This window comes from Gordonia sp. WA4-43, assembly GCF_020520305.1.
In the GTDB taxonomy this organism is placed as follows: domain Bacteria; phylum Actinomycetota; class Actinomycetes; order Mycobacteriales; family Mycobacteriaceae; genus Gordonia; species Gordonia hongkongensis.
In genome coordinates this window covers 749,729-805,749 of the sequence record NZ_CP084736.1, presented here as the reverse complement: position 1 = coordinate 805,749, position 56,021 = coordinate 749,729, and the positions used below count along the sequence as shown (strand labels likewise).

General features: G+C 66.8%; 58 protein-coding genes and 1 pseudogene (2 of these 59 running past the window's edge). 38 read left to right on the top strand and 21 right to left on the bottom strand.

Going from position 1 to position 56,021, the window contains the following annotated elements; genetic code table 11:
• Positions 1-26, top strand: partial view of an ABC transporter ATP-binding protein gene (locus LEL84_RS03690; RefSeq protein WP_226513379.1) — the 3' portion only. It extends 1,777 nt beyond the left edge of the window; 26 of the gene's 1,803 nt are visible here — the last part of the coding sequence; its start codon lies off the left edge, out of view; the stop codon is at positions 24-26.
• Between the two features lie 59 nt (positions 27-85).
• On the opposite strand, the gene LEL84_RS03685 is transcribed toward LEL84_RS03690, so the two are convergent.
• Together LEL84_RS03685 and LEL84_RS03680 are read right to left on the bottom strand one after the other, a co-directional pair.
• A complete protein-coding gene (locus LEL84_RS03685) occupies positions 86-610 on the bottom strand; it encodes a hypothetical protein (protein WP_226513378.1) in 525 nt (174 codons plus the stop codon).
• Complete coding sequence (locus LEL84_RS03680) at positions 607-1,425, bottom strand: class I SAM-dependent methyltransferase (RefSeq protein ID WP_226513377.1); 819 nt, start codon at positions 1,423-1,425, stop codon at positions 607-609. The genes LEL84_RS03685 and LEL84_RS03680 overlap by 4 nt, the downstream gene beginning before the upstream one ends.
• A 188-nt stretch (positions 1,426-1,613) precedes the next feature.
• Between LEL84_RS03680 and LEL84_RS03675 the strand changes: the two genes are divergently transcribed.
• The 3 genes from LEL84_RS03675 to rsgA all read left to right on the top strand — a co-directional run bounded on the left by LEL84_RS03675 (position 1,614) and on the right by rsgA (position 5,440).
• Positions 1,614-2,252 (top strand): AAA family ATPase, encoded by a 639-nt coding sequence (locus tag LEL84_RS03675; protein WP_226513376.1) that lies wholly within the window; start codon positions 1,614-1,616, stop codon positions 2,250-2,252.
• A gap of 54 nt (positions 2,253-2,306) precedes the next feature.
• Complete coding sequence (locus LEL84_RS03670; RefSeq protein ID WP_226513375.1) at positions 2,307-4,097, top strand: helix-turn-helix transcriptional regulator; 1,791 nt, start codon at positions 2,307-2,309, stop codon at positions 4,095-4,097.
• Positions 4,098-4,354: 257 nt separating this feature from the next.
• Positions 4,355-5,440, top strand: coding sequence for a ribosome small subunit-dependent GTPase A (gene rsgA, locus LEL84_RS03665; protein WP_226513374.1), 1,086 nt, complete (start codon positions 4,355-4,357; stop codon positions 5,438-5,440).
• A 163-nt stretch (positions 5,441-5,603) separates the two neighbouring features.
• Here rsgA and LEL84_RS03660 read toward each other — a convergent pair whose 3' ends face one another.
• Complete coding sequence (locus LEL84_RS03660) at positions 5,604-6,374, bottom strand: DUF6319 family protein (RefSeq protein ID WP_226513373.1); 771 nt, start codon at positions 6,372-6,374, stop codon at positions 5,604-5,606.
• Positions 6,375-6,576: 202 nt separating this feature from the next.
• Here LEL84_RS03660 and LEL84_RS03655 point away from each other — a divergent pair, with 202 nt between their 5' ends.
• Positions 6,577-6,720, top strand: coding sequence for a hypothetical protein (locus LEL84_RS03655; protein ID WP_226513372.1), 144 nt, complete (start codon positions 6,577-6,579; stop codon positions 6,718-6,720).
• A gap of 132 nt (positions 6,721-6,852) precedes the next feature.
• Here LEL84_RS03655 and LEL84_RS03650 read toward each other — a convergent pair whose 3' ends face one another.
• Positions 6,853-7,794, bottom strand: a complete 942-nt coding sequence (locus LEL84_RS03650) for an SDR family oxidoreductase (protein WP_226513371.1) — start codon at positions 7,792-7,794, stop codon at positions 6,853-6,855.
• A gap of 116 nt (positions 7,795-7,910) precedes the next feature.
• On the opposite strand from LEL84_RS03650, the gene LEL84_RS03645 reads away from it, so the two are divergent.
• On the top strand, positions 7,911-8,750 hold the full coding sequence (locus tag LEL84_RS03645) for a helix-turn-helix transcriptional regulator (protein WP_226513370.1): 840 nt from the start codon (positions 7,911-7,913) through the stop codon (positions 8,748-8,750).
• A gap of 40 nt (positions 8,751-8,790) precedes the next feature.
• On the opposite strand, the gene LEL84_RS03640 is transcribed toward LEL84_RS03645, so the two are convergent.
• The gene (locus tag LEL84_RS03640) at positions 8,791-9,582 is read right to left on the bottom strand and encodes a DUF1542 domain-containing protein (protein WP_159370877.1); all 792 of its coding nucleotides are present in this window, start codon (positions 9,580-9,582) and stop codon (positions 8,791-8,793) included.
• Here LEL84_RS03640 and LEL84_RS03635 point away from each other — a divergent pair.
• The 8 genes from LEL84_RS03635 (at position 9,554) to LEL84_RS03600 (ending at position 16,733) form a co-directional block, all read left to right on the top strand.
• Positions 9,554-10,264 carry a GNAT family N-acetyltransferase gene (locus LEL84_RS03635; protein ID WP_319005259.1) on the top strand — a complete coding sequence of 237 codons (711 nt, stop codon included), beginning with the start codon at positions 9,554-9,556 and terminating at the stop codon, positions 10,262-10,264. The genes LEL84_RS03640 and LEL84_RS03635 overlap by 29 nt on opposite strands.
• A 56-nt stretch (positions 10,265-10,320) precedes the next feature.
• Positions 10,321-10,524, top strand: a complete 204-nt coding sequence (locus tag LEL84_RS03630) for a zinc-ribbon domain-containing protein (RefSeq protein ID WP_078113866.1) — start codon at positions 10,321-10,323, stop codon at positions 10,522-10,524.
• 21 nt (positions 10,525-10,545) lie between these two features.
• The gene (locus LEL84_RS03625) at positions 10,546-12,123 is read left to right on the top strand and encodes a protein adenylyltransferase SelO (protein ID WP_226513369.1); all 1,578 of its coding nucleotides are present in this window, start codon (positions 10,546-10,548) and stop codon (positions 12,121-12,123) included.
• Positions 12,124-12,148: 25 nt separating this feature from the next.
• Positions 12,149-12,520 carry a TraR/DksA family transcriptional regulator gene (locus LEL84_RS03620; protein WP_226513368.1) on the top strand — a complete coding sequence of 124 codons (372 nt, stop codon included), beginning with the start codon at positions 12,149-12,151 and terminating at the stop codon, positions 12,518-12,520.
• Between the two features lie 307 nt (positions 12,521-12,827).
• Complete coding sequence (locus tag LEL84_RS03615) at positions 12,828-13,871, top strand: NAD(P)-dependent alcohol dehydrogenase (protein WP_226513367.1); 1,044 nt, start codon at positions 12,828-12,830, stop codon at positions 13,869-13,871.
• Positions 13,872-13,950: 79 nt separating this feature from the next.
• Positions 13,951-14,676 (top strand): lysophospholipid acyltransferase family protein, encoded by a 726-nt coding sequence (locus LEL84_RS03610; RefSeq protein ID WP_226513366.1) that lies wholly within the window; start codon positions 13,951-13,953, stop codon positions 14,674-14,676.
• A 67-nt stretch (positions 14,677-14,743) separates the two neighbouring features.
• Positions 14,744-15,835 (top strand): YihY/virulence factor BrkB family protein, encoded by a 1,092-nt coding sequence (locus LEL84_RS03605; RefSeq protein WP_068972509.1) that lies wholly within the window; start codon positions 14,744-14,746, stop codon positions 15,833-15,835.
• A gap of 79 nt (positions 15,836-15,914) precedes the next feature.
• Complete coding sequence (locus LEL84_RS03600) at positions 15,915-16,733, top strand: DUF1206 domain-containing protein (RefSeq protein ID WP_226513365.1); 819 nt, start codon at positions 15,915-15,917, stop codon at positions 16,731-16,733.
• Between the two features lie 30 nt (positions 16,734-16,763).
• On the opposite strand, the gene LEL84_RS03595 is transcribed toward LEL84_RS03600, so the two are convergent.
• The 4 genes and pseudogenes from LEL84_RS03595 to LEL84_RS03580 form a co-directional block, all read right to left on the bottom strand.
• Positions 16,764-18,248 carry an NAD(P)/FAD-dependent oxidoreductase gene (locus LEL84_RS03595; protein ID WP_319005258.1) on the bottom strand — a complete coding sequence of 495 codons (1,485 nt, stop codon included), beginning with the start codon at positions 18,246-18,248 and terminating at the stop codon, positions 16,764-16,766.
• A gap of 84 nt (positions 18,249-18,332) precedes the next feature.
• Positions 18,333-18,773 carry a DUF1622 domain-containing protein gene (locus LEL84_RS03590; RefSeq protein ID WP_159370871.1) on the bottom strand — a complete coding sequence of 147 codons (441 nt, stop codon included), beginning with the start codon at positions 18,771-18,773 and terminating at the stop codon, positions 18,333-18,335.
• Between the two features lie 45 nt (positions 18,774-18,818).
• Positions 18,819-19,709: pseudogene (locus tag LEL84_RS03585) on the bottom strand (thiamine pyrophosphate-binding protein).
• 120 nt (positions 19,710-19,829) lie between these two features.
• Entirely contained in the window at positions 19,830-20,624 is a 795-nt protein-coding gene (locus tag LEL84_RS03580) for a PfkB family carbohydrate kinase (RefSeq protein WP_137809413.1), read from the bottom strand.
• Positions 20,625-20,768: 144 nt separating this feature from the next.
• Between LEL84_RS03580 and LEL84_RS03575 the strand changes: the two genes are divergently transcribed.
• Genes LEL84_RS03575 through LEL84_RS03565 form a run of 3 tightly spaced genes read left to right on the top strand, consistent with a single transcriptional unit; the run spans position 20,769 to position 23,238 of the window.
• Positions 20,769-21,917, top strand: a complete 1,149-nt coding sequence (locus LEL84_RS03575) for a zinc-dependent alcohol dehydrogenase (RefSeq protein WP_226514233.1) — start codon at positions 20,769-20,771, stop codon at positions 21,915-21,917.
• Positions 21,918-21,927: 10 nt separating this feature from the next.
• The gene (locus tag LEL84_RS03570) at positions 21,928-22,509 is read left to right on the top strand and encodes a hypothetical protein (RefSeq protein WP_226513364.1); all 582 of its coding nucleotides are present in this window, start codon (positions 21,928-21,930) and stop codon (positions 22,507-22,509) included.
• Between the two features lie 18 nt (positions 22,510-22,527).
• Positions 22,528-23,238 carry a UdgX family uracil-DNA binding protein gene (locus tag LEL84_RS03565; RefSeq protein WP_226513363.1) on the top strand — a complete coding sequence of 237 codons (711 nt, stop codon included), beginning with the start codon at positions 22,528-22,530 and terminating at the stop codon, positions 23,236-23,238.
• A gap of 42 nt (positions 23,239-23,280) precedes the next feature.
• Here the strand turns inward: LEL84_RS03565 and LEL84_RS03560 are convergent, their stop codons facing one another.
• On the bottom strand, positions 23,281-23,832 hold the full coding sequence (locus LEL84_RS03560; protein ID WP_065630029.1) for a TetR/AcrR family transcriptional regulator: 552 nt from the start codon (positions 23,830-23,832) through the stop codon (positions 23,281-23,283).
• A 155-nt stretch (positions 23,833-23,987) separates the two neighbouring features.
• Here LEL84_RS03560 and LEL84_RS03555 point away from each other — a divergent pair, with 155 nt between their 5' ends.
• The 5 genes from LEL84_RS03555 (at position 23,988) to LEL84_RS03535 (ending at position 28,905) form a co-directional block, all read left to right on the top strand.
• Positions 23,988-25,175, top strand: coding sequence for a cytochrome P450 (locus tag LEL84_RS03555; protein WP_226513362.1), 1,188 nt, complete (start codon positions 23,988-23,990; stop codon positions 25,173-25,175).
• Positions 25,172-25,603 carry a nuclear transport factor 2 family protein gene (locus tag LEL84_RS03550; RefSeq protein ID WP_226513361.1) on the top strand — a complete coding sequence of 144 codons (432 nt, stop codon included), beginning with the start codon at positions 25,172-25,174 and terminating at the stop codon, positions 25,601-25,603. The genes LEL84_RS03555 and LEL84_RS03550 overlap by 4 nt, the downstream gene beginning before the upstream one ends.
• 174 nt (positions 25,604-25,777) lie before the next feature.
• The gene (locus LEL84_RS03545; RefSeq protein WP_226513360.1) at positions 25,778-26,215 is read left to right on the top strand and encodes a nuclear transport factor 2 family protein; all 438 of its coding nucleotides are present in this window, start codon (positions 25,778-25,780) and stop codon (positions 26,213-26,215) included.
• A 206-nt stretch (positions 26,216-26,421) separates the two neighbouring features.
• Positions 26,422-27,756: an NAD(P)H-binding protein gene (locus tag LEL84_RS03540; RefSeq protein WP_226513359.1), complete on the top strand. Its 1,335-nt coding sequence runs from the start codon at positions 26,422-26,424 to the stop codon at positions 27,754-27,756.
• Between the two features lie 135 nt (positions 27,757-27,891).
• Positions 27,892-28,905: a YihY/virulence factor BrkB family protein gene (locus LEL84_RS03535; RefSeq protein ID WP_065630030.1), complete on the top strand. Its 1,014-nt coding sequence runs from the start codon at positions 27,892-27,894 to the stop codon at positions 28,903-28,905.
• Between the two features lie 39 nt (positions 28,906-28,944).
• Here the strand turns inward: LEL84_RS03535 and LEL84_RS03530 are convergent, their stop codons facing one another.
• The 3 genes from LEL84_RS03530 to LEL84_RS03520 form a co-directional block, all read right to left on the bottom strand.
• The gene (locus LEL84_RS03530) at positions 28,945-29,265 is read right to left on the bottom strand and encodes a DMT family transporter (RefSeq protein ID WP_137809426.1); all 321 of its coding nucleotides are present in this window, start codon (positions 29,263-29,265) and stop codon (positions 28,945-28,947) included.
• 2 nt (positions 29,266-29,267) lie between these two features.
• Entirely contained in the window at positions 29,268-29,624 is a 357-nt protein-coding gene (locus tag LEL84_RS03525; protein ID WP_065629989.1) for a DMT family transporter, read from the bottom strand.
• 121 nt (positions 29,625-29,745) lie between these two features.
• Entirely contained in the window at positions 29,746-30,210 is a 465-nt protein-coding gene (locus tag LEL84_RS03520; protein WP_137809427.1) for a DoxX family protein, read from the bottom strand.
• A 114-nt stretch (positions 30,211-30,324) separates the two neighbouring features.
• Between LEL84_RS03520 and LEL84_RS03515 the strand changes: the two genes are divergently transcribed.
• On the top strand, positions 30,325-30,795 hold the full coding sequence (locus LEL84_RS03515; RefSeq protein ID WP_137809428.1) for a MarR family winged helix-turn-helix transcriptional regulator: 471 nt from the start codon (positions 30,325-30,327) through the stop codon (positions 30,793-30,795).
• A gap of 18 nt (positions 30,796-30,813) precedes the next feature.
• On the opposite strand, the gene LEL84_RS03510 is transcribed toward LEL84_RS03515, so the two are convergent.
• Positions 30,814-31,665, bottom strand: a complete 852-nt coding sequence (locus LEL84_RS03510) for a helix-turn-helix transcriptional regulator (RefSeq protein ID WP_137809429.1) — start codon at positions 31,663-31,665, stop codon at positions 30,814-30,816.
• 101 nt (positions 31,666-31,766) lie between these two features.
• Here LEL84_RS03510 and LEL84_RS03505 point away from each other — a divergent pair, with 101 nt between their 5' ends.
• Positions 31,767-32,525 (top strand): SDR family oxidoreductase, encoded by a 759-nt coding sequence (locus LEL84_RS03505; RefSeq protein WP_226513358.1) that lies wholly within the window; start codon positions 31,767-31,769, stop codon positions 32,523-32,525.
• 181 nt (positions 32,526-32,706) lie between these two features.
• Here the strand turns inward: LEL84_RS03505 and LEL84_RS03500 are convergent, their stop codons facing one another.
• The 3 genes from LEL84_RS03500 to LEL84_RS03490 all read right to left on the bottom strand — a co-directional run bounded on the left by LEL84_RS03500 (position 32,707) and on the right by LEL84_RS03490 (position 37,809).
• Positions 32,707-33,720, bottom strand: a complete 1,014-nt coding sequence (locus LEL84_RS03500) for an NAD(P)H-dependent flavin oxidoreductase (protein ID WP_065629994.1) — start codon at positions 33,718-33,720, stop codon at positions 32,707-32,709.
• A complete protein-coding gene (locus LEL84_RS03495; protein WP_226514232.1) occupies positions 33,721-35,187 on the bottom strand; it encodes a sugar porter family MFS transporter in 1,467 nt (488 codons plus the stop codon).
• A gap of 222 nt (positions 35,188-35,409) precedes the next feature.
• Positions 35,410-37,809 (bottom strand): EAL domain-containing protein, encoded by a 2,400-nt coding sequence (locus LEL84_RS03490; RefSeq protein WP_226514231.1) that lies wholly within the window; start codon positions 37,807-37,809, stop codon positions 35,410-35,412.
• 293 nt (positions 37,810-38,102) lie between these two features.
• Between LEL84_RS03490 and LEL84_RS03485 the strand changes: the two genes are divergently transcribed.
• From LEL84_RS03485 to LEL84_RS03475, 3 genes are all read left to right on the top strand, one after another.
• Positions 38,103-39,296, top strand: coding sequence for a beta-ketoacyl synthase N-terminal-like domain-containing protein (locus LEL84_RS03485; RefSeq protein ID WP_226513357.1), 1,194 nt, complete (start codon positions 38,103-38,105; stop codon positions 39,294-39,296).
• A 104-nt stretch (positions 39,297-39,400) separates the two neighbouring features.
• Positions 39,401-40,285, top strand: a complete 885-nt coding sequence (locus LEL84_RS03480) for a hypothetical protein (protein ID WP_413466933.1) — start codon at positions 39,401-39,403, stop codon at positions 40,283-40,285.
• A gap of 54 nt (positions 40,286-40,339) precedes the next feature.
• Positions 40,340-41,200 (top strand): LLM class F420-dependent oxidoreductase, encoded by an 861-nt coding sequence (locus LEL84_RS03475; RefSeq protein WP_226513356.1) that lies wholly within the window; start codon positions 40,340-40,342, stop codon positions 41,198-41,200.
• Between the two features lie 293 nt (positions 41,201-41,493).
• Here the strand turns inward: LEL84_RS03475 and LEL84_RS03470 are convergent, their stop codons facing one another.
• A complete protein-coding gene (locus LEL84_RS03470; protein ID WP_226513355.1) occupies positions 41,494-43,083 on the bottom strand; it encodes an ABC transporter permease in 1,590 nt (529 codons plus the stop codon).
• A gap of 4 nt (positions 43,084-43,087) precedes the next feature.
• Positions 43,088-44,053: an ABC transporter ATP-binding protein gene (locus LEL84_RS03465; RefSeq protein ID WP_068971151.1), complete on the bottom strand. Its 966-nt coding sequence runs from the start codon at positions 44,051-44,053 to the stop codon at positions 43,088-43,090.
• A 97-nt stretch (positions 44,054-44,150) separates the two neighbouring features.
• Here LEL84_RS03465 and LEL84_RS03460 point away from each other — a divergent pair, with 97 nt between their 5' ends.
• From LEL84_RS03460 to LEL84_RS03410, 11 genes are all read left to right on the top strand, one after another.
• Positions 44,151-44,354, top strand: a complete 204-nt coding sequence (locus tag LEL84_RS03460; RefSeq protein WP_004018570.1) for a DUF2945 domain-containing protein — start codon at positions 44,151-44,153, stop codon at positions 44,352-44,354.
• 74 nt (positions 44,355-44,428) lie between these two features.
• Positions 44,429-44,788, top strand: coding sequence for a PadR family transcriptional regulator (locus LEL84_RS03455; protein ID WP_068971367.1), 360 nt, complete (start codon positions 44,429-44,431; stop codon positions 44,786-44,788).
• Positions 44,785-46,128 carry a permease prefix domain 1-containing protein gene (locus LEL84_RS03450; RefSeq protein WP_226513354.1) on the top strand — a complete coding sequence of 448 codons (1,344 nt, stop codon included), beginning with the start codon at positions 44,785-44,787 and terminating at the stop codon, positions 46,126-46,128. The genes LEL84_RS03455 and LEL84_RS03450 overlap by 4 nt, the downstream gene beginning before the upstream one ends.
• A 104-nt stretch (positions 46,129-46,232) precedes the next feature.
• Complete coding sequence (locus LEL84_RS03445; protein WP_058250515.1) at positions 46,233-46,829, top strand: sulfite oxidase-like oxidoreductase; 597 nt, start codon at positions 46,233-46,235, stop codon at positions 46,827-46,829.
• Positions 46,826-47,542 (top strand): ferredoxin reductase, encoded by a 717-nt coding sequence (locus tag LEL84_RS03440; RefSeq protein WP_068971369.1) that lies wholly within the window; start codon positions 46,826-46,828, stop codon positions 47,540-47,542. The genes LEL84_RS03445 and LEL84_RS03440 overlap by 4 nt, the downstream gene beginning before the upstream one ends.
• 60 nt (positions 47,543-47,602) lie before the next feature.
• Entirely contained in the window at positions 47,603-48,079 is a 477-nt protein-coding gene (locus LEL84_RS03435; RefSeq protein ID WP_226513353.1) for a glutathione peroxidase, read from the top strand.
• Positions 48,079-49,011, top strand: a complete 933-nt coding sequence (locus LEL84_RS03430) for a DUF1295 domain-containing protein (RefSeq protein ID WP_083229408.1) — start codon at positions 48,079-48,081, stop codon at positions 49,009-49,011. The genes LEL84_RS03435 and LEL84_RS03430 overlap by 1 nt, the downstream gene beginning before the upstream one ends.
• Entirely contained in the window at positions 49,008-50,126 is a 1,119-nt protein-coding gene (locus tag LEL84_RS03425) for an FAD-dependent oxidoreductase (protein WP_068971371.1), read from the top strand. Before LEL84_RS03430 ends, LEL84_RS03425 begins: the two co-directional genes overlap by 4 nt.
• A gap of 56 nt (positions 50,127-50,182) precedes the next feature.
• A complete protein-coding gene (locus LEL84_RS03420) occupies positions 50,183-50,908 on the top strand; it encodes a hypothetical protein (protein WP_068971372.1) in 726 nt (241 codons plus the stop codon).
• Positions 50,909-50,912: 4 nt separating this feature from the next.
• Complete coding sequence (locus tag LEL84_RS03415; RefSeq protein WP_068971373.1) at positions 50,913-51,713, top strand: crotonase/enoyl-CoA hydratase family protein; 801 nt, start codon at positions 50,913-50,915, stop codon at positions 51,711-51,713.
• A gap of 451 nt (positions 51,714-52,164) precedes the next feature.
• On the top strand, positions 52,165-53,382 hold the full coding sequence (locus LEL84_RS03410; protein ID WP_226513352.1) for an IS110 family transposase: 1,218 nt from the start codon (positions 52,165-52,167) through the stop codon (positions 53,380-53,382).
• Between the two features lie 151 nt (positions 53,383-53,533).
• Here the strand turns inward: LEL84_RS03410 and fadD5 are convergent, their stop codons facing one another.
• Both fadD5 and LEL84_RS03400 read right to left on the bottom strand, forming a co-directional pair.
• Positions 53,534-55,144, bottom strand: coding sequence for a fatty-acid--CoA ligase FadD5 (fadD5, locus tag LEL84_RS03405; RefSeq protein ID WP_068971429.1), 1,611 nt, complete (start codon positions 55,142-55,144; stop codon positions 53,534-53,536).
• A gap of 189 nt (positions 55,145-55,333) precedes the next feature.
• Positions 55,334-56,021 carry the 3' portion of an RNA polymerase sigma factor gene (locus LEL84_RS03400; RefSeq protein WP_226513351.1) on the bottom strand. 548 nt of this gene lie beyond the right edge of the window, so only the last 688 of its 1,236 coding nucleotides appear in the window; its start codon lies off the right edge, out of view — the gene reads right to left on this strand; its stop codon occupies positions 55,334-55,336.

Below are 56,021 nucleotides of genomic sequence, written 5' to 3'. Positions count from 1 at the left end.
ACGTGGATGCTGCCGAGCTGAATTGATCCGACACCCGCCCACCCGGCACAGGCCGGGTGGGCGGGTGTCGGGCCGGCGGGTCGGGTCAGAACCGCCCGACGACCACGTTGGTGGTCTGGACCCGTGCCCGGCAGTCGCCGTCGGTGAAACGGACCCGGGTGAACACCTCGTCGCCACCGTCCCGGTCCTCGTTGAGAACCGAGCTCGGAACGACGAACTCCCGGAGGTACTCGAGCCCGCGGTCGGAAGCCCGGAGGAACCCTTCGGTCCCGACCGAGGTGCCCGGAAAGTTGCGGTCGTAGAGGTACTGCTCTCTACCGTCGTCGCCCAGCACGATGTAGTGCATTCCACCGCAACCCCGATCGTTGATGTGGGTGACGAATCCGACCGCGTCCGCGCGTGTCATCGGATACAGGCCCTGGATGATGATGCGGTTCTTGCCGGCACCGGTGATGTTCTGGTCGACGATCGTCAGCGTCGCGCCCGGTGTGCGCGCGGGTGCTGCCGAAGCCGTCGTCGCAAGCGGCGCGGCGACGCCGATGGCCGCGGCGATCGACAGGGTCGCGCCGAGACGAGCGATGGCCTTGCCACGACTCCGGGGCGCGCTCATGACCGCACCGCCTCGACGACGCGGTACTCCCAGTCGATGGAGATCCCGCCGGGGACCGGTTGCTGCCGAGACTCGGCGAGGGAGATCAGATCGGCACGCAGTGCGTGCTTGCCGTCCTCGTCGAGCTTCGACGCCGCGGCGAACGTCGGACCGTAGTAGCCGAGGAACAGGTCCGCGAAAGCGGCCGCGTCGACGAACCGAACGGTCAGTCCGGCGGTGTGCGAATCGACCGAGTGCACACGATCGCCGAACAGCGATGCGACGTAATGCTGGTCGCCCCACCGGGTGGCGGGACGCGCGCCCGGCGGCGGCGTCACGTGGCGGCCGACCGCGGCGAGCATTCCACCGACGAAACCGTCTGCGGTCCAACTCGTGACCACGATCCTTCCGCCTGGGCGGACGACTCGGGTCAATTCGCGCGCGGCCTGCTCGTGATCGGCGGCGAACATGATGCCGATCGACGAGATACCGGTGTCGAACGCGGCGTTGCCGAACGGCAGGACCTCGGCCGGGGCTTCCACGAAATCGACGTCGAGATGTTCTGCGGCTGCCCGACCCCGGGCGATGTCGAGTAGTGCCGGCACGTAGTCGATCGCGGTGACGTCGCCACCCTGGCGGGCAGCGGCGAGCGCGGAGTGGCCGGTGCCGGTCGCGACGTCGAGGACGCGTTCGCCGGGGATGACCGATGCCGCGACCACGGTCGCTTCGTTGACCGGCACGGTCAGCGCGGCGATACGGTTGTAATCGCCGCTGCTCCAGACCTTCTGCTGCTTCTCCCGCAGCGATACCAGGTCTGGTGAGAGAGATGTCGTCATCGGATTGTCCATTTCTGTGTGGTGGGACGACTGGCCGTCGGTGACCGTTGTCGGTACCGGCGCACCACAACAGTCGGTCACCGGGCGTACGGACGGCATCGGTGAAGACCTCCCATCTTTCGCCGAACGTCCTTCCCATGAATGGGTAGACCCACCTATTCGAGCGTCGGGCGGCCTACACTCGGACGGTGCGATTGTTGGAGAGAACCGAGCAGTTGTCGCAGATCAGCGCGGCATTTGACCGGTTGCCGGTGGGTTCGGCATTCTCCATCGCCGGCGAGAGCGGTGCAGGCAAGACGACGCTGATCGCGCAGGTGTGTGCGACCGCCCGGGACGTGCGTGTGCTGCGGGTGGCCTGCGATCCACTCGACACACCACGTCCACTGGGTCCCGTCAAAGACCTGGGCATCGGTGTGCAACCGATGATGCTCGCCGACGTCTGCGAAGCCGCCTTCGCTCATCTGGGGGCTGCACCGACGCTTCTCGTGGTCGAGGATCTGCACTGGGTCGACGCCGCGTCGACCGATGTGCTGAGGTTCCTGTGTCGACGCATCGAGTCGATGCCGCTCGTTCTGCTCCTGACGCATCGAGAGCTCGAGCCCCAGGCGGCAGCGCGTGCCCTGCTCGCCGAGGGCGTGTGCCGGATAGAGCTGCCGCCGCTCAGTGTCGAGGCGATCGCGGAATTGGTCGAGGGTACGGGTCTCGATCCCGTGCGGGTCCATGCTGCGACCGGAGGTAACCCCTACTTCGCGACCGAGGTCTCCCGCGAACCCGACCTGCCGATCCCGTCGTCGGTGCGCGATGCGGTCCTGGCGCGGACGACCTAGGTCAGCGCGGCCGATTTCGAAGCCCTCCAACTGATTGCGGCGTCGCCGGAACGGGTGTCGGACACCGCGCTGCCGGTCCTGCGGATCGGTTACCCCACTCTGCAGCGTCTCGCCGACACGGGACTTCTGGAATGGGGGCCCGACGGCATCCTCTTCCGACACGAATTGGCCCGTCGGGCAATCGAATCCACGATTCCGCCGGGTGGGGTGGCCCATCTGCACGCGCAGCTCCTGGACGCACTCGAGCAGCTGGGCACCGTGCACCCGTCGGTGTTGACCCACCACGCCGTCGCCGCCCGGGACTCCGACCGCGCCGTCCGTCATGCCTGCGCCGCAGCCGAGGACGCCATCCGCGGCGGAGCGCACACCGAGGCCGTCGCGTACTACGAGATCGCCAAGCAGTACCAAGTCAATGCTCCGGCTCGCGAGCGTGCCGAACTGTTGTTGGCGCTGGCCAACGAGCAGTACATGGTCAGCCGACTGCGCGATGCGATAGCCAGTGTGAACGAGACCTTCCCGTTGTGGACCGAACTGGGTGACGACACCGGGTTGGCCACGGCACATGTGGCCGTCGGGGTCTACGAGTACTACAGCGCGAACCGGCAGAGCGCGGAATCGCACCTGGGCCGTGCAGCGGAGATCGCCTACGGGACAGGGGCGTCGACGGTGTACAGCGAGGCCCAGATCCACCGCGCGTTTCTCGCGTTCATGCGGGGCGACGTGTCGGGAACGGCGTCCCTGCTGGCCGACACCGCGTCGGCATCCGACGAGGAACTGCGGCTGTGGAACAAGGTCGTCTCGGACTCGGTTGCGCTGTCCACCGGCGAAGTCGACTCTCGCAGAAGACTTCTCGATCACATGGAAACCGCCCGCACCCTCGGCTTCGACGAACTCGCCTCAACCGTCTATTCACAGGTGGCCAGTCTCGATGTCGAACAGGGAAGGTACCGGGCCGCCGACCGGATCCTCGACGCGGGTCTCCCGTTCACGGTGGAGCGCGACATCCAGATCTGTCGCCACTGGCAGACCGCTGTGCGGAGTCGCCTGCATCTGACCCGCGGACACTGGAACGGAGCCCTCGAGGACGCCGGGGCGGTCATCGACGCCGACGGGATGCCGATCGCCACGCTGTGGCCGCTCCTGGTCACCGTGCTGGTGCCGCTCCGATGCGGCGCGTCGTTCGACATCGACGAGATCGAGAACGCCTGGACCCTCGCCAACCAGATCGATGAACCCCTCCGACGGCTCGCGGTCCTGACCGCCCTGGCGGAGATCAGTTGGATGACCGGGACCGAGGACGCCCGGGTCGCCGCGGCGCACACCCTCGACGATGACGGAACAGAATGGGGCACAGGGAGCCTCGCCGTCTGGCGTGCGAGGCTCGGGTGGTCGACGCAGACCGGGCCGATCGCGGCGCCGTACCGATCGTCGCTCGACGGTCGGCACGCCGACGCCGCGCGCTGGTGGTCGGACGCGGGTGATCCGTTCGCATCGGCGATGTGCTGGTTGGATTCCGACGACCCAGCCCGTGGTGTGACGATGCTCGACGGACTCGGCGCCGCGGGTACCGCCGATCGTGCGCGTGCGTTGATGCGCGAACGGGGTTGCGCCACCGTCCCGCAGCGCCCTCGGCCCACGACACGAGTGAACCCCGGTGGCCTGACGAACAGGCAACTCGAGGTCGCCCGCCTGGTGGCGGAGGGACTGTCGAATTCGGAGATCGCCAAGCGGCTGTACATCTCGTCGAAAACCGCGGACCATCACGTGTCCGCGGTCCTGGCGAAGCTGGGTATGACGTCGCGTCGTGAGGTGCTCGCGCAGGGCGTCGAGTTGGGGCTCCGTTAGCGCCGAACCCGCGGAACGAAAAAGAAGTGGTGGGCATCGCCGGGCGGTGTTAGCGTGAGCCGCGCTGTCCGGTGGGGCAGCACGAGACCTGGAGGTGAGTCGATGGTTGCCGTCGAGATCGCTGGCATCGTCAGCATCCGAACCATCCCTGTTCCTCCAGCCCGTTACTGATCCTCGAACACCGTTCTCGCACAACCGACTGAGCTGCGAGTCGGATGACACCTGGGGTCGCGGGCATTCCTCGAAAGTCCCCAACAGTGAATTCTGCAAGTAATTCGTCCTTCCCCGTCGAGCTCGCCGCTCTCGGCTGGGACGAGCATTTCTCGACCCTGTACACCGACCGCGCGTCCGACGACGAGCTACCAGCTCGCATCGTGCGGGTGGATCGCGGCGGGTGCGACACCATCACCGCATCAGGTCCGGTCCGCGCCATCCGCGGTGTCGGGCGCACTGCGGAGCGCGAACAGTCCGTGTGCACCGGCGATTGGGTGGTGCTGCGCCGAGACGACGGGCAGGCCCGGATCGTGCACCTGTTGCCGCGCCGGACGGCGATCGCGCGCGCGAGTTCGGATCGGACATCGGAACGGCAGGTACTCGCCGCCAACGTCGACACGGTGATCATCGCGGTGTCGGTCGCGAACAGGGTGAATGTCGGTCGCATCGAGCGCCTGCTGACGTTGGCCTACGACGCCGGCACCCGGCCGATCATCGCGTTGACCAAGTCGGATCTGGTCGACGATCCTCTTCCGGGTGAGGCGATGATCGCCGCGGTCGCTCCGGGCGCCGACATCGTGACGACGAGCACGATCACCGGCGCAGGCGTCGATCTCCTCGAGTCCACCATGACCGGCACCGCCGTCCTGTTGGGCTCGTCCGGCGCCGGCAAGTCGAGCCTGGCCAACGCATTGCTCGGTCGTGAACAGATGGCGGCCAATGAGATTCGTGCGGTCGACGGAAAGGGGCGGCACACGACGGCGCACCGCGAGCTGCTGCTCCTGCCGGGAGGCAAGGTACTCATCGACACACCTGGTCTGCGTGGGATCGGGGTACAGGATGTCGCCGAGGCGGCCGGCCGTACGTTCGCCGACATCGAGGAGTTAAGTCGTGAGTGCGCGTTTCGCGATTGCGAACACCGCAGTGAGCCGAGATGTGCCGTGCAGGAGGCGATCCGGGACGGCCGCCTCGACGCCGGCCGTCTGGAACGCTATCGCAAGCTGCTGAGGGAGAGTGAGTGGTCGGCCGCTCGGGGCGACGCCCGACAGGCGAGCAAGCGGAGCAAGCGGGACAAAGCGATCACGCGAGACATTCGCGCGATGTACCGGTTCCGGGACCGGCAGGCCTGACGGGCCCCTTCGTGACGCGCCCTCCGCAAGCTCCGGGCGCTCCTCAGGGAGCAAGGGTGGGTCGCCCTCCGCAAGCTCCGGGCGCTCCTCAGGGAGCAAGGGTTAGATCGTTCCTTCGGTTTGGGAGCAGGGTGTGTCGCCCTCCGCAAGCTCCGGTCGCTCCTCAGCGAGCGAGGCCGCGCTGGTCGTCGACGGACCCGTCGAGGTTGGCCAGCGCGGCCCGCGCGGCTTCGAGTTCCTGACTGAGTTCGTCGATGCGGCGTTGCGCGGCCGTTCGGGCCGATTCGATGACGGCGTCGACCGCGGCGATCGCGGTCTCGTCATCGAGCTCCCGCATCGCCCGGGCCACCCGGTCGGCGGTGATCTCGACGGGTTTCGCCAGCTTTCTGGTTCCGACCGCAACCGACAGCGTCCACGTGCTCTCCCCTGCCGCGGTGATGGTGACCGTGGTCGGCGCGGTCGCCGTCTTCGCCTTTCGCGACGGACTGGTCGTCGCCGGCGCCGGCGCCGACTCCGCCGCCCTCGGCGGGGCATCCGTCGCAGGACGCGCCTTTCGGGACGGGCGGGCGGAATTCGATTCCTCGTCAACTGTTTTCGATGAGGACGTCGGTTGTGGCTTCGGGGGCGCCGGTTCCGGTGTGCGTCGACGAACCGCAGCGGTCGCAGTGGTGGCGGCCGCCGGTCGGTTACGTCGCAGTTCGTCGGCTTCGAAGGGCAACTGGTCGTCGACGCCCCTCGGGCTCACCGTCACTGTCGTACCGTCGATCGACACGACTCGCGCCGAGGCGCCGGCCTCCAGGTTCAGCGATGGCATCGCATCGCGCAGATAGACCGTGGCTCGCTTACCGGCCGCGAGTGCCGCCGACAGCGACTCCAGGTCGTCGGGACTCAAGCCGGCCCTCGTCTGTGAACTCACCGCGCCATTGTCGCACATGCGTGCGAATCCGCGTTACCCATCCCTGCGTCGCGCCGTCGGTGCTTCGCCGTTTACGCAGTTCAAACCTAGTACTTGCGACCGTTATCGTTTCGTGACCCTTCGCATCGGTGTGGCCTCGAACGTCGCCGCCGGGTCTCTGCGAAACGTTCGCGGCCCTAATGTTCTCGGGGAAGGTAACGGGTCTTCGGAGGGACAACTTGTGACAGAGGCCAGCACCCCGACACGCACATCGTCGGTCAAGGTACGCGAGACCCCGATTGCCGATCACGCGTATGCCGGCGTCACGATCGCGGCGCTGCTGTGCGCGACCTCGGCAGCGACATTCCTGACGCTCTTCCCCTGAACCTGCCGTCCCTCAGACTTCGAGTGGAAAGCACCACAAGTGCTCATTGCCGGTGTGTCACCTGCGTCGACTTCGGTCCGCAGGTGGCACACACCACTTGACGATCGCACATCGGCGCCAGGAGGCCCGTCTTCAGCCCGCTGTCACCCGGGTGAGCTGTTCAGACACCGCCCATAGACGCGATGCCGCTTCGCGATCACGGAACGGTTGCCAGGGTTGCCGTAATCCGGGCGGCCCGCCGGCGTCACCGGGCCACCGTGGTCCGAAGAACGCATCATCGGGCGTCTCCGGCTGCGTCGCCGCCATCAGTGCTGGGAGGGCAGCGGTTTCGACGGTGCCCACACCGACACCGTGCCGCGACATCCACTCGATCACGCGCCGGCCACTCGTCGGGGCGGTCCTGCCGACCTCAGGACGAGCGGCGAGAAGGCTGGTCGGGGCGACGCCCGGATGTGAGATCACGCTCGTCACATCCCAACCGGCAGCGCGGCTTCGGCGTCCGAGTTCGAGTCCGAACAGCGCGCACGCGATCTTGGACTGGCGGTAGGCCTTCATTGCGTCGTAGTGGCGCTCCCAGTTCAGATCATCCCAATTGATCGAGCCTCGTTTTGCCGCGATGCTCGTCTGCGAGACCACCCGTGCCTTCCCGGACCGGAGCAGCGGAAGCACCGCGACGGTCAGGGCGAAGTGTCCTAGGTGGTTGGTGCCGAACTGGACCTCGAATCCATCGCCTGTGGTCAGGCGTTTCGGCGGAGTCATGATCCCGGCGTTGTTGATCAGGATGTCGATCGGTGTGCCGTCCGCCCGGAGCCTGCCGGCAAGCGCCTCGACCGATGCCATCGATGACAGGTCGACGTCCTCCATCGTGAGTGTGGCGGCGGGGTGACGATCACGAATGCGCTCGACCGCCCTCGCCCCCTTGGTCGGATCACGCACCGGCACGACCACTTCCGCACCGGCGCCGGCGAGCGCATTCGCGATCTCCCACCCGATGCCGTCACTCGCGCCGGTCACGACCGCTCGACGGCCCGTGAGATCGGGGATGGACAGGCTGTATCTGCTGTTTCGTGTCATGCGGAGCTCCTGACGGACTCGGAATGTTCTCGCTTCCAGTCTTGTGGCGGTCCGCACCGTTATCCACGGCCTGTCGATCCGTGGCTCCGCGGTTCCGGGCGCGCAAGAATGGCCGAATGATCGATCGACCCGGTCTCGCTGGCTTCCTTCGGGTGAGGCGTGCCGCCCTTCAGCCCGAAGACGTCGGACTGCCTCGCGGACAGCGCCGTCGCACAGGTGGACTCCGTCGCGAAGAGGTGGCTGCCCTGTGTCACATGTCCGCCGACTACTACTCACGACTCGAACGCGAGCGCGGCCCGCAACCGTCGCCACAGATGGTGGCCGCCATCGCTCAGGGCCTCCACCTCTCCGTCGAGGAGCGAGACCACCTGTTCCACCTCGCCGGCTACCGGCCGCCCATGCGCGGACCCGACCGCGAGCACATCTCCCCGGGCATGATGCGGATCTTCGACAGGCTCGCCGACACCCCGGCCGAGATCGTCACCGAACTCGGCGAGACGTTGCGCCAGAACCGACTCGGGGCGTCACTGGTCGGCGACCTCATGCGGTTCGACGGGCCGGCGCGGAGCATCGGCTATCGGTGGTTCACCGATCCGCGGGCTCGCCAATTGCACCCGTCCGACGACCACGACTTCTACTCACGTATGTACGTATCCGGACTACGAGGAGTGGCTGCGCTACGAGGCCCGCAGTCGTATGCGGCGTCGCTCGCGGAACGGCTCACAGGCGAGAGCGAAGAGTTCCGCGAGATCTGGGCACGGCACGAAGTGGGTATAGCGCCTCGCGAGATCAAGAGGTACGTGCACCCCGACGTGGGATTGCTCGAGCTGAGTTGCCAGATCTTGGTCGACCCGCGGTGTTCGCATTCGCTGCTCGTCTACACCGCGACCCCGGGCAGTGCGAGTGTCGAGAAGCTCCGGTTGCTGTCCGTCGTCGCGGCACCCACGGCGACCTGACACCCGGCAAGCGAAGCCGAGTCACGCGGAGGGCGGCCGCTCAGAACCCCCCGAAGTCGCCACCGCCGAAGTCGGCTCCCCCGCCGAAGTCGCCGCCACCGAAATCTCCGCCGCCGAAGTCGCCGGAGTCACCACCGCCGAAGTCGCCGGAGTCACCGCCTTCCAAGGCGCCACCGTCGGAACCGTCGCCGGCGCCACTCTCGAAGGACTGCGCGTCATAGGGGACGCCCGCCATGCCGGAGAACATCGCCGAGAACAGGAACATCGATCCGAGTCCCCAGGCGCCGGCGACCAGAGCCGGTTTCCACCACGGCTCGGAGTACCAGCCGGCGGGCACCGGCCTGCCGGCGACGCGGCCGCCGGGATAGTAGTTGGGCGTCTGCTCCGACGGGTTGGGCGATGCGGCGACCTTTCTTCCCTCGAACTCCACGGTCCGGTCCTCGGTGACCGCACCGGCACTCTTCTGCCCGTCGAGCTCGGGGATCGCCGGACCGGGGTCGAGGTCCATGGCGGCCCGAGCCGCACGGATGTAGTAGAGCCCCTCGATCGCAGTCTGTTTGGCCAGCCGCGCCTGCACCGGCGAATTGGCCTGCTCGATCTGAGACCCCGCCGCGGTGTATCGCTCCCCCGCGTCGGCCAGCGCCTGTTTCGATGCCGGGCCGTCGCCGACCAGCATGAATACCTGGCCGCCCAGACGTTCGATCACCTGTCGTGCGTCGGCTTTCGCGTCCTCGAGGGTGCGGGCCGCGTTGGCGCCGGAACGCTGTTGGGCGAACACCACCACCCCGACGACGATCACGACGATGACGGCGATCAGGATCAGTGCTTCCATGCTTCCCTCCGGTTTCGCGAGTCCGCAGCCCGGTGGCGGTGACGTCAGGCCGACAAAACGGACACCACCGAGCGTACCGATGCCCGCCGACCCGATGCGTCTCGACAGATGGCGAGCACCTCCGGCCTCGTCCATTCTCCGCGAGGCCGGCGGTGGTCGCGGAGTTTCGGCGGTGCCGCACGCGCAGCCGCCGACCGTCATCGGTCACCCTGGGTGGGTGACCGGTCGACACGCGGTACGAATTCAACCTTCGCAGAACTCCCACCTTGTGGCCGAGCTCCGCTGGGAGTGGGCGTACGAAGACGATCGCTCCGTCGGGCCGTGGCTTGGCGATACCGCCTTCGCCGCCGCGGTTGCGAGTTGGTTGGACGATGAGCGACGAACGGTCTGGACCGCGGGCACGGACGACATGACCGTGGGAATGGTGTGCTTGACCGAACACGCCCGGATGCCGAGTCCCCGGCAGGGCGCCGGCGGCCGATGGGGTTATCTCGGTCATCTGTACGTCCGCCCGGCGTTCCGCGGTTCCGGGATTGGACGTGAACTGGTCCGGCATACCGTCGCGACCGCGGACGGCCGTGGATACGCGAAGGTGGTGCTCAACCCGACCGAAGCATCGACAGACCTGTACAAACAATGCGGTTTCACAGCCGAGAACGACATCACGGTCCGCCGCCCGTGATCGACTACCGCGGCGCATGACCGGCCGCCGCGAGCCGCGAACTCTACGATGGCGGCGTGTTCTTCCTGTTCGGATATGGCCGTAGGCAGAAGCCTCTCGGTGCGGGTCAGACCCGTACCTGTCCCCGCTGCCACAACACCACCCAGTGGGCGCGGATGCGTGAATACAGCCAGTTCAGCGTGTTCTTCATCCCGATCGCCCGGTGGAACCGGCGCAACTTCGAGGCCTGCGGCATCTGCGGCGCGGCGCTGGCGGCCTGATCGCCGTCCGGGGCGAGTGGGATGGACACTCCTCCCTCGCCCCTTCTGCGCAGCCGGTTTGCCGGTCCGGAAACTGGTTACCCTCGAGGGGTGTCCGTCTCTCCCGATACTCCCGCCCGCACGAGCGCCGCGATCACCGGCTTCGAGCGCACCTTCGTCGACGAGCTGACGCCTTTCACCGTGCCGTGGCAGGGTGCCGAGACGCCTGACCCCCGACTGCTCGTCGTCAACGAGTCACTCGCCGACGACCTGGGCCTCGACATCGCGGCACTGACATCCGACGACGGTGTCGCACTTCTGTCGGGTGCGGCCGCGCCCGCCGATGCCGTCCCTGTCGCCACCGCCTACTCCGGGCATCAATTCGGCGGGTACACACCGCTTCTCGGCGACGGCCGGGCGTTGCTGCTCGGGGAGCTGATCGACCGCGGCGGTCGACGAGTCGACCTACAGCTCAAGGGTTCCGGGCGTACTCCGTTCTCCCGAGGTGGCGACGGATTCGCGGTGGTCGGGCCGATGCTGCGCGAGTATGTGATCAGCGAGGCCATGCACGCCCTGGGGATCCCGACCACGCGTTCGCTGTCGGTCGTGGCCACGGGGCGAGACATTCAGCGCACCGGGGCCGAGCCCGGCGCGGTGTTGGCGCGGATCGCCGCCAGCCATCTCCGTGTCGGCACCTTCGAGTACGCAATCCGGAACACCGACCTGACGCAACAACTCGCCGACTACGCGATCAGCCGTCACTACCCGGAGCTCGCGAAAGCGTCGGAGGCCGGCGACGGTAACCGGTATCTCGCGTTCTTCGAAGCCGTACTCGAACGTCAGGCCGCCCTGGTGGCCCAGTGGATGCTGGTGGGGTTCGTGCACGGCGTGATGAACACCGACAACACGACGATCTCGGGTGAGACCATCGACTACGGGCCCTGCGCCTTCCTCGACGCCTTCGACCCGTCGGCGGTGTTCAGCTCGATCGATCACGCGGGCCGATACGCATACGGGAATCAGCCCGCCGTCCTGAAGTGGAATCTGGCGCGGTTCGCCGAAACCCTGCTCAGGCTCATGGCCCCGACACCCGATGACGCGATCGCTGCGGCGTCGGACGTGCTTGCCACGTACGAGGCGCGGTACGAACACCATTTCGCCACCGGCATGGCGTCGAAGATCGGTCTGACAGAAGTGTTTTCCGAACCCGAACTGGTCGCCGACCTGTTGACCCTGATGCGTAATCATCGTGCGGACTGGACAGGCACCTTCCGGGCGCTGGCCGACGAACTCCGCGGAGATCAGGTCCCGATCATCAGCCTCATGCCGCGCGAGCAGATCGGTCCTTGGCTGGAACGATGGCGCCGTGAACTCGCCCGTCTCGGTCGCGAGCCGGCTGCGGTTGCCGAGACGATGGATACCGTGAACCCGGTGTACATCCCGCGCAACCATCAGGTCGACGCCGCTTTGCGCGCCGCGACCGACGGCGATCTGGAACCGTTCACGCGGCTGATGGATCCCGTCACGCATCCGTTCGAACGCCGCACCGAATGGGCTCACTACGCGGCGCCGGCCCCGCAGGCGTTCAGCGACAGCTTCCAGACCTTCTGCGGCACCTGAGCGAGACGACGTCGGTGGGCCCACGGTGACCTCGAGCCAGGACGACGAGTCGCGGGATGCGCTGCTCGCAGAACGGGAACGAACCGCCGCGCTGATCGAATCGTTGTCGTCCCGGCTGGCCGCGGTGCTCGAGGCAACGAGCGACGCGGCGGCCGACGACGAGCACGACCCGGAGGGTTCGACTCTCGCGGTGGAACTCGGCCATCTGGTTGCGCAGCTGGAACGGTCGCGAGTCCGGCTCGACGAGATCGGTGCCGCCCTGGACCGGGTCGGCGCGGGTGCCTACGGCCGGTGCGAGGACTGTGGCGAACCCATCGGTGCCGAGCGCCTCGAAGTCCTGCCGGCCACCCGGCAGTGTGTGCGGTGCGCCGCTCGGAATCAGTCGCGACGATGGTGACCCGGAGTCGCAGCGTTGTCCGGTCCACCCGTACTCCAAAGTGCATCCGGTCCTCTTCCGCCTCCGGCCGTCGTCTCGGCTGATCGACTCTGCCACAGGATGTTTGACGCACCCGCCGACACGCCCGGCACGCCGCGACATCGAACTCCGTGGTCCGTCCCGGCTTCTGATCGGCATTGTCCACCTGTGCCGCGGTTCAGCAGGAATTCGCGTCTGGTTTCCCGCCGACGTATGCGCGTATCGCCATACGCGGGTAGACCGGAAGGCGGGAGAGCACGCAAACGACTCGAACCGAGAGGTGTCCGGCATGAAAGCCATCCAGATCGTCAAGCCAGGAAGTCCGCCCGAGCTCCGCGAGGTCGACAAGCCGACACCCGGCCCCGGCCAGGTGTTGTTGAAGGTGACTGCCGCCGGTGCGTGCCACTCCGACGATTTCGTGCTCAACATGCCCGCCGAGGGTTTTCCCTATCCGTTACCCATGACGCTCGGGCACGAGGGAGCCGGTGTGGTCGCCGAGATCGGCAGCGGTGTGACGTCGCTGACCGAGGGAACCGCGGTGGCGGTCTACGGCCCCTGGGGTTGCGGGACCTGTCACTTCTGCTCGCGTGGGTTCGAGAACTACTGCAGTCGTGCGGCCGAACTCGGCATCACTCCCCCCGGGCTCGGCAACGAAGGTGCGATGGCCGACTACATGATCGTCGACGACGCCCGGCACCTCGTTCCGCTCGGCGACCTCGACCCGATCGCAGCGGTACCGCTCACCGACGCGGGGCTCACGCCGTATCACGCGATCAAACCGTCGCTGCCGAAGCTCGTCGGCGGCACCACGGCCGTCGTCATCGGTGCGGGCGGATTGGGGCACATCGGGATTCAGCTGTTACGGCATCTGACCCCGGCGCGCATCATCGCCCTCGACCTCAGCGAGGACAAGCTTGCGTTCGCACGCGAGGTGGGCGCCCACGAGACCGTTCTCAGCGATGCCGACGCCGTGGCGAATGTCCGGAAGATCACCGGAAACGACGGCGCCACCGCGGTATTCGACTTCGTCGGCTTGCAGCCGACCATCGACACCGCGATGGGAATCGTCGGCACATTGGGCGACGTCGTGATCGTCGGCATCGGCGACGGTGTCGCCGCGGCGAAGGTCGGCTTCTTCGCCCAGCCCTACGAGGTGTCGGTCCGGGCGCCGTACTGGGGTGCGCGGCACGAACTGATCGAGGTCCTCGACCTCGCGCGCGACGGTGTCCTGGAGGTCGCCGTCGAGAAGTTCTCCCTCGACGACGGGCTCGAGGCCTACCGTCGGTTGGCCTCGAACGAACTGCGTGGCCGGGCGGTCGTCGTCCCCGATTGACCTCGGAGCTGTACCCGGGCTGTCATGTGTAGTCCCGTTGCGGCACCGCGGCGCCGCAACCTACGGTACCGTAACTTAGGTGAAGGTCGAGCTGTCCGAGGCACAGGCGGTATACGAGCACTACCTGACCCATCAGCAGGACCGCGCCCGGGCGCGAATGATGTACGCGGTGCTCGCCGCCCGAATCCGGCCGGTCGTGCGCTTTCGTTCGCGGGAGGCGATCGTCCGCGCCGTGCGCAGCGGGGCTCCGCTGCTCATTGCGGCGAATCATGTCTCCGAGCGCGACCCGTTGGTCCTCGCAGCTGCAGGCTTCCGGTCACCGCTGCGGCGCCGGATAGGCAGCCTGCGTGTCCTCGCGAAAGACGAACTGTTCCAGGATCCGGAACAGCGAAAGAAGATCGACACTCTGGGCGGGATCCCGGTGTTTCGCAGCAAGGACCACGGAGTGCGAGCTGCGGCCGACGCCGGGCGTCAGATGATCGCCGTCTGCGTCGAACGAATGGCACGCGGGGACAGCATCGCGGTGTTTCCGGAGGGAACCTGCAACGAGGGCGACCCGACGGAGGTTCAGCGGCTCGGCACCGGGATCGGCCACATCGCCCATCGAGCCCTGCGAGACGGTGTCGGACTGTGGTTGGTCTCCGCCGGGATCGCCTACCCGGCCGGTGGTGGCCGCCCCGTTGTCGCTCTGGGCGAACCGGTGGACCTCGGCGCCCGTCGAGACGACACACCCGCCGCCGTGACCCGGTGGATCCAGCGAGATCTGCAGGGGGCGGTCGACGACGCCTGCGGCCAAGAGCGCTGACCCCAGGTGACGGGTGCGCCGACGTCGGCCGGGTTTGGCTTGCGCGTTCGCCGGTTAAGCGTAGGGGATGAAACGAGATGACGCCGCTGAACGAGCTGACAAGGAACCCGCCTCAGCTGAACCGGACGTTCGCGACGACCCCGGATCCGCCGACCCCGATGACCCGCGCAAGCCGGACTCCCCCACGGACCTGACCAAGCCGTCGCTCCTTTTCGTGCTGAAGAAGACCGCGCGGGAGTTCTCGCGCGATCAGTGCACCGATCTGGCAGCGGCGCTCACCTACTACTCCGTGCTCTCACTGTTCCCGGCGCTCCTCGCGCTGGTCTCGCTGCTCGGTGTGTTCGGTCAGGGCGAGAAGACGACCGACGCCGTCCTGCAGATGGTCGACGACCTCGGACCGTCGTCGGCCGTGGACACGTTGCGGGGCCCCGTCGAACAACTCGTGGCCGCCCCCAGCGCCGGTTTCGCCCTCGTACTCGGTCTGCTCGGCGCGCTCTGGTCCGCGTCGGGTTACGTGGGGGCGTTCGGACGCGCGATGAACCGGATGTACGAGATCGACGAAGGCCGTCCCCTCTGGAAGCTGCGGCCGATCATGCTGCTCGTCACGCTTGTAGCACTCGTCCTTGCCGCCGCAGTGGCACTCATGCTGGCGGTCAGCGGACCGATCGCGAAATCGATCGGAGACGCCATCGGTTTCGGCGAGACCGCGCTCACCGTGTGGAACATCGTCCGTTGGCCCATCCTCCTCCTGTTCGTGATCTTGATCGTCGCCATCCTGTACTGGGCCACCCCGAACGTGCAGCAGCCGAAGTTCCGGTGGATCAGCGCCGGAGCGGTGCTGGCCATCGTCACCTGGATCGTCGCGTCGGCGGCATTTGCGCTGTACGTCTCGAACTTCGGCAGCTACAACAAGACCTACGGCGCACTCGCGGGTGTCATCGTCTTCTTGCTGTGGCTGTGGCTGACGAACCTCGCGCTGCTGTTCGGGGCCGAGTTCGACTCCGAACTCGAACGTGGCCGACAGCTACAGGCGGGGATGCCGGCCGAAGAGCACCTGCAACTGCCGCCTCGGGACACCACGGCGTCGGACAAGAACGACGAGAAGGACCAGAAGTACATCGAACAGGCTCGGGCCCTTCGTAACTCGCAGGGGAAGTGAGCGACCGGCCGGCCCCCCGTAACGTCAGTGGAACCGGCCGGGCACCAGTTCGGTCGATCGGCGGAAGGAACGTGGCGCGATGAGCCGCAATCAAGTGACCGGCGCGGTCGACCGCGCCACCGACAGCCCGTGGTTCGAACGCTTGGCGCGTGCCGGCCACGCGGTCAGCGGCCTGCTCCATCTGCTGATCGCCTACATCATCCTGCGCCTCGCCTTCGGTGGGGGCGGGAACGCCGACCAGTCGGGTGCGTTGGGGATCTTCGCCGATTCGTCCGGCGGTCGCGTCGTCCTCTGGGTGGCCGCGGTCGCGTTCGCAGCACTCGCGCTATGGCGACTCGCCGAGGCGATCGTCGGACCCCACGCCACCGAACCGGACGAGGACAGTGATGGCGCCGAGCAGTGGTTCGATCGCGGAAAAGCGTTGTCGCTCGCCGTGGTCTACGTCGGGTTCGCCTGGTCGGCAATACGTTTCGCGACGGGCCAGGGCAAGTCGAGTGGTCAGGAGAACGCCGGACTGACCGCGCGACTCCTGCAGTCCGGTGGCGGCAAGTTCGTCCTCGTCGCGGCCGGCCTGATCATCATCGGTGTTGGCGTCTACCACGTCTACAAGGGAGCCAGCCGGTCGTTCCTCGACGATCTCAAGATCTCCGACGACAAGGCGGCGACAATCGCGGGCGTGATCGGTTACTGCGGCAAGGGTGTCGTTCTGGCCGGCACCGGCATCCTGGTCATCGTGGCTGTCGCGACTGCCGATCCGTCGAAGGCCACGGGGATCGACGGCGCGGTCAAGACACTCGCCGGCCTCCCCGCCGGGCAGGTGCTGATGATCCTGGCCGCGGTGGGTATCGCGGCCTACGGCGTCTACTGCTACTGGCTGGTGCGGTTCGCGCGGATGTGACTCAGCCCGCCGTCCGGCGAGTCGTCACCGCTACCCGACCGTCGACCGCACCCGCTCCCCCGCCCGCGCGAATCGGACGTTGTCGTCGGCGACGTCACCACGGAACAACTTGCGGTCGGCGTAGTAGCTCATCGACATCACCCAGGGCTCCTCAGCTCCCTGCTTGGGCAGGGTGTCGAGGGCTCGTTGGACGTAGCCGGCCCCGAAGTCGAGCAGTGGCCGAGTCGGCATATCGGGGTCCGCGACCGCCCACACACTGTCGTATCCGTGAGAATCCAGGTGCGCCAGAAGTTTGCAGAAGTATTCGCACAACAGTCCGATCTTGAGGGTCCACGACGCATTGGTGTAACCGATCGCCAGCGCGAAGTTCGGGACACCGGACAGCATCATCCCGCGGTAGACGACGGTGTCGGGAAGGGACACCGGTTCACCGTCGACGCTCAGCTCGATGCCGCCGATGATCTTGATGTTGAGCCCGGTGGCGGTGACGACGATGTCGGCCTCGAGTTCCTCCCCGCCCACTGTCCGGATGCCGTTCTCGGTGAAGGTGTCGACCCGGTCGGTGACGATCGAGGCCTTCCCGGAGCGGATGACACGGAACAGGTCGGCGTCGGGCACCACACACAGCCGCTGGTCCCACGGGTTGTACGGGGGATTGAAATGCGTGTCCACCGGATAGTCCTCGGGCAGCTGAGATTCGTTGATCTTGCGGATCAGCCGACGAGCGACCGATGGGAATCGCTGGCACAGTTCGAAGAGCAACCGCTGCTGCGCGACGTTCTTGTGTCGGGTCAATGCGTATCCGCGTTCGGTGCCGAACACTTTCTTGAGGGTGTTGGCGATGGCGTCCTCGCGGGGCAGCGGGAGGATGTAGGTCGGTGTGCGCTGGAGCATGGTCACGTGCGCGGCCTGTTCCGCCATCGCGGGAAGCAGTGTGACCGCCGTTGCGCCGCTGCCGATGACCACGACCCGCTTGCCCGTGTAATCGAGGTCCTCGGGCCAGTGCTGCGGATGCACGATCTCGCCACGGAAGGTCTTGGTGCCGACGAACTCCGGCGCGAACCCCGCGTCGTAGTCGTAGTAGCCCGAGCCACAGAAGATCCATCGCGCACTGATCTGGCTTCGCGTTCCGGTGTCGGTGTGTTCGACGTCGACCGTCCACCGCGCGGTGTCCGACGACCACACGGCCGCCACCACACGATGCCCATACCGGACCAGCGGAGCGAGATCGTTCTCGTCGATCGTCTCGTGGAGGTAATCGAGGATTCGCGGGGCGTCGGCGATCGCCTGTCGATCGGTCCAGGGCTTGAAGTCGTACCCGAAGGTGTGCAGGTCCGAGTCGGACCGAATCCCCGGGTAGCGGAACAGGTCCCACGTACCGCCGGCGGTATTCCGGGCCTCGAGAATCGCGATCGACTTGCCAGGGTGTTCGGTTCGCACCCAGCGGGCCGCACCGATGCCGGAGATCCCGGCACCGACGATGAGGACATCGACTTCGTCTGGGATCGTTGTCACCCGGCACTCCTTCGGTCGGTCTGTCGGTGATCGGCATCCAGGATGACTCGCCGGTCGTTGTCGGCGCCAGACCGGGTGGCGACACTACCCGTCGACGCGTCGCGCGGTGCTTTCGGTTGTCGGTCGCGCAGCTGCTGCGTCGTTCGCGACCGCTGCACCGAGCAGTTGTCCACCGCTGGTCAGCAACGCTCGACGCCACGGCGCCACGCCCTCGATCTCGATCTGGATGGACATCGACAACACGGTACGGATGAGCACGATGAGCCCGAGGATGAGCGCATCCTCGATCGACGGTTTGGACGTGATGGTGCGGATGAGATCCGCCGCGACCAGGACTTCCAGCCCCAGGAGAATGGCTGCTCCGAGTGTGTTGCGCAGTACCGAGAAGGCAGTGTTGCCACCCTCTCCCCGACGGAGCGAACGTGCGCCCAGCACGCACGCGATGATCGCTCCCACGATCATCGCGAAGGCTCCGACTGCCTCGAACCCGACCGCTACCGCTGTGAAGAGTTCCTCACCGCTCATGCGGTGGAGAGTACGGGACCGGGGCGCAGCCGGTGTCCCGTGTAGTCAGTCGTTGTCGGACTGCCGTCCGGGTAGGAACTGGCGGATTCCCTGTCTGGCTGCGTTCTTGGCGACGGCCCATGCATCGTCGTCACCCTTGACCAGCGCCTCGCCGAGGGCGAGGACCTGCTCGCGGGTCGCGTGCGGCGGGACGGGAGGCACCGTCGGGTCGCAACGCACGTCGAGCAACGCCGGTCGATCGGCGGCCAGGGCGGTGTCCCATGCGGTACCGAGACCATCCGGGTCGTCGACGTTGATCCCGACGAGTCCGATACCCCGCGCGAAGGCCGCGTAGTCGACGTCGGGGAGTTCCTGTGAGGCAGCGAATTTCGGCGATCCTGACATCGCGCGCTGTTCCCACGTCGGCAACCGTGATGAGCTCGGGCGCGCATCCTCGAGCGCCCTGGCCGACCAGCGTCGCGACCCGCTCCCCGGAGTTGAGAATCTCGGCGGCACGCGAGACCGCGTCTGGGTCCGGCGCGGGAGTCGCCGACGTGACCCCGAGGCTGGACGGGACCTGCTTGAAGGCCTGCTGTGGTGGCTCGTGTCGATTTCCTGCTGATACGCACCACCCATCGCGGATCGCTCGGTCTGCCCGACCAGCGCGACGACGGGTACGTGGTCGAGTTTGGCGTCGTAGAGCCCGTTGAGGAGGTGGATACCGCCGGGACCACTGGTCGCGGCACATATACCGACCTCACCGGAGAATTTCGCGTACCCGACGGCTTGGAACGCGCTCATCTCCTCGTGGCGCGACTGGACGAACTGCGGATCGTTCTCCGCGCGAACCCAGGCAGACAGCAGGCCGTTGATGCCGTCGCCGGGGTAGCCGAAAACCTGGTGGACCCCCCACTCCCGAAGGCGTTGCAGCACGATGTCCGCGACGGTCTCGGACATGGGTTCTCCTCGGGACGACGTCCCGGACGGTGACGGTGACCGCCGGGCTGTCGCTCGACTACCCGGGGAGAAGCCCGCTGACACCCGACGGGCTGGGCCGACCGAGCACTCGCCCGTGGGTCACCTCGATCCGTGCCACACGGCGTCGAACGGTGCGTTCGAGGCGAGACGGCCGACGATGCCGTCGTGGGTGAACTGCTTGGCGGTCCGGATGGCGTCGAGGACCCCTGCGCCCTTGGTGAGTTCGGCGGTGGTGGCGGCCGCGAACACGCAGCCGGCTCCGGAGACCCGCTCGTCGCCCACCTTCGGGGCACGCAGGACGGTGACCTCGGAGCCGTCGAAGACGACGTCGATCGCCTCCTCGCCGGGGAGTCCGACCCCGCCCTTCACGACGACGACCTTCGGCCCGAGATCATGGATTCGCCGCGCCGCCTCGGCGAGGTCGTCTGTGCACGTCAGTTCGTCCATGCCGGCCAAGGTCGCGGCCTCGAACAGATTGGGGGTCACCACGGTGGCGAGTGGCAAGATCTCGGAGCGGAGGGCGTTGTCGGTGTCGAGTGCGGCGCCGGGTTCCTGACCCTTGCAGATCAGCACCGGATCGACGACGACGTCGCGCCACTGTCGGGAGCCGAGCGCCTGCGCGACGGTGGAGATGGTGGCCGGGGTGCCCAGCATGCCGATCTTCACGACCTCGGGTTCGTGCGCGGCGGTGGCCACCTCGATCTGATCGGCGATCACCCCGGAGTCGATCGGTACGAACCGATGGGACCACTCGTTGTTCGGGTCGAAGGACACGATGCAGGTGATGGTCCCGACACCGTAGGTACCCAGCTGCGCGAAGGTGCGCAGGTCGGCCTGGATGCCCGCTCCCCCGCTGGCCTCCGAACCGGCGATCACATAAGACACCACTGACATCGACGATCTCCTCCCGCGGCCTGTCCTGGATTCGGGTTCCTTTTCTACACCCCCGCGCGTGACACCAGTCTGCGCCCATTGCGCCGTCGCCGCGGTTGGTACGGCACCCGTGGGGGTATCCGAGCGCGCATGAGTCCAGACACCATGCGCGCAATGGTCTACCGCGGCCCCTACAAAGTCCGCGTGGAGTCCAAGCCCGTCCCCGCCATCGAACATCCCAACGACGCCATCGTGCGGGTGACGCACGCCGCCATCTGTGGGTCGGATCTGCACCTGTACCACGGCATGATGCCCGACACCCGGCCCGGCATGACCTTCGGACACGAGTTCATCGGCGTGGTCGAGGCAGTCGGGGGCTCGGTCCAGAACCTGCGCGTCGGCGACCGCGTGATGGTGCCCTTCAACGTCTACTGCGGAACGTGCTACTTCTGCGCGCGCGGCCTCTATTCCAACTGCCACAACGTCAATCCGAACGCCACCGCCGTCGGCGGGATCTACGGCTATTCGCACACCTGCGGTGGATACGACGGCGGCCAGGCCGAATTCGTGCGGGTCCCGTTCGCCGACGTCGGCCCCGCTGTCATTCCCGACTGGATGGACCCCGAGGACGCACTCCTACTGACCGACGCCCTCGCGACCGGCTACTTCGGAGCCCAGCTCGCCGACATCCGTCAGGGCGAGACCGTCATCGTGTTCGGTGCCGGACCGGTCGGTCTGTACGCCGCGCGGTCGGCCTGGTTCAGGGGTGCCGGACGGGTCATCGTCATCGACCATCTGCAGTATCGCCTGGACAAGGCGGCTCAGTTCGCTCACGCCGAGACCTACAACTTCGCCGAATACGACGACATCATCGTCCATCTCAAGAACATCACCGACAACATCGGTGCGGATCGGGTGATCGACGCCGTCGGCGCCGAGGCCGACGGCAACTTTCTCCAACACGTGACCGCGGCCAAGTTCAAATTGCAGGGCGGCTCGCCGATAGCCCTGAACTGGGCCATCGATTCGGTTCGCAAGGGTGGGACCGTCTCGGTCGTCGGCGCGTACGGACCGATGTTCAGCGCGGTCAAATTCGGCGACGCGATGAACAAGGGACTCACCCTCAACATGAACCAATGCCCGGTCAAACGGCAGTGGCCGAGACTGTTCGAACATGTGCGTGACGGGTACTTCAAGCCGAACGACATTGTGACGCACCGTATACCGCTCGAACACATCGCCGAGGGCTATCACATCTTCTCGGCGAAACTCGATGACTGCATCAAGCCCATCGTCGTCGCCGACGCCGCCTGAGGAGGACGCCATGCCCGCTTATCCCGCTGACCGACCCAACGATCCCGACACTTCCGCTCTCGTCGACCGCATACCGGGCTGGGGAGTCGATCTGGACACCGCGAACCGCCCATCGGTGCCCCGTGAACTACCCGTCGAGCCGGCGCCCGGTGTCCACTGGACCGTCCCGGACGACCAGCCCGAACGCTGGCCGCGCGAACGATCGAATGAACACGCTTTTCTCCCACCGGTTTTCGGCACGTCTACCCCGCCACGCGGGCTCTCCGGAGCGATTCGGAAGTTCGCTTATCGCTACAGCGAGGGCCGCGCGGCACACTGGCTGATCCTTCTCTACGCCGACCGAGTGGCGTCGGTCGAGGCGCACCTTACATCCTTCGCGAGCGCGCGCCCCGACAACCCGATCACCGAAACCGGGATCGCGTCCGAGTTCAGTCACAACGGGTGGTCGTCCCGTCGTGGCAGCGCCCGAGTCGACACCAACCACACCTGGATCGATCCGCTGATCGTGGGCGGTCCGTGGGTGATCACCGGGGCCCTTGCGGCCGTTGCGGCACGGCGTCTGTTGCGGTTGACTCGACGATCTCGTCGATGACACCGGCTGTGGGACATCGTGACTCCCAGAGCTGACGCGTCGCATGCGGGGGCCGCGCAGTTCGTTCCCGACTCGCACGATCTCACCGTTCTCACGTTGGCGGCGCGGTCCTGTCGCGGCTGTGACCTGTACCGCGATGCCGACCAGACGGTCTTCGGGGCGGGCTCGCCCGGTTCGACGATCATGTTCATCGGTGAACAGCCCGGTGACCAGGAGGATCGTGCGGGCGAACCATTTGTCGGTCCGGCCGGCCGCTTGTTCGACCGCGCACTCGACGCCGCCGACATCGACCGCGAGACCACCTACGTCACCAATGCGGTCAAGCATTTCAAGTTCACCCGGGCAGCGGGCCAGAAGAGGCGGATCCACGAGAAGCCGAATCGCGGCGAGGTCATCGCGTGCCGGCCGTGGTTGCTGGCCGAACTCGATGCGATCTCGCCGCGCATCGTCGTGTGTCTGGGCGCCACGGCCGCACAGGCCCTGCTGGGCACCGGCTTCCGGCTCACCCGGCACCGTGGCGAGCGCTTCGATCTCGGCGCCGACGGAGACCTCGGCGCCGACGGAGACCTCGGCCCCGACCATTCCGAGTCCGTGGTGGCGACCGTTCACCCGTCGTCGATTCTCCGCGGACCCACTGATCAGCGCGAGCGGGCCTTCGACGCCTTCGTCGCCGACCTCCGCGTCGTCCAGGATCTGGCGAGCGAAGCCGGCTCGGAGGCGTCTCACTAGTACCGGCTCGGTGGAGTGGCACCAGCGCCTCCGGGGCGCGCATCAACGGTCGCTCCGCATGACGCCACCCACCAGCGCGTCGACCGCTGCTGACTCCTGCTCGGGTGGCATCGGCCATGTCGCCAGGGCCATGAAGCCACGAATGATCCACTGAGCTTGTGCGATGTCACGCTCGGCGAGTCCCAACAGCGTGATCGCGGCTTCGGTTATGGCCGGGGATGCCAACGCTTCCGGGGCAGTGCTGAAGAACCGTTGTGATGCCAGGAGCTGCTGGATCACTCTGTCACGGCGCACCTCTTGCAGGGCCACAGTGATGGCAGCTACCGAGCGCTCCGCGCCTTGCAAGCGCGCCGTACGCGCGGCGACGGTGGTGGTGATCCGTATCGAGGACGCGGCAAGCACTGCGTCGATGATCGCCTTCTTGCCGCCAACATGTCGGTAGACGGTCGCGCGTGAACAGTGCGCACCGCGGGCCAGCTCGTTGATGTCGAAGTTGTCGACACCGTTACGGCGGATCAGTACCGCCGCTGCGGCAATGAGACGGTCTCGAGCCCGGTCGGATCGGTGCTCGTCCAGCAGCCAGTCGTGCGCCATATTCTCATCCTGAGACATTTGGCGGATATGTCGCAACCGATCGATGCAGTTGCCGACAGTGCGATGAGAAGTACACGCGCCGATCTCGACGCGCTGCCGTATCGATCTTCTGAGAAGCGTTGCGCTGCCGGTTTCGCGGCGTGCACCCTTGTGCCGTGCTTGATCTCGATGATCCGTATCCCACACTCGCCAGACTGACCCGGGCAGAACCGGTCAGCCGCATCGCGGACTCATCCTTCTATTTGGTGACGAGCTGGGACGCGATCGCAGAGGCGGTGGCGCGGACCGACGACTTCTCCTCGAATCTCACCGCGACCATGGTGTGGAAAGACGACGGAACCGTCGAGCGACACCCGATCGCCGAGCTCGGATCCCCGCTCCACGTGCTGGCCACGGCCGACGACCCCGACCACAAACGCCACCGCGCGATGGTCATGCCCTCGCTGGTGGCCAAACGGGTTCGCGATCTGGAACCGTTCATCGACCGCACCGTCCAGCAACTGTGGGACGACGGTGTGGTCGACGGGCAGATCGACTGGGTGAGCCGGGTCGCCCAGCGTCTGCCGATGGCCGTCGTCGCGGAGTTGCTCGGGTTTCCCGTCGTCGACATCGACGACCTCGTTCGGTGGTCGTTCGCAGCGACCATCCTGCTCGACGGGGTGGTCACGACCGCCCAACTCGAGACAGCGAGCGAGGCTGTCGGTGAACTGAGCGAGTACCTGTCGAGCTCGTTCGACAGCTCGCTGAGTCAACCGCGAGAGAACGTGATGGGCGACCTGGCACGACTGGTCGAGGTCGGCACTCTGGACCGCGACACCGCCGTCATGATCAGTCTCCAACTGGTGGCGGCCGGCGCGGAATCGACAGTGAGCCTGCTGGGTAGCGCGGTCTACCTACTCGGCCGCAACCCGCACATCGTCGACAGGCTACGCGGGGACCGTGAGCTCATCCCGCGGTTCATCGAAGAGGCCCTGCGCTTGGAATCGCCATTTCGCGGCCACTATCGGCACGTCGTCGCGGACACCGAGCTTCATGACGTCGACCTGCCCGCGGGGTCACACCTCTACCTGATGTGGGGAGCGGCCAACCGCGACCCGGACACCTTTGATGATCCCGACGAGGTCGACCTGGACAGCTCCGCGCGGCGTACACACATGGCTTTCGGAAAGGGCCTTCACCTGTGCGTGGGAGCGGCGCTGGCACGGCTCGAAGGCCGGGTGGCCATCGAGTGTCTTCTCGACAGAACGCCACGCGGCTTCACCGTCGACACTGCAAATCCCGCGTGGGAGCACAGTCTTCTCGTGCGACGTCTGCGGAGCTTGCCGATGCGGATCGTCGCGTGACGTTCTCGGCAGAAGCGGCGATCACACATCTGGTCCAGCGCTATGCACGACTACTCGATGCCGGCGAGCTGACGGCCGTCGCTGAACTGTTCGACCGTGCGGACATACTCGTTTCGGGCACGCAGATAGGCACCGGAAGCGACTTCGTCGAGCAACTGTTACGAGACACGGTGATCATCCACGCGGACGGTACGCCCGGCACGCGTCACATCGTGACGCCCCGGTCGTTCGACTTCGAAGGCGACGGTCGCGTGACCGTGCACTCTGACTACACGGTTCTACAACCTGTCCTCCGGCCGGGAGAAGTGGTCATGGTCGGCCGTCATCACGACACGCTTGTTCTCGATGCCGGAGGATGGCACTTCGACAGCCGCGATTACGGTGACATCACCTACGTGGGTGACACTTCGGCGCATTTGCGATCGTGACGCCATACCGGCGCAGTGATCCAGGCTCACGGCGAAGAGCCGGCGAGTCGCTACGGCCCCCGCGAAAGTCCGACGTGCGTCCGGGTCGGTGTCTATAGTCGGCGAGGCGGTGCTCGGCCGTGCGAAACACCGCGTCGCGGCGTGGTGGACCGCAGATCGACGGACTGGAGAACGATGGACCTGCAGGAGATCAGCGACCGGTTCGGCATCGCGGACACGTTGTACCGGTACTCACGTGCGGTCGACACCAAGAACTGGGAACTCTGGCGCTCGGTGTTCACCCCGGAGGCGGTGGTCGACTACTCGTCGACGCCCTACGGTCAGGCGGGCACCCGGGACGAGATCGCCGCGTGGCTGGAGGAGAGTTTCGCGTTCGTGTCGGTGAGTCAGCACTTCATCACCAACATCGAGTACACATTCGACGAAGACCGGGCCGACGTGCGCGCCATGTTCTACAACCCGATGCGTTTCGTCGGCATGCCCGAACTCAGCACCTGCGGCGGCAACTACCACCATTCGATGGTCCGGACCGCGGATGGCTGGAAGAGCGAGGGCCTCCTGGAGGAGTGCCTGTGGTTCGAGAATTCGCCGGCGGACGCGAACGACAGCTGACGGGCAGACCTGAACTCGACCGCCAGGCTTCGATCAAGGTCTGGCGGTCGAATTCAGGTCTGGTGGTCTGAGTTCGGTGTCGGCCGGACGTGCCGTTATCGAATCGTGGCCACGGAGAACGATCCGGCACCGACCGCGCCGAGACGACGGCGCCGAGCGGCTTCGCTCCATAGCCTGGGAGGCACACCCGAGAGCGGAGGAGTCAGGTGGACGAGTCGCGAACCTGTCTGGTCACCGGAGCGACCGGTTACGTCGGCGGCCGATTGGCGCCCCGGTTATTGGCACGCGGGCACCGTGTGCGCGCACTGGCGCGGACACCGGAGAAGCTCGCCGACGCACCGTGGTTGTCTGATCCGACGGCCGAGGTGGTCCGGGGTGATCTGTCGGATCGCGATTCGCTGGTCAAGGCCTTCGCGGGTGTGGACGTCGTCTACCACCTGGTCCACTCGATGAGCACTGACGCGGACTTCGCGGCCGAAGAGCGGCGTGCCGCGGAGAATGTGGTGGCCGCGGCTCAGCAGAACGGCGTGTCGCGCATCGTCTACCTCGGCGGGCTCCATCCGTCGGGCACCGACCTGTCGGAACATCTGGCCTCACGCGCCGAAGTCGGCGACATCCTCATCGACTCACCCATCGAAACCATCGCGTTGCAGGCCGGGACGCTGATCGGCTCGGGGTCGGCGTCGTTCGAACTCATCCGGCACCTCACCGAGCGACTGCCCGCGATGACCACGCCGCGGTGGGTGCACAACAAGATCCAACCGATCGCGGTCGACGACGCCCTGCACTACCTCGTGGAAGCCGCCACCGCCGCCGTCCCGTCGTCGAGGACCTGGGACATCGGCGGTCCCGACGTCCTCGAATACGGCGACATGATGCAGGTGTATGCCGAGGTCGCGGGTCTTCGACCTCGAATCATGGTGGTACTGCCGTATCTCACGCCTGCGCTGGCGAGCCGCTGGGTAAGGTTCGTCACGCCGATCCGCGGCAAGATCGCTCGACCGCTGATCGAGTCCCTCGAATGCGACGCCGTCTGTCGCGACCGGGCCGTCGACGCGATCATCGATCGTCCGAAAGGGGGGTTGACCTCCTACTCGGAGGCGGTTGCCCACACGCTCGAACGCTCGGCGCGCGGCGATGGCCGTGCCTCGTGGGCCAACGCGTCCGTAGACGTGTCGCCGGCCGAACCTCTTCCCACCGATCCACGGTGGGCCGGTGAGGAGATGTTCGAATCGGAGACCCGGGTCAGTGAGCGCGCGAGTAGTGCGACGGTCTGGGAGCGGCTCGAGCGGGATGCGCGGCACCGCGGTGAGATCGTGCTCGCGCAACGACCGGATCGACTTCGTATTCGTCTGCGCGACAACCGATTCGGCAGATCGTATCGCGACTACCGCCTCCAGGCCGCGGACGACGCGGACGGGTCGGTGACGGTCACGACCACCGAACGCTACTTCCCGCGCGGGCTGGCGGGGCTGGCCTATTGGCGTCTGGGAACACCCTTCCGCGCCCTCGGCATCCCGGGTTTCGATCCGTTCCGGTGAACCCCCGATCCGATGACGTGTCCCGAATCGACTCGTGCTCGGGTTAAATTCGGCACCACCGTGGTAACTCCCGGTGAACGACTCGTTCAACGGAACGGGGAACAGGCACGGGCCGGCGAGGAGAAGGATGATCGGGTGTCGTTGACCGAGAGGGTCGACCGTTTTCAGCGGCGTCATCCGGCGACCGGCTTCCCGCTTGCCGTCATCTACAAGTTCGTCGACGATCAGGGCGCCTACCTGGCCGCGCTCTGTGCCTATTACGCGTTCATCTCGTTGTTTCCGCTGTTACTGCTGTTCGCGACCGTGCTGGGGATCGTCCTGGCCGACAACCCCGACCTCCAAGACCGCATCTTGGACTCGGCGATGAGCCAGATCCCGGTGATCGGTGGGCAGTTGGGCGAACCCGAGAAGCTCAGCGGCGGGGCCACCGCCATCATCATCGGGGTTGTCGTGTCGCTGTACGGAGGCCTCGGAGTGGCCGTCGCCGCCCAGAACGCGATGAACACGATCTGGGCAGTGCCGCGCAACGAGCGTCCCGACCCGATCTTCGCCCGTTTGCGTGGCCTCCTGTTGTTGTCCACGATCGGTGTTGCGGTCATCGGCCTGACCGTCGTCAACGGCGTCTCGGCTGCCTTCGAACTCGGCATCGTCGGACGCTGGCTGGCGATCCTCGGATCGGTGGCGTTGAGCACGCTGGTGTTCACCGTGGCTTTTCGGATCGGCACGGCGCGCGACGTGTCGATCCGGGACGTACTGCCGGGCGCCTTCGGGGCGGCGGTCTGCTGGCAGGTCATCCAGACCTTCGGCGCGGTCTATGTGCAGCACGTCATCGGTAACGCCAGCTCCACCAACGGCGTCTTCGCGATCGTGTTGGGCCTGCTCGCCTTCCTCTACGTGTCGTCGATCGTGATCGTCATCTGTCTCGAGACCAACGCGGTTCGCGTCGACCGGCTCTATCCACGTTCGCTGCTCACCCCGTTCACCGACAACGTCAGTCTGACGAAGGGCGACGAGGCGGCGTACTCGGCGCAGGTTCTCGCGCAGCGCAACAAGGGTTTTCAGGAGATCGACGTCTCCTTCGACAACCCGCGTGACGTCGAGTCCGGCGCTGAGGTGGACCAGCGCTCCCCCGGTCCAGAACGCGGCTGACAGTCGGCGCTCGCGGCGCGACATCAGCGACGCCGGAACTCAGTGCAGCGCGCCCAATTCGACGAGCAGCACACCGACGATGATCACCCCGATGCCGGCGACCATGCGTCGGTTGAGGCGTTCGCGGAACAGGAAGTGTGCGGCGACGGCCGTGGCTGCGACCCCGGCCGCCGCCCAGATGCCGTACGCCACACCGAGGGGCACGCCGTGCCGCAGCCCGAGGGTCAACGCGACGAACGCCGTCAGATACCCGAGGACGACGACTCCGTAGAAGGTCGGTCGACCGGTCGCGGCGGCACGCAGCGCGAGGGTCCCGGTGACCTCGGCGACGATGGCGGCGACGATGAAGACATATCCCACGGTCAGACCCCCGAAGCGGCGGAGTCGGCGCCCTCGTCGACGGGTGGCCGGTGGCCGGTCTCGACGAGGAGAACCCCGATCATGATGCACACGATGCCGATTCCCATCAGGAATCCGAAGGGCTCGTCGAATATCCAGGTCGCCAGTACCGCGGTGAGTGCGACGCCCGACGCCGACCAGATGCCGTAGGCCACGCCGATGCCCATGCCGCGCTTCAGGACTGCGGCCAGGAGTATGAACGCGAACGTGTAACCGACGGCGACCACCGCGTACAGCATCGGTTCGGTCTGTGAACCCTTGAGTGACAACGTCGCCGCGACCTCCGAGGCGATCGCCGCGATCAGCATCAGCCAGGTCATATCTCTCATTCCACTCGACGCCCTACTGGGACTGTAGGCGAGGACCGCGGACAGCGAACGCCCCGGTCCGCAGGGTGGGCGGACCGGGGCGCATGAACCGGGCGCCGGTAGCGGAGCGGGGTCAGCGCGAGGTGCCGACCAGGTCGCGCGACCGGGTGTCGTCGGCGGCGAGCCAGCGGACCTTCGACCCCAGCACGGCGTCCACGCTGAAACGTCCGGCGCCGATCACGGCCAGCAGCAGTGCGCCGGCACCGAGGGCGAGCACGAACTCGTAACCACCGTCGGAGACCCAGATGCCGTTGTCGACGTGTGCGATGAACAGCGCGCAGATCATGTCCAGCGTGAACAGGGCGGCGACGATCGGGGTCAGCAGCCCGACGATCAGGGCGATGCCACCGAGGATTTCGAGCCACGTGACGACGAACGCCGAGAAGGACGCGGCCGGAACACCCATCATGTCGAACCCGGTCTGCGGTCCCGTCCAGCCGTTCTGCTGGAACTTCTGCAGGCCGTGGGCCAGGAAGATGACGCCGAGAGCGACGCGTCCGATGAGGATGCCCGCACTGCGGACGATGGGGTTGGTCATGACTGAGCCGCCTCACTAGATGGTTGTGACTTGAAGTATCAAGTGAAGGCTAGGTGTTGACACTTGATGCGTCAACCTGATCACGGACGTGTTCACTTCGTATACACTGCGCAGATGTCCACTGCCCCAGAGCCGAACTGGCTCGACGACGAGGAAATGGACGCCTGGATCCAGGTGGCAACCGCGCTCGCCCGTCTCCCCCACGCCCTCGACGCCCAGCTTCTCCGTGACGCCCAGATCACCCACTTCGAGTACGAGGTGATGGCAGCGCTGTCCGAGGCCCCTGACCGCACCCTGCGGATGAGCCAGCTCGCCGAACTTTCCTACGGATCGCTGTCCCGGCTCTCGCATGTGGTCGGCAGACTCGAGAAGCGGGGATGGGTTCGGCGCCATCCGTGCCCCGAGAACGGTCGATTCACGAATGCCGTTCTCACCGAGTCGGGTTGGGAGAAAGTGGTGGCCACCGCTCCCGGGTATGTGACCAACGTGCGTGAGCTCGTCATCGACCGCCTCACGCGTGCGCAGCTTCGCCAGGTGGCCGCGATCGGAAGGCGGATCAACACTCGTGAGACCGGGTCGACGTAATCCCCCGGCGCCAGACGGTCAACGTGGATCGAGTCCGAGTTGCTGTGTGCCGAGCACGTTGAGCAATTCGATCTTTCCCGCTGCGTCCGTTCGCGGCGCTGCGGTCAGCACGAGCAACACCTGGGTTTCGTCCTCGGTGAAGAGCGCCTGACAGTCGACCTCGATCGCGCCGACCTCGGGATGGATCAGGATCTTGTGGTCCTCGAAGCGTCGGCTGACGATGTGGGTGTCCCAGAGCGCGTCGAATTCGCTGCTGCGGCGTCGAAGCTCTGTGACCATTGCTCCGGCACGGGAATCGGCGCCCATGACGCCGTAAGCGGCACGGAGCGAGGCGACCTGCGCACGGCTCTGCCGCTCGTGATCGTCAGCCGGGTAGCGGCCGCGTTCCTCGTCGGGGTACACGAACCACCGGTAGATGGCACTGCGGTCCATTCCGACGAGATGGTCGGTGTCGCCGAACAGCGCTCGCGCGCAATGATTCTGCACCAAGGTCTCCCCCAGTGCCGAGAGGATGAGGGCGGGGGTGTCGGTGAGCCGGTCGAGTACTCGCAGGAGTCCGGGCGCGATGTGGTCCGAGGCCGCCATCCGGTCCGGCGCGCTGTGTCCGGCGACCCGGAACAGGTAGTCCCGCTCATCGGCCGTGAGGCGGAGTGCGCGAGCGAGCGCCGCCAACATCTGGGTGCTCGGTTGTGGGCCGCGTCGTTGTTCGAGTCGGGTGTAGTAGTCGGTCGACATCGTGGCGAGCTGCGCCACCTCTTCGCGTCGAAGACCCGTCGTGCGTCGCCGGGCGCCCCCCGGCAGACCGACATCCGATGGTTGCAGACTGTTGCGTCGGCTCACGAGGAACCCGGCCAGCGCATCACGATCCATCAGGCCAGTATCACGGCGTCGGTACCGCGTTGCCAGGGATCGGCGATCCCCGGATGGTTGCGCTCTGGATGACTCGCCCGCCGGATCCGAGACTCGATGACATGAACCTCACCGGAAACACCATCTTCATCCCCGGAGCGACCAGCGGGATCGGCTTGGCGCTGGCGACCCGCCTGCACGACAAGGGCAACACCGTCATCGTCGGCGGGCGGCGCACCGAACTCCTCGACCGTATCCGTTCGGAACACCCCGGGTTGCACACCGTCGCGATCGATGTCGCCGACCCGGCCAGTGTCGAGTCCGCCGCACGGAAGATCATCGCCGAACACCCGAACCTCGACGTGCTCGTCGCGATGGCCGGCATCATGCGGGTGGAGGATTGGTCGTCCCCGGAAGGCTTCCTCGATGCTGCGGAGGCAATGGTCACCACCAATCTCCTCGGTCCGATCCGTCTGATCGGCGCGTTCATCGACCACCTGCGGTCTCGACCGTCCGCCACGATCATGACCGTGTCCTCGGGTCTGGCATTCGCCCCGCTCCGGGTGGCGCCGACCTACAACGCCACGAAAGCGGCGATCCACATGCTGAGCGAATCGTTGCGCCTACAGTTCGCCGATACCGCAGTCGACGTCGTCGAACTCGTGCCGCCGGCGGTTCGCACCGACCTGCTGCCGGGACAACGGGACAGCGACTTCGCCATGCCCCTCGACGAATTCGTCGATGAGGTCGTCCATCTCATCGGCACACAGCCCGCCGCCACCGAACTGCTCGTCGAGCGGGTGAAGTTCCTGCGGTGGGGTGAGGCGCGCGGCGACTACGTCGACGTCGTGGCGACGCTGAACGAGCAGGACCCGCACTGAGGTGGGAGGAGCGCGACCCCTTCGCTCCCTGATTCGAAAGAAGCCCACCACCCCTGCTCCCTGAGGTGCGAGGAGCGATAGCGACGAGCCTCGAAGGGTCCTGGCGAGATGCGTGGCAGACCCTTCGTGACGCGCCCTCCGCAAGCTCCGGGCGCTCCTCAGGGAACAGAGATCTCCTCGATCACCCGAGCCGGGCGATGGTATCGACGGCCGACTCCTCGACGGCGTCGCGGTATCCGCTCCCGGCCCAGAGGTTGATCCCGTCGGGGTCGTTGCTGGCGGCGCGTCGGATGCCACCGGTCAACGTGTTGACGGCCGGGTACTCGGCCACCGCGGCGTCGGAGAACCTGTCGGTGAACAGGTTTCGCAGGGCGCGTGCCGGTCGGCCGCTGAACGCCCAGGTGACCACGGTGTCGGTTCGGTCCGGATCGGCGAGAGCCGCCCCGTGCGCGGGTTTGGTGCCGGCCTCGGTGGTCCGCAACAAAACCGTACCCACCTGCACCGCAACGGGTCCCGCGGATCGGACCTCGTCGGCCCGGGCCGACGTGGAGATCCCACCCGCCGCCACGATCGGCAGCGGCACCCGGTCGGCGACCGCGCGGATCAAGTCGTCGAGCGGCTCTGTGGGAGGAGTGGTCCGGCGGTCGAAGACCGATCGATGGCCACCGGCGTCGGGACCCTGCACGCACAGCCAGTCAGCACCGGCTCGACCGGCGATCTCGGCGTCCGTGGCCGTGGTGACCGTGACCCCGACACTGCACCCGTGCCGGTGCAATTCGGCGACGACCTCGGGTGCGGGACACCCGAACGCGAAAGACACGAGCGGGATCCGCTCGTCGCACACCAGCCGGATCTTGTCGTCGAAGTGGTCATCGTCCTCGCCCAGGTCCTCGACCTCGGGAAGCGTCACGCCCAGACTTCGCGCATACGGGACGAGTTCGGCGCGGTAGCGGGCGAGGTCGTCGCGGTTCACCGGCTCCGCCTCGGGAACGAAGATGTTGACACCGAAGACCTCGGTACCGGCCGTCCGCACGGCCGCGATGTCGGCGCGCACCTTGTCGGGAGTCTGGTACCCGGCGGCGAGCTGGCCGACACCGCCGGCCGATGCCGCGGCCACCACCAGTTCCGGGGTGCTCGGACCACCGGCCATGGGGGCGGCGACGACGCGGCTGGAGAGCTCACGCAGATCGAACATTCAGGCTTTGTCCTTCGCCGCACGGACCGCAGTGAACTGCGACAGTCGCGCCTCTGCCACCGAATCCATCTGCTCGAGCTCCATCCCCTTGGTCTCCTCGACCTTCCGGAGGACGTAGAAGAACGAGGCCGCGGCGCAGAAGGCGAAGAAGCCGTAGATGATTCCGAGTCCGACGGCTTCGGTCATCGGCGGGAACAGCATCGAGATGGTGAAGTTCGCGACCCAGTTCACGGCCGTGCAGACGCCCAGGGCGACACCGCGGATGCGGTTGGGGAACATCTCCCCCAGCATCACCCACATCACCGGGCCCCACGTCGCGGCGAAGGCGACCACGAACAGGTTGGCGCCGATCAGTGCGACCACACCCCACGGGTCGGGCAGCGTGATGTTCTCGCCCTCGCCGATCTGCTGGGTGAACGCGATACACGCCATGAGCAGGCCGATGAACATGCCCACCGAACCGCCGAGCAGCAGTTTCCGCCGCCCGATGCGGTCGACGAACAGGATCGCCACGAAGGTCATGACGACGTTGATGACGGCGGTGATCACCGATGTCTTGAACGAGTCGGCCTCGGAGAAGCCGACGGACTGCCACAGCGTCGTCGAGTAGTAGAAGATCGCGTTGATACCGACGAACTGCTGGAAGATGGCCAACCAGATGCCGACCCAGACGAGCGGGTGCAGCCCGAATGACGGTCCGGCGATGTCCCTGATCGACGACTTCGCCTCGCGCTTGACCGTCAGCTTGATCTCTTTGACCCGCTCGAGGGGGTTCTCCTCGCCCGTCACCTCCTGCAGGATCCGGGCCGCCTCGGCATCACGGTTGCGGCCCACCAGGTATCGCGGCGACTCCGGGATCAGCAGCGCCAGCACACCGTAGACGACGGCGGGCACGACACCGACGAGGAACATCCACCGCCACGCCTCGAGGCCCCACCAGAAGTCGTTCGACGCGCTGCCGGCGCTGTCGGCGAGCAGGGCGTCGGAGAGCAGTGCCGCGAAGATGCCGAGCGTGATCGCGAGCTGCTGCATCGAGGCGAGTGCTCCCCGGTAGCGGGCCGGCGCGATCTCAGAGATGTAGGCCGGTGCGATGACGGAGGCGATGCCGATGCCGATGCCGCCCAGCACGCGCCACAGCAGCAGGTCGGGAATCGTCTGGGTGAAGCCGGTTCCGATCGCGGAGATGATGAAAAGCGCCGAGCCGAGCAGCATCACGCGCTTGCGTCCCCAGACGTCGGCCAGCCGGCCGGCGAACCACGCGCCAAGCGCACAGCCGAGCAGTGCGATCGCGACGGCGAAGCCGGTCATGAGCTTGCCCAGCCCGAAATCCGCTTCGATCGAATCGACCGCGCCGTTGACGACCGAACTGTCGAAGCCGAACAGGAACCCGCCGACCGCGGCGGCGACCGTGACCCCGATGACCTTGGCTGTGTGCTGTTCGGCGACTTCGCGCTGCGCGTCGGTCATGGCGTAGGCCTGACCGTTGTCAGAGTCCACCGCAGGATGTGTGTCATGTCCGTGACCTCGCTGTCCGGTTGCATGGACGCCGGGTAATCGACGTTGGCATCAATCTACTCGCGTGAATCCTCGAGTCGGACGCTATCGGACACAGCGGGGCGAGTGTCGCGGGTACACGCCCACGGCTTCTCCTCGGACCGTCGACGTTGCCGACGGTCGGTGAGGGCCCGATCAGGCGGTCTCCCAGACACCGGGATTCGCGCTGATGCGGAGGCCGGACCCGATCAACTCGGCCAGCGGTGCGGGTCGCCCGAAGTGATAACCCTGGGCGAGGTCGCAGCCGACCTCGGCGACCGTGGCGGCCTGCGACTCGGTCTCCACTCCCTCGGCCACGACCCGCATGCCCGCGGCGTGCGCCATCGTGACGATGCCGGCCAGGATCGACTTCGCACTGGGGTGCTCGTCAAGGGCATCGACGAACGACTTCGCGGTCTTCAGCACGCTGACCGGCAGTCGGTAGAACTCGCTCAGCGACGACGCGCCGGTGCCGAAATCGTCCAGCGAGACCTGGGTCCCGAGATCGCGCACCTCGCCCAGCAGGGTCAGCAGGTCCCCGTCGAGTGGATCGAGCGCACTCTCGGTGATCTCGAGGCAGAACGCCGCGGGGTCCATGCCCGACCGGGCCATCGTGTCGCGGAGCCGCGTCGGGAACTGGCCGTTGGTGAGCTCCCGACGGGAGACGTTGATACACAACATCACCCGACGCAGTTCCGGTACGGCGGCCACCTCGGCGGCCGCGGTCTCCAGCACGTAGTTCCCCACCCGGTCGATGAGATTGGATCCTTCCGCGAGCGGGATGAACTCGGTCGGCGAGATCGAACCCAGTTCCGGGTGACGCCAGCGCAGAAGGCTTTCCAGCCCCACCAGCGTGCCGTCGCCGGTCGACACGATCGGTTGGTAGTGGATCTCGAGCTGACCGGTGTCGGTGTCGAGGACCCGGCGCAGTTCTTCCTCGATACGTTGCCGGCGCTGGAGTTCCTCCCGATGCTGCGTCTCGAACCGGACGTAGCGTGCCCGAGAGGCCTTGCGCGCCTGGTACAGCGCGATGTCGGCGTCGCGCAGCAGATCGGTGGCGGTGTATTCGTCACCGGCCTTGACCGTTGCCACGCCGATGCTCGCCTCCACCTTGAGGGGCTCGCTGCGGATACTGACCGCTATGGGCTCGTACACCGCCCCGCGGATCTTGTCGATCTGCTGCTCGATCTCCTCGGCCGAACACGCGATCCCGAGGGTGGCCACCAGGACGAACTCGTCGCCCCCGATCCGGCCCACCGCGGCCTCCTCGGGGGTCGCCGTCGCCAATCCCTGTGCGACCGCGTGCAGTACCTCGTCACCCACCGCATGCCCGAGCGAGTCGTTGACGAGTTTGAAGTTGTCGAGGTCGATGTAGAAGATCGCGACGCAGCAGGCGTTCTCCTCTTCATCGAGTCGGGCCATGTGCGACTCGAGTTCGCGAATGATGCCTGACCGGTTGTACAACCCGGTCAACGGGTCGTGTACGGCCTCCCACGCCAGCTGGGACGTCTCGCGATAGCGGTCGGTGATGTCGACGAAGGACACCAGGGCGACGACCTCGGCGCCGTCGTCGTCGATGGGCCGGCAACTGCATGACAGCCAGCGCTCGCCGAGCGGCGTGGTGATCGTCGCGGTGGCGTCGGTGACCGCCTCGCCGGTGCGCAGGCACTGTGCGATCGGTGACTCGCCCGCGATGAAATCCAGGGGCAGTTCGTGGACGCTCGCGCCCGGGCTCGCTCCAGTACCCAGCATGGTTCCGGCCGCCGGGTTCGCCAGTTCGATGTGCCCGTCTTCGCGGACGACGATGACCGCCTGGTGCAGGGCGGCGAGGATCGTGCCGAGGCGCTCGATGAGGGGTCGACGAGTCGGTTCCGCGACGATGAGAAAGCCGTCGTCCATGGTCGTGATCGATGTGTGTGCGAGGAACGACCGTCCGGTGTCGGAACGCCGGTGCAACTGGTCGACGGTTCCGCCCAGCGCCACCGCCGCGTGGGGATCGACGTGCGCCCCGATGACGTCGTCGAGGTGTAGTCCGATCGCCTCGGAGGCCTGCCTGCCGTACATCTGTTCTGCCGCCGGATTCCAGGACCTCACCGTCCTGTCGTCGTCGACGGCGATCACGGCGTTGCTCACGTGGTCGAGCAGCGCTGCTTGTCTGCGCAGCGCGGACTCGACCGCCTTCTGGGCGGTGATGTCTCGGAGGATGACCTGATAGGCCGGCTGATCGTGCCAGACGGTGCGCACCGAGGTCACCTCCATGGGCCGGGAAACCCCGTGTGCGTCCACCATGACCACTTCCTCGGGCGTGGTCGACGCGCCGGCCTCGTCGCCCATGCCGATGATCCGCTCGATCATCTGCGGCAGTTCGTCGGGATGGACGAACTCGGCGATCGAACGACCCAGCATCGCTTCGCGGTCGTCGACTCGCGCGAACGCCAGGGCGGCTGAGTTCACATAGACGATGAGGCCGTCCTGGTGCACCGCGATCGCGTCCGGACTCAGTTCGAGAAGTAGGCGGTAACGCTCGGCGACCGCCGCGTCACTGGCACGGGTCATGGGCTCGGCGTCCGGAGCGACGAGGCCGGGCCGGTCATCGTCGCTGTGCGTCGGTCGGCTCACTGCGTCACCCCCTCGATCCGTCATCCCCCAACCGCCCATCCTCCCCTACCTGGCTTCGAAAAGGGGGCGCTGCGCGGTGCAAGACTGCGTCAATCGGAAATTTCGCCCTCGAATACCTGCGTGAACTGGCCGAATGTCGGGTTTGGGCGGGATCCTGGAAAGCGGGTTACCCGCACGGGGAACCGCGATGGCCCAAGCGCCATCGTCTATCGCACAGAAAGTTCACGATCATGACGATTCAACGTTCGACCATCTCCGGCCTGGGCGCCGTCACGGGGTACGGCTGGGGCCGCGACGCACTCTGGAGCGGTCTCGTCTCCGGCAAGTCGGCGGCCGCACTCCATCAGGGTTTCGGGTTCACGGGTGGCCAGACGACCGGTGCCGAGGCGTCTGACGACACCGCAGAGCCCGGATGGATCGTGCGGGTTCCCGACGGTGGGCAGCAGTCCGACGGTCGCACCCGCTTCTCGCGCGCGATGCGTGCCGCGGCGCGTGAGGCGATCGAGGACGCGATGGCACGCGGCTGGACCCCGGGGTCCCGGGTGGGACTCGTGCACGCCTGCGTGCTGGGCGACCTCGACATGTACCCGATCGTCACCTCCGGCGTCGGCCAGTACACCGGACGGCAGTACCTCTCGGTCACCCCGTCGACGCCGGTGTCTCTGCTGATGCAGGAATACGGCTTCCACGGACCCGCGATCACGGTGTCGGCCATGTGCACCTCCGGCTCGGCGGCCATCGTCACCGCGAAATCGTGGCTCGATTCCGATCTCGTCGACGACGTCGTCGTGGTGGCGACCGACCTGTCGGCCCGGCCCGAGGTCGTGGCGATGTTCGTACAGCTCGGTGTCGCCATCACCGACACCGATGCGCTCAACGCGTGCCGCCCGTTCCAGGAAGGCAGCCGCGGATTCACCTTCGGCGAGGCGGCGATCGCGTTCACGATGACCAACCGTGCCGCCAACGGTTACGCAGATGTGCTGGGCGGGTCGATGTCCCACGACGCCTTCCACGTCACGTCGATCGATCCGGAACTGACCGGCGTCCGTTCGTGCGTGGAGCAAACACTCACGATGGCCGGCGTCGACGGCGGGAGCATCCGCTACCTCAATGCGCACGGGCCGGGGACCCGCCAGTGCGATCGCGCGGAGGCGACCATCGCCGAGCAGATGGTGCCCAACGCCGAGGTGTTCTCGGTGAAACCGCTTGCCGGTCACTGTCAGGGCGCTGCCGGAGCTGTCGAACTCGCGGCGTCTTTACTCGGCTACGAGCGGGGCGAGATCCCGGCGAGCCCGCGGGTCGCCGACGCGATCATCCCGCAATTGCTCGACGGACGAACCGATCTGGTCAGCGGGTTGACACTCAAGACCTCCCTCGGAATGGGCGGACACAACGCGGCGGTCGTTCTCGCGCCCAATGCGTGATTGTTATGACGAACCGCTGACCTCGATGCGGCCCGGGCTCGCCGCTCGGGCCGCATCGAACCGGAAATGCTGCGGAATACCGCGCCGCACCTCACAATTCAGCTATGAGCAACGAACCCGATCCTCCGATGGGCGATTCGACGCGGACCGACCCACCGACGTCGGGCACCCGCCACGCACTGACGCTGTTCCTCAACTCACCGTTCGCGGGCATGTCCCCGTGGATCCTGATGGCGCTGCTCGCGGGGCCCGGTCGATTCGAGGAGGCCGCGGCCTCGGCGTTCGCGCTGTCACTCCTCCTGGTCATCGGTGGCCACAAGCGCGGTACGAGCGTCAAACTCCTCGAGGTCTTCGACGTCACGTACTTCGGCACGATGGCGATCATCGCGCTGTTCGCCTCCGACCACGTCACCGACTGGTTGGAGCGTTGGGGCGGAGAGATGACCAACATCGCGCTGGTCTCCTTCGCGCTGGGGTCGATCCTTGTGCGCCAGCCGTTCACGCTTCAGTACGCGCGGGAGACCACCGAGAGAGAATTCTGGGACAGCCCGCTGTTCATCCACATCAACTACGTCATCACCTGGGCGTGGGTCGGCGGCTTCGGCGTCGCCGCGATCTCGGGCGCATTCGGCGATCTGGTGCTCGACGACCCGAACAACTTCTGGACCGGATGGATAATCCAGATCGGCGGCACGATCTTCGCGATCGCCTTCACCGAGTTCTATCCCGACTACGCGACCTACCGGGCTGCGGTTCGTGAGGGTTGGGCCACCGACGAGAAGCCCGAGAGCATCATGCATCTGTTCGGTTGGGTGCCGATCTACGTTCTCGCGATCGGCATCTCCGGACTGGTCACCGACTCCCTCGGGACAGTTGCCGGTGTCGTCCTCATCGTCGCGGGCGTCGTCGCGATCAACGTGTTCAAGCGGATGACGGCCGCCATGGACGCGCGGCTGGAGGCGACGGCGGGACGACCGGCACAGAGCTGACCCGGGTCGGACGCCTCGGCGCGGCCCGATCGCTCGATCGGTAGTGTCGACGACATGAAACTCGACGGCGTAGGAATCTGGAGTTCACCGCTACGGTACGGAGACACCGGGGAGGCCGCCGAAGCGGCTGCCGAGCTCGACGACCTGGGATTCACAGCCCTCTGGATCCCCGATGTGGGGGGTCCGGTGCTCGACTCGGTCGAGAACCTGCTCGGCGCGACGCGGAAGGCCGTCGTCGCCACCGGCATCCTCAACATGTGGATGCACGAGCCGCACGACGTCGCCGCCGCGCACGCGCGCCTCACCGAGCAATTCGGTCCTCGCTTCTTCCTGGGCCTCGGGATCAGCCACGCGCCGCTGATCGACGCGAAGGAAGCCGGTCGCTACCAGAAGCCGCTCGCGACCACGAAGGCGTTCCTCGACGGTCTGGACGACGCACCGCAGCCGGTGCCGGCCGATGCACGAGTACTGGCGGCCCTCGGGCCGAAGATGTTGCAACTCTCGGCCGACCGGACCGCCGGAGCCCACCCCTACCTGGTGACCCCGGACCACACCAAGGTCGCCCGGGAGGCCCTCGGCGACGGTCCGCTGCTCGCACCAGAACAGACGGCGATTTTCGCCGCCGACCGCGACGAGGCGCGCGCCGTTGGCACGAAGTGGCTCAAGGGCTACCTCGCGATGCCGAACTACGCGAACAACCTTCGACGCCTCGGGTTCTCCGAGGACGACCTGAGCTCGGTGAGCGACCGCCTGTTCGACGCCCTGATCGTCTGGGGCGACGACACGGCGATCCTGAAGCGAATCGACGAGCATCGGTCGGCAGGTGCCGACCACGTGTGCGTCCAGGTGCTTCAGGCCGATCACCGGGGCTTCCCACGTGAGCAGTGGCGTCGTCTCGCGGCGGCGCTGGGCTGATGCGTACGGTCCTTGCGGTGCGAGCCACCCTCTGCTCCCTCATCCGAAGGAACGACATGACCATTGCTCCCTGAGGTGCGAGGAGCGCCAGCGACGAGCCACGAAGGGCCTGGTGAGACAGGTTGCGGAGCCCTTCGTGGCTCGCTTCGCTCGCACCTCAGGGACCAGCTATTGGGCTCGCCCCTCAAGGAGCAGGGGTGGGACTGCGCAAGCTCGCACTTCAGGGAGCGGGGGTCGGGCTCGCACTTCAGGGAGCGGGGGTCGGGCTCGCTCCCAAGTAACGGGCGACGTCGTCACGGGATGTCCCGCCGGCGGAAGCCGGCGAACCCCAGCGCGACGAGCAGCACCACGACGACCCCCACCCAGACCAGTCCCCACCAATCCGGCTGGGCAGCAGACACATCCGGTACGTGATGGAACGGGCTGAAGCCCAGCGCCCAGTCCGGGAGTTTGAAGCTCGGGCCCAGGATCGTCAGCACGAAGGACACCAGGACGCCCAGCCAGATCGCTGGTCGCACGCGGGGTCGGGCGCCGATGACGGCGACGGCGATGCCGACGACAGCCCAGACGGCGGGGATCGTGGCGATGGACTGGAGGAACACGTCGCCGAAGCCGAGGCCGAGATCGGCCGTGCCGGCGAAGACGCCGACGACCAGCCCGGCAACGGTGACGAGCGCGTCGGGAACGACTAGCGCGACCCCGGTGACGGCGCCGAAGTACCTCGGACGGCTGACGCCGGTCGCGAGCACCGCTTCCGCGCGATCGTCGAGTTCCTCGGTCCGGATGCGATTGACGATCTGGACCCCGGCCACGGATGCGATGATCCCGACCAGGCCGAGAATCGTTGTGACGAAGGCCGATACCAGGTCCGCGGGCGACGCCGCGCCGGAGGCGAAGATCTGGGCCATGGCGGGATTCGCGGTCAGCAGGCCGCGGACCGACCGGGTGAAGTAGCCGAAGATGACACCGAGTCCGACGAACGCGACCGTCCACGCGACGATCGGCGCGCGGTTGAGGCGGATCGCCAGCGCCAGTGGCGAGCCGATGCGGCCCCGTGCCGGGCCCGGCCGGGCCGGTATGAGTCCCTGACCGAAATCCCGTGCACGCTGCAATGCGAAAGCCGCGGCACCGACGACGACCGCGAACGCGACGCCGATCAGCAACGGCCACCAGTGATCGCCGGTCGCGGGTCTGGTCTCCTGAACCCATCCCAGAGGATTGACCCATGTGGTCCACATCGGTGCGTCCACCGAGAACAGAAACCCGCGCAGCACGAACAGGACGCCGAGCGGCGACACGGCGATCGTGGTGGCGGCCCTGGCGTCGGAACCCACCTGGGCGCTGACCGCCGCGATCGCGCCGAACATCCAACCGGTGACCGTGAATCCGGCCCCGAGCAGGAACGACGACCCCCAGGCCCCACCGCACAGCGACGTCGCCAGACCTGCCAGGATGCCGATGGCGATCGAGCACACGCCGGCCATGATCAACGCGGTCGACAGTCGGGCGGCACGTCCGAGCACCCCCGCGGCGAGAAGTTCGGCCTGGCCGGAGTCCTCCTGTCCACGTGCGGCTTTCACCACGATGAAGATCGCGCCGAGTGCGGCGATGAACCCGCCGAGTGCGAGGCTGCGCCACGCGACGAATCCGTCGACCGTGGCCAGGTCGTAGGCGGGTCCGAAGATCAGCCCGAGTGCGGGATTCGAGCCGATCGTCGTGGCGAATGCGGCGCGTTCTGCGGCGTCGGGAAACAGCAACGGGTAGGCGATGACCGACGACACGGCCAGTGCGGTGGGCAACACGATCCACGGCGCGAAGGTGCGGCCTTCGTGGTGCAGGGAGGCTCGCAGCAGTGGAGCGGTGCCGATCGTCGATGCGGTCATCGCCTCACCGCTCCCCTGCCGGCTGGTCGGCCTTTTCGTAGAGCGACAGGAACAGGCTTTCCAGCGAGGGCGGTTCGACCGTCAGCGATCGCAGGCCGCAGGCGGTCAGCGCTGACATCACCGGACCGATCTGGTCCGAGTCCACGGTCGCGCTCAGTCGAAGCCCGCCGGAGTCGTGGTCGTGCGAATCGATATCGTGCACCTCGGCGTTGTGCAGTTGCGCGAGAAGGTCCGGGCCCGGCGCCGAATCCAGCTCGGCCCGAACGGAAGTGCGGGTGTGCCCACGCAGCTCGGCCAAGGAGCCGGTCGCCACGACGGCCCCGTCGCGGATGATGCTGAGCCGGTCCGCCAGGGTCTCCGCCTCGGCGAGGATGTGACTCGACAGCAGCACGGTGGTTCCTCGGGCGGTGGCCTCCCCCACGACCTCCTGGAAGACGTTCTCCATCAACGGGTCCAGGCCCGACGTCGGCTCGTCGAGGATGAGCAGTTCGACATCGGATGCCAGCGCCGCCACGATCGCGACCTTCTGCCGGTTTCCCTTGGAGTACTGCCGTCCACGTTTGGTGGTGTCGAGCTCGAACCTGGAGACCAGGTCGGCCCGGCGCCCCTCGTCGAGTCCGCCGCGCATCGCGCCGAGCAGATCGATCATCTCCCCGCCGGTCATCGTCGGCCACAATGCGACGTCGCCGGGTACGTACGCCAGCCGGCGGTGCAGCTCGACGACGTCACGCCAGGGGTCGCCGCCGAGGAGTCTGACCTCGCCCCCGTCCGCGCGCAACAGACCCAGCAGGACCCGGATCGTCGTCGACTTGCCCGCGCCATTGGGCCCGAGAAAGCCGTGGACCTCCCCTCGCGCAACTTCGAGGTCGAGTCCGCGGAGGGCTTGGAACCTACCGAACGACTTACGCAGACCCCGGACGTCGATGGCGGGCTCGGTTCTCTGAGAATTCTCGGAACGTTCGACGCTCATGCGTACCTCCGGCTCGACACGACGTGATGATCGTTCCACAGCGACTCTTGCAGCGGAGAAGGTTTGACCGTCGACGCCGTCGGGGCACACTGCCGCCATGGCGATCAAGAAGAACGACACCGTCCGCTGGAACACCTCTCAGGGCGAGACCGAGGGCACTGCGGAAGAGAAGCGCACCAAGGAATTCACCTTCGAGGGACAGAAGTTCAAGGCCAGCGAAGACGAGCCCTACTGGATCGTCAAGTCGTCGAAGACGGGCTCGAAGGCAGCGCACAAGGAGTCGTCCCTGTCGAAAAAGTAGTCGGCCCACGCCGGTCCGAGGACTCCTATACCTAGAACTGCTACGCTCCTAGCAGTTCTAGGTATAGGAGTGCTATGTATATCGAGAAGGACCTGGTGGCCGCGTCCGCTACCCCGCTGGTGCTGGGCATTCTCGCCGAGGGCGAGTCCTACGGGTACGCCATCCTGAAGCGCGTGCGAGAGATGTCCGGTGGTCGGATGGAGTGGACCGACGGCATGCTCTATCCCCTTCTGCACCGTTTGGAGCGCGCCGGCCACGTCGAAGCGAGCTGGAGTAAAGCCGACAGCGGGCGGCGTCGCAAGCACTACTCGATCACGGCATCGGGGTTGGCCGCGCTCGCCGAGCGGAGGTCGCAGTGGGAGGTCGTGGCCGACGCGCTCGACCAGGTGTGGCGATCGATCGCCCTGCCGCCCGCGGCGGAGGGCCTGGCATGACCGCAGAGACCGAGCTCGAAAGCCAGATCGACCGATGGCGCGGATACGTTCTCCGACACCAAGCCATCGCCACCACCGACGCCGACGAGATGGAAGACCACCTCCGCGGGCAGATCGCCGACCTCGCCGCCGGCGGCCTCGACGACGACGAAGCGTTCCTGGTCGCCGTCAAGCGCATGGGCCGCGTCGATGCCCTGTCGCGTGAATTCGCCCGCGAGCACTCCGACCGGTTGTGGAAGCAGCTGGTGCTGACCGCGGAACCATCCGGCGATCTGGGCCGACGACGTCACGAACTCGGAGTCGTGATCGGCCTCGTCGTCGCGGCCGCCACGACCGTCCGCGTCGCCGTCGAGGTCATGCCGGAATGGGTGCTCGTCCGTAATGCCGCACTGCTCGTACTTCCCTTCATGGCACTGTATTTCGGCTGGAAACGGCGCGTTTCGGCGCGAACCGCGCTCACGGTGATGACTGCGTTCGTCGTGACCGGAATCGTCGTCAACGTCTACCCGTTCGTCGACGACGGCACCACCCAGGCCATCGTCGCGATCCACGCGCCGATCATCCTGTGGTTCCTCATGGGGGTGACATACGTCGGCGGCCGTTGGACGTCCGGACCGCGTCGGATGGACTTCATCCGGTTCACTGGCGAATGGGTCGTGTATGCAACGCTTCTCGGCCTCGGTGCGGGAGTCCTCACCGGCCTGACCGCGGGGGCATTCGGTGCGCTCGACATCGACGTCGACACCGTGATCTCCCAGTGGCTGGCGCCCATCGCCGCGCCGGGCATCGTGCTGCTGGCGGCATGGCTGGTGGAGGCGAAGCAGAGCGTGGTCGAGAACATCGCACCGGTGTTGACGAAGGTCTTCACGCCGGTCACCGCGGTGATGCTCGTCGTGCTGCTGATCGCGATGGTGACCAGTGGCGACGTCGTGGACGTCGACCGTGAACTGTTGATCCTCGTGGACCTGATCCTCGTCGTCGTGCTCGGCTTGCTGCTGTACGCGATCTCGGCGCGCGATCCGCATCTGCGCCCGGAACTCTTCGACCGCTTGCAGCTGATTCTGGTCGTGACCGCACTCGCGGTCGACGCGGTGATGCTGACGATCATGGCGTCGCGGATCGCGGAGTTCGGGTTCACGGCAAACAAGACGGTGGCGCTCGGTCTCAATCTCGTCCTGCTGGTGAACTTGTCGTGGGCGGCGTACCTGCTCTTCGGTTTCGTCCGCCGCCGCCGCGGGTTCGATGCGACGGAGCGGTGGCAGACCGACTATCTGCCGGTGTTCGCACTCTGGGCGGCCGCGGTCGTCGTCGTGGTACCGATGCTGTTCGATTTCGCCTGACCGCACCCGGCGCCGGGAGCGAAGCGAGCGGGCCGAATTGATGCCGGCGCCGGGGAGCGGAGCGAGCGGGCCGAATGGAAGCGAGCCGCGTAGACTCCGCGACCATGGCGATCGTCAACCGAGGGTTCGTGGGGCGCCGCGACCGCGACGCGCGGCGTCTCCCTCCCGGCCAGTACACGACACTCGATTTCCCGGTCCTGTCCGCGGAGCCGACACCCGCGATCGTTCCGAATGACTGGATGCTGGCCGTGCAGTCCGCGGACCACCGGGCCGCCACGTTCACATGGGACCAGTTCCAGGAACTGCCGCACGACGACATCACCACCGACATCCACTGCGTCACACGGTGGTCGAAGTTCGACACCCGGTGGCGCGGGGTCTCGTTCGACACCTTGCTGCAGGCGCTGCCGTGGGAACCGGCCCCGTTCGTGATGGCGCACTGCCACGGCGGATACACCACCAACGTGCCGCTCGCCGATCTCGTCGACGGCCGCGGCTGGATCGCCGACACCTACGACGGCGAACCCCTGTCCGCCGAGCACGGAGGCCCGGCTCGCCTCCTCGTGCCCCACCTGTACTTCTGGAAAAGCGCCAAATGGGTTCGGCGACTTCGCTTCATGGCCGAAGACGCGCCTGGATTCTGGGAGGAACGCGGGTACCACATGTACGGCGACCCCTGGCGCGAACAGCGCTACTCGTGACGACCTGGCATCTCACGACGGTCACCGCGGTCGTCGACCTCACCCCCACCGCGCGAGCGCTGCGCCTCGCTCTCCCCGAGGCCGTCCACGCATTGCCCGGCCAGCACGTCGACATCCGGTTGACCGCCGAGGACGGCTACTCCACCGCACGCGCCTACTCGTTGTCCGACGTCCGCGAGACTCGGTCGATCGAGGTGACCGTCGAACGACTCGAAGACGGTGAGGTGTCGCCCTACCTCGTCGACATGGTGGAGGTCGGCGACCCGTTGGAGATCAGCGATCCGCACGGATACTGGTTCACCTGGCCGTCCGGCGACGACCGTCCCGTCCAGCTGATCGGCGGTGGCTCCGGGATCGCGCCACTCATGTCGATGATCCGCAGCCGCGAGGTCGAGGCGCCGCAGACACCGTTCTCGCTCGTCTACTCGGTCCGCAGTCCCGAACGCGTCTACTACCGGGATGAGATCCGGCAGTTGATCGCGCACCGCCGCATGGATGTTCACCTGATCCACACCCGGGTGGCGCCCGACGACGCGCCGCGGCCCGCGGGACGTCTCACCGCCGACGAACTCGCCGCGCTGACCATGGATCCGGCCACCTCGCCGACCGTGTTCATCTGCGGTCCGAACAGGTTCGTCGAGAACTGCGCACAGTGGATGGTCGAGGCCGGACACGACCGCACCCGCATCCGGACCGAGCGATTCGGCGAGTGACGCCGGGACGCTTCGACGATTCTCCCAAGCAAGTGCTTGATCGGCACGTAGCGTAGCGGCATGACCTCTGTGTACGACTTCACCGCCACCGGCATCGACGGCGATCCCGTCGAACTCTCGCAGTTCCAGGGCTCTCCCCTGCTCATCGTGAACACCGCTTCGCAGTGCGGATTCACCCCGCAGTACCGCGGTCTGGAGGCACTGCACCGGGACTACGCCGAGAAGGGGCTGCGAGTGCTGGGCTTCCCGTGCGACCAGTTCGGGCACCAGGAGCCCGGCGACGAGGAGGAGATCAAGAACTTCTGCTCGCTGACCTACGAGGTGACCTTCCCGATGTTCGCGAAGGTCGATGTGAACGGACCCGACGCCCACCCGCTGTTCGCGTGGTTGCGGGACCAGAAATCCGGCGTGCTCGGCGGCCGGATCAAATGGAATTTCACCAAGTTCCTCATCGGGCGGGACGGGTCCGTCGTCGCGCGATACTCGCCGACGACCAAGCCGGAGAAACTCGCCGGATCCATCGAAGAACAGCTGTGATGGGGACGCCCGTGAGCACCGACAGCACCATCAGCCGAAGCGGTTCTTTCGTCCGCGTGACGATCGCCTACGTGCTGGCCTTCGCGGTCGCCGCCGCCTGGCTCATCTGGGGTCCGGCCACCGCCTACCTCTGGCTCGACACCCTGATCGCCGATCTGCTTGCCACCCTCGTGATCTTCGCGTTCAGCCGGTTCTACGGCAATTCCAGCTTCTACGACGCCTATTGGAGCGTCGTGCCGCCCGCGCTGTTCATCTACTGGTGGGCCGCAGGTGACGTCGGGATCGACGCGGTGCACTGCTGGGTCATCGCGATCGTCATCGGCGCCTGGGCGATCCGTCTGACTGCGAACTGGGCGATCGGCTGGCCGGGTCTCCACCACGAGGACTGGCGCTACCCGATGCTGAAGGCCGGTGCCGGCCGCGCCGAACTGCCTGTGGACCTGATGGCGATCCACGTCTTCCCCACCGTCCAGGTGTTCCTCGGCATGATCCCGATCTACGTCGCGGTCACCCACACCGGCGGCGTGCTGGCCTGGCTGACCGCGGTTGCGGCCGTCGTCGGACTCGCCGCGACGGCGCTCGAGTACGTCGCCGACGGACAGCTGCGTCGATTCGCTGCGCACAAAACACCGGGCGCCGTCCTCGACACCGGAGTGTGGGCCTGGTCGAGACACCCGAACTACTTCGGCGAGGTTCTGTTCTGGGTGTCGATGGCCCTGTTCGGGCTCGCCGCCTCGCCCGGTGACTGGTGGTGGCTGTTCGTGGGCGCGGTCTTGATGCTGGCGATGTTCCTCGGCGCGAGCATCCCCATGATGGAGAAGCGCAGTCTGGAGCGACGTCCCGGTTACCAGGACGTCATCGACCGGGTGCCTCGCTTCGTCCCCCGACCCCCGCGCTCGGCCGCACATCCGCCGGATCAGGTCACTGCGTGAGCCGACCACGCGTCGTCGTCGCCGGTCTCGGTGATTCCGGAGTACTGACCGCGATCCATCTCGCCCCGCATGCCGACGTCGTGGGCATCTCGTCGAAGCCAGGGCTGGTCAGCGGGCAGGAACTCGGGCTGCGGATCAGCCGGCCCGATGCGTGGGCGCGCGACTACCGGATTCCGTTCGGGCGCTTCCGGAAGCTCGACGGCATCCGGACCGTCCACGGCACACTGACGGGTACCGACCTCGGTGACCGCACCGTCACCGTCGTCGACGCCAACGGCACGGAAAGGGTCGAGCGTTTCGACGCGCTGATCATCTCCACCGGCGTGCGGAACGGGTTCTGGCGACATCCGGAACTGCAGTCGGAAGCCGACGTCGACGCCGAGTTGCGCTCGGCTCATGTGCGGTTCGCCGCTGCCGAGACCATCGCGGTGATCGGTGGCGGTGCAGCGGCGGTGAGTGCCGCCGCCAACCTGGCGCAGACCTGGCCGGGCAAGCGAATCGACCTGTATCACCCGGGCGAACGTGCTCTGCCGCAGCATCATCCGCGGACATGGGCCATCGTCCTTGCGCGGTTGCGCCGGCTCGGCGTCGGCGTGCACGGCGGCCATCGTGCGGTCGTGCCCGACGGATTCGCCTGCGACGAGATCACTCCGGGGCCGGTGAGGTTCTCGACGGGGCAGCCGCCGGTGGAGGCCGATGCAGTGCTCTGGGCCATCGGCCGGGTGAGACCGAACACGGAGTGGCTTCCGCGAGAGGTGCTGGATCCGTCGGGCTTCGTGCGCGTGACGGCCGAACTGCGCGTACCCGGTGCGGATCTCGTCTACGCGATCGGCGACGTCGCGGCGACCGACGACCTCCGCAGCTCCGCTCGGAATCGAGCCGATCGTCTGCTCGCACACAACATCCGATCCGACCTCACCGGGCGGCCGGGCCGTGCGCGGCGCTACGCTCCCCCACGGCGGCGCTGGGGTTCGGTGCTCGGTGTCCAGGCCGACGGTCTCCAGGTGTTCGCGCCCAACGGGCGCCCGTTCCGATTCCCGGCGTGGTCGGTCGACACGATCCTGCAACCGTGGATCGTCCGTCGCGGAATCTACGGCGGCATCCGGAAGCCGTGAGTGCACGGGGGTGTTTTCCGGGCGGACGGGCAGCGGTCCGCGCATACACTCGGCTCATGAGCAACGAACCGTTCTCTGCCAATCCATCCGGACAGCCGCCGACCCCGGGCGGGCCCGGACAGACGCCCTCCGGCGCGTACCCGTCGGGAGCGGTGCCTCCCGCCGCGCGGCCACCGGAAGCCTCCCAGTATTCCGCCGGAACCACGCCCGGCGTCGCGCCGACCGACTCGACGGCCGATGGGACGACCCCGGTCAAACCGACCGCCGCCGAACGCGCGAACTCCGTGGTGAAGAAGGTGGTGATCGGGCTCGTCATCGCCGCGCTGCTCGTCGTCACCTACTTCATCCTCGAGGCGTTCCTGCCGCGCTGGTGGGCCGGTCAGATCGGGCAGCGCGTCGAAGGGTCGTTCAGCCGCGGCATCGGCACCGGCCTCGTTCTCGGCATCGTGTGCACCTTCTTGCCCGTGCTGTTCTTCACGTTGGCGTTCGTCAACCGCAGCCGTATGAAGAATGTCCCGACCATCATGTTCGCCGTTCTCGGCGTGGTAGTCGCGATCCCCAACCTGCTCACCCTCACGGTGGTCGCCGGCGGTGGGAACGGCGCACATGCCGGCGAGCGCATCTTCGACGTCGAAGCGCCCGGCTTCCGCGCCGCCACCGCGTGGGGCGTGATCATCGGGGTCGTTCTGGCGATCGGCGTCGGCTACTTCATCTGGCGCTACCAGCGCCGCGGACGTCAGCTCCGCGAGATCAAACACCCGGACACAACAGATCGGAAGTAGATACATGACCGAGCAGCGGATCGTCGTGGACATCGACGACGCCGGTGTCGCCACGGCGACGCTCAACCGAGCCGACAAACACAACGCGCTCGATCCGGCGATGTTCGACGCCCTCATCGACGTGACGGGCACCCTCGCCGAGGACAACCGCGTCCGGGCCGTGGTGGTACACGGTGCGGGCAAGAGTTTCTGTTCCGGCCTGGACGTGTCGAGCCTGGGTCAGGGTGGCGGGGTGAACTCGCTGCTGGAGCGCGAACCGGGCGTGCTCGGCAACCACGCGCAGCGGGTGTCACTGGACTGGGGCCGCATCCCGGCACCGGTGATCGCGGCCATCACCGGCAACTGTTTCGGCGGTGGCCTACAGATCGCGCTGGGCGCCGACATCCGCTATTCGACCCCCGACGCGCGCCTGTCCATCATGGAGGTCAAGTGGGGGCTGGTGCCCGACATGGGCATCACCCAGACCCTCCCGCGACTCGTGTCCGCCGATGTGGCAAAGGAACTCACGTTCACCGGACGCATCGTCGACGGCGCCGAGGCCCAACGACTCGGGCTGGTCACCCGCGTCGTCGACGATCCGCTCACCGCCGCACTGGATCTCGCGCACGAGATCGCGTCGAAGTCGCCGCACGCGGTCCGCGCCGCCAAGCGTCTCTACGACGAATCGTGGGCAGGCACGGATCCGGCTGCGGCGTTGATGCTGGAGAGCGAACTCCAGGTCGGACTGATGGGATCCCCCAATCAGATGGAGGCGGTACACGCCGGGATGGCGCGACGCGAAGCGCGCTTCGCCGACCCGGAGTGACCGGAAGCCCTTGGTGGCTCGTCGCTTTCGCTCTTGCGCCCCCTCTGCTCGCTAATCCGAAAGAACCACGAACCGCTGGACTGTGGGGTGGAAGCGATGCCCTCCCTCTGCTCCCTGAGGTGCGAGGAGCGTTAGCGACGAGCCTCGAAGGGTCCTGGTGAGATGCGTCGCCAAACCCTAATGGGGGTGGATCGGCGTCCTGCAGGGGATGCTGGTTTGTGTGAGCCTTCCCGGCCGGTGACCACTCCGAGACCCTGAAACGGTGTCGGATTTCTACACGAAGACCGTGGCCCGGCCGGGTAAGGATCACCCGCTAGAACGCTTCTGGGATGTCGTGCCCCCTGAACCATGTGGGGTGAGCACTGATCCATTAGGCCGCGTCAAGGGTGATCACCCCAAGGTTCACACCGACGATCGATCGAGACGACCGAAGACGAGGTGAACGACCGACATGATCTGTGTGGGCAACGACTGGGCGTCGGATCATCACGACGTGTGCGTGATGGATGAACACGGCACCACCCTGGCCACCCGCCGACTACCCGAGAACGCGGCCGGCGTGACGGCGATGCATGACCTGCTCGCCCGGTTCGCCCACGACCCCTCTGAGGTGGTGGTGGGGATCGAAACCGATCACGGCATGTGGGTCGCCGCCCTGGTCGCCGCGGGCTATCAGGTGTATGCGATCAACCCGTTGTCGGTGTCGCGGTACCGCGACCGCCACCATGTCGGGGGCACCAAATCCGATAAGGCTGACGCGAAAACGCTGGCTGATCTGGTGCGGACCGACCGGCACAATCATCGATTGGTCGCCGCCGACACCGTCGAGGTCAAGGCGATCACGGTGATGGCCCGTACGCATCAGAATCTGGTGTGGGCGCGCTCAGCACAACAGAACGTGTTGCGCGCTCAACTGGGCGCCTACTATCCGGCCGCGGTCGATGCCTTCGGCGGCGACCTCGCCCACAAAGACTGCCTGGCGGTGTTGCGTCGCGCTCCCACCCCACGACAGGGAGCGGCACTGACGGTCGCGGCGATCCGATCAGCTCTGAAACAGGGTGGCCGCCAACGCAATACCGATACCCGTGCCCGCGAGATCCAGCAGGCCCTGCGTGGGGGCGGTCATCTGAGCGCACCGGAGGCACTTACCGCAGCGTATGCGGCGACCGTGACCGTGACGGTGAACATGCTGACGACGCTCAACACCCAAATTGATCAACTGGAAACCAGTATGGCCCAGTCTTTTAGAGCGCATCCGGACGCCGAGATCTACCTGTCCATGCCCGGAGTCGGTGACATCACCGGCGCCCGGATGCTTGGCGAGTTCGGGGACGACCCCGAACGCTATGCCACCGCCAAGTCTCGCAGAAACTATGCCGGCACCTCACCACGGACCATCGCCTCAGGCAAAGGGCACGTCGTGCTGGCCCGCCATATCCGCAACACCCGCCTCAACGCCGCCGCCATGGCGATGGCGCAAAGCGCGCTGACCGGCAGTCCCGGCGCCCGCGTCTACTACGACAGCCTGCGAGATCAGAAGAAGTCCCACCCCCAAGCCTTGCGTGCGCTCGCCAACCGGCTCATCGGCATCCTCCACGGCTGCCTCAAACACCGCACCCTCTACAACGAACACACCGCCTGGAACCACCGCGCCAACCTCGCCGCTTGACACCTTGCACCCCTGGGATGTCTTCGTGGCTCGCTTCGCTCGCACCTCAGGGAGCATAGAAATCGGACGCTCACCTCAGGGAGCATAGAAGTCGGACGCTCACCTCAGGGAGCATAGAAGTCGGACGCTCACCTCAGGGAGCGGGCGGTGATCAGTTCGAGAGTCCGGCGTCCTTGCTGCCGTACGCATCTCGGAGCCGTGGCTTGACGACCTTCCCCCCGGCGTTGCGTGGGAGTTCGTCGATGATCACCAGGTCCTTCGGGTGCTTGAACCGCGCGAGGTTCTCGTTGAGGTGCGGCTCGAGATCGGCGAGGGTGAGGTCCTCGACGCCTTCGGCCAGCACGACCACCGCGACCGGCACCTCGCCCCACTTCTCGTCCGCCCGACCGATGATCGCCGCCTCGGTGATGCTCGGATGGCTGAACAGGACGTTCTCGACCTCGGCGCAGTAGATGTTCTCGCCGCCCGAGATGATCATGTCCTTGGCGCGGTCGACGACGTAGAGAAAGCCCTCTTCGTCCTGGCGCACCAGGTCGCCCGAGTGGAACCAGCCGCCGCGGAAGGCTTCTGCGGTCGCCTCGGGCTTGTTCCAGTAGCCGATCATCATGTTGGGTCCGCGATACACGATCTCGCCGACCTCACCGGGTTTGACGTCGTTCATCAGCGGATCGACGATACGCGCGGTGACCGCCGGGACGACCTTGCCGATGGAGCCGAGCTTACGCAGTGCATCCTTGCCCTCGAGGATCGTCGTCACCGGCGACATCTCGGTCTGACCGAACGCGGTCATGTTGGCGGCTTCCGGGAATGATTCATTCATCGCGTTCAGCACGGTGTCCGACGCCGGGGCCGCGCCCCAACTCATCGTGCGCAGCTTGAGCTTCCGGGGACGCGCCTTCTGCGCCGCACACACGGCCTGCCACTGAGCGGGGACCATGAAGACCGACGTGACGCCCTCACGCTCCAGCGTGTCGAGCATGGTGTCGGGATCGAAGGCGCCGAGCGGGTGGAGCACCGCGCGGATCCCGCGGTAGAAGATCGGTGCGAAGCCGCCGATCCCCGCGATGTGGAACAGCGGCGGCACGATCGAGGCGACGTCATCGGAACCGGACTGTGCCCCGGCCGTGGCGATCGTCGTCACCGCCTGCGCCTGGATGTTCTGATGGGTGAGCATGGCGCCCTTGGGTTTTCCGGTGGTGCCCGAGGTGTACATGATGGCGGCGACAGTGTCCTCGGGCACGTCGACCTCCGGCAGGTCCGACGCGCCCTCGGCCAGCAGGGTCTCGAAGTCGAGATGGTCGGCGTTGTCGCTGCCGTCGACGACGATGATGGTCTCGATCTGACCGGTCGACCCGGCGACCGCGTCCGCGATCGGCGCGAGGAGGGTCTCGGTGACGACGACCTTCGCACCGCTGTCGGTGACGAGATAGGCCACCTCGGCGGGGCTCATGCGGATGTTGACCGGTACCGGGATGGCGCCGATGAGAGTGGCCCCGAGAATCGCCTCGATGTACTCGGTGCGGTTGAGCAGGGCCATCAGAACCCGATCACCGAATTGGACACCCCGCCGGTGGAGTGCGGCTCCGAAGGCGCGCGACCGGTCGTCGAGTTCCTTCCAGGTCGTGTTCTTGTCGAGATAGGTGATCGCCGTGTTGTCCGGGGTCATCATGGCGTGCCGGCGGACCTGGTTGTTCCAGTGATTGCGGCGCGAGCGGTACGGCTCGGTGGTCAGATCGTTCGTGACCTCGGCACTTGCAGTCATGACTGCCTCCATTCGTCGAGCGAGGCTCGACCCGTTGTGAAGCCCTCGGTGAGGGTCCGGCCACTGTTGTGTCCCGAGTCACACATTAGGTCGTCGGTGTTGCCAGAATCAGGCATTCCCGCCGTTTGGTGACACCCGGCCGCCGCCCCCCTCGACCGTGCGTCGGTTCCGTCGGGCTCGCGACGATCCCTACCCAACCTTGCCCGCACGTCGTCGCAGATACCCCCGCGCTCGTTCGTCGCCGGTGAGCTCTGCAGCCCGTTCGAAGTGCTCACGCGCCACGTCGGAGTGCCCGGCCCGAACCAGCAGATCTGCCTTCACCGCGTGGAACGGGCCGAAACCTGCGGCGTCACCGCCCAACTCATCAAGCAGGGAGAGTCCATCTGCGGGAGAACTCGCCCGCCCGACGATCGCAGCGTGGGCGATCCGTGCACCAAGTGTCGACGCCACGGACACGAGCGCGGACGACAGCGACTGTAATGCGGCCCAGTCGACGACACCGGTGCGTGCGCGGTCGGCGTGGACGGACTGCATGGCAGCTTCGAGCTGAAATCGACCGTGTGGCCGGCCGTACGTCGATGCGCGTCGAAGCATGGCCTCCCCATCTCGGATGAGCGCGGTATCCCAACCCGCCGGATCCTGCTCCTCGAGCGGGACGAACGGGCCGGTCCGCGCCGGTGCCCGCGACAACGACAGCGCGATCAGCGCAGCCAGACCCCACGCCTCGGGATCGTCGAGCAGCGCGGCGAGCGTGACGGCCAGGTGCAGCGACTCCCCCGCCATTGATTCGACGGTGTCGGGATCGGTCCCGTCGGCGTCGTGCCACGCGATCGCGAAACACCCATAGACCGCTTCCAGCACAGCGGGGAGTCTCTCC

Excerpts from the sequence above, each read along its gene's own strand:
- LEL84_RS03685 (WP_226513378.1), bottom strand. The coding sequence starts at position 610 with ATGAGCGCGCCCCGGAGTCGTGGCAAGGCCATCGCTCGTCTCGGCGCG.
- LEL84_RS03680 (WP_226513377.1), bottom strand. The coding sequence starts at position 1,425 with ATGACGACATCTCTCTCACCAGACCTGGTATCGCTGCGGGAGAAGCAG.
- LEL84_RS03660 (WP_226513373.1), bottom strand. The coding sequence starts at position 6,374 with ATGTGCGACAATGGCGCGGTGAGTTCACAGACGAGGGCCGGCTTGAGT.
- LEL84_RS03650 (WP_226513371.1), bottom strand. The coding sequence starts at position 7,794 with ATGACACGAAACAGCAGATACAGCCTGTCCATCCCCGATCTCACGGGC.
- LEL84_RS03645 (WP_226513370.1), top strand. The coding sequence starts at position 7,911 with ATGATCGATCGACCCGGTCTCGCTGGCTTCCTTCGGGTGAGGCGTGCC.
- LEL84_RS03635 (WP_319005259.1), top strand. The coding sequence starts at position 9,554 with ATGACGGCGATCAGGATCAGTGCTTCCATGCTTCCCTCCGGTTTCGCG.
- LEL84_RS03640 (WP_159370877.1), bottom strand. The coding sequence starts at position 9,582 with ATGGAAGCACTGATCCTGATCGCCGTCATCGTCGTGATCGTCGTCGGG.
- LEL84_RS03625 (WP_226513369.1), top strand. The coding sequence starts at position 10,546 with ATGGACACTCCTCCCTCGCCCCTTCTGCGCAGCCGGTTTGCCGGTCCG.
- LEL84_RS03615 (WP_226513367.1), top strand. The coding sequence starts at position 12,828 with ATGAAAGCCATCCAGATCGTCAAGCCAGGAAGTCCGCCCGAGCTCCGC.
- LEL84_RS03605 (WP_068972509.1), top strand. The coding sequence starts at position 14,744 with ATGAAACGAGATGACGCCGCTGAACGAGCTGACAAGGAACCCGCCTCA.
- LEL84_RS03600 (WP_226513365.1), top strand. The coding sequence starts at position 15,915 with ATGAGCCGCAATCAAGTGACCGGCGCGGTCGACCGCGCCACCGACAGC.
- LEL84_RS03590 (WP_159370871.1), bottom strand. The coding sequence starts at position 18,773 with ATGAGCGGTGAGGAACTCTTCACAGCGGTAGCGGTCGGGTTCGAGGCA.
- LEL84_RS03580 (WP_137809413.1), bottom strand. The coding sequence starts at position 20,624 with ATGTCAGTGGTGTCTTATGTGATCGCCGGTTCGGAGGCCAGCGGGGGA.
- LEL84_RS03575 (WP_226514233.1), top strand. The coding sequence starts at position 20,769 with ATGCGCGCAATGGTCTACCGCGGCCCCTACAAAGTCCGCGTGGAGTCC.
- LEL84_RS03570 (WP_226513364.1), top strand. The coding sequence starts at position 21,928 with ATGCCCGCTTATCCCGCTGACCGACCCAACGATCCCGACACTTCCGCT.
- LEL84_RS03560 (WP_065630029.1), bottom strand. The coding sequence starts at position 23,832 with ATGGCGCACGACTGGCTGCTGGACGAGCACCGATCCGACCGGGCTCGA.
- LEL84_RS03545 (WP_226513360.1), top strand. The coding sequence starts at position 25,778 with ATGGACCTGCAGGAGATCAGCGACCGGTTCGGCATCGCGGACACGTTG.
- LEL84_RS03525 (WP_065629989.1), bottom strand. The coding sequence starts at position 29,624 with ATGACCTGGCTGATGCTGATCGCGGCGATCGCCTCGGAGGTCGCGGCG.
- LEL84_RS03520 (WP_137809427.1), bottom strand. The coding sequence starts at position 30,210 with ATGACCAACCCCATCGTCCGCAGTGCGGGCATCCTCATCGGACGCGTC.
- LEL84_RS03515 (WP_137809428.1), top strand. The coding sequence starts at position 30,325 with ATGTCCACTGCCCCAGAGCCGAACTGGCTCGACGACGAGGAAATGGAC.
- LEL84_RS03510 (WP_137809429.1), bottom strand. The coding sequence starts at position 31,665 with ATGGATCGTGATGCGCTGGCCGGGTTCCTCGTGAGCCGACGCAACAGT.
- LEL84_RS03505 (WP_226513358.1), top strand. The coding sequence starts at position 31,767 with ATGAACCTCACCGGAAACACCATCTTCATCCCCGGAGCGACCAGCGGG.
- LEL84_RS03500 (WP_065629994.1), bottom strand. The coding sequence starts at position 33,720 with ATGTTCGATCTGCGTGAGCTCTCCAGCCGCGTCGTCGCCGCCCCCATG.
- LEL84_RS03495 (WP_226514232.1), bottom strand. The coding sequence starts at position 35,187 with ATGACCGACGCGCAGCGCGAAGTCGCCGAACAGCACACAGCCAAGGTC.
- LEL84_RS03490 (WP_226514231.1), bottom strand. The coding sequence starts at position 37,809 with ATGACCCGTGCCAGTGACGCGGCGGTCGCCGAGCGTTACCGCCTACTT.
- LEL84_RS03485 (WP_226513357.1), top strand. The coding sequence starts at position 38,103 with ATGACGATTCAACGTTCGACCATCTCCGGCCTGGGCGCCGTCACGGGG.
- LEL84_RS03480 (WP_413466933.1), top strand. The coding sequence starts at position 39,401 with ATGAGCAACGAACCCGATCCTCCGATGGGCGATTCGACGCGGACCGAC.
- LEL84_RS03475 (WP_226513356.1), top strand. The coding sequence starts at position 40,340 with ATGAAACTCGACGGCGTAGGAATCTGGAGTTCACCGCTACGGTACGGA.
- LEL84_RS03470 (WP_226513355.1), bottom strand. The coding sequence starts at position 43,083 with ATGACCGCATCGACGATCGGCACCGCTCCACTGCTGCGAGCCTCCCTG.
- LEL84_RS03465 (WP_068971151.1), bottom strand. The coding sequence starts at position 44,053 with ATGAGCGTCGAACGTTCCGAGAATTCTCAGAGAACCGAGCCCGCCATC.
- LEL84_RS03460 (WP_004018570.1), top strand. The coding sequence starts at position 44,151 with ATGGCGATCAAGAAGAACGACACCGTCCGCTGGAACACCTCTCAGGGC.
- LEL84_RS03455 (WP_068971367.1), top strand. The coding sequence starts at position 44,429 with ATGTATATCGAGAAGGACCTGGTGGCCGCGTCCGCTACCCCGCTGGTG.
- LEL84_RS03450 (WP_226513354.1), top strand. The coding sequence starts at position 44,785 with ATGACCGCAGAGACCGAGCTCGAAAGCCAGATCGACCGATGGCGCGGA.
- LEL84_RS03445 (WP_058250515.1), top strand. The coding sequence starts at position 46,233 with ATGGCGATCGTCAACCGAGGGTTCGTGGGGCGCCGCGACCGCGACGCG.
- LEL84_RS03435 (WP_226513353.1), top strand. The coding sequence starts at position 47,603 with ATGACCTCTGTGTACGACTTCACCGCCACCGGCATCGACGGCGATCCC.
- LEL84_RS03430 (WP_083229408.1), top strand. The coding sequence starts at position 48,079 with ATGGGGACGCCCGTGAGCACCGACAGCACCATCAGCCGAAGCGGTTCT.
- LEL84_RS03420 (WP_068971372.1), top strand. The coding sequence starts at position 50,183 with ATGAGCAACGAACCGTTCTCTGCCAATCCATCCGGACAGCCGCCGACC.
- LEL84_RS03415 (WP_068971373.1), top strand. The coding sequence starts at position 50,913 with ATGACCGAGCAGCGGATCGTCGTGGACATCGACGACGCCGGTGTCGCC.
- LEL84_RS03410 (WP_226513352.1), top strand. The coding sequence starts at position 52,165 with ATGATCTGTGTGGGCAACGACTGGGCGTCGGATCATCACGACGTGTGC.
- fadD5 (WP_068971429.1), bottom strand. The coding sequence starts at position 55,144 with ATGACTGCAAGTGCCGAGGTCACGAACGATCTGACCACCGAGCCGTAC.